This is a genomic window from Bacteroidota bacterium (assembly GCA_020161395.1).
Classification (GTDB): Bacteria; Bacteroidota; Ignavibacteria; order Ignavibacteriales; family Ignavibacteriaceae; genus UTCHB3.
This window is the reverse complement of sequence record JAIUOE010000004.1, coordinates 57,672-115,342: the sequence shown is the minus strand read 5'-3', so window position 1 is coordinate 115,342 and position 57,671 is coordinate 57,672. Positions and strand designations below refer to the sequence as shown.

Annotated in this window: 55 protein-coding genes (2 of these 55 cut by a window edge); 11 read left to right on the top strand and 44 right to left on the bottom strand. The window is 40.9% G+C overall.

Going from position 1 to position 57,671, the window contains the following annotated elements; translation table 11 throughout:
- On the bottom strand, positions 1-42 hold the beginning of the coding sequence (locus tag LCH52_07800; GenBank protein MCA0388383.1) for a PASTA domain-containing protein. The gene continues 792 nt to the left of window position 1, outside the view; the window shows 42 of its 834 coding nt (coding positions 1-42); the start codon lies at positions 40-42; its stop codon lies off the left edge, out of view.
- 178 nt (positions 43-220) lie between these two features.
- On the opposite strand from LCH52_07800, the gene LCH52_07795 reads away from it, so the two are divergent.
- The 3 genes from LCH52_07795 to LCH52_07785 are packed head-to-tail and all read left to right on the top strand — an operon-like array spanning position 221 to position 4,434.
- Entirely contained in the window at positions 221-1,948 is a 1,728-nt protein-coding gene (locus LCH52_07795; GenBank protein ID MCA0388382.1) for a peptide MFS transporter, read from the top strand.
- 42 nt (positions 1,949-1,990) lie between these two features.
- Complete coding sequence (locus LCH52_07790) at positions 1,991-3,604, top strand: NFACT RNA binding domain-containing protein (GenBank protein ID MCA0388381.1); 1,614 nt, start codon at positions 1,991-1,993, stop codon at positions 3,602-3,604.
- A 17-nt stretch (positions 3,605-3,621) separates the two neighbouring features.
- Positions 3,622-4,434 carry a glucosamine-6-phosphate deaminase gene (locus tag LCH52_07785; protein ID MCA0388380.1) on the top strand — a complete coding sequence of 271 codons (813 nt, stop codon included), beginning with the start codon at positions 3,622-3,624 and terminating at the stop codon, positions 4,432-4,434.
- Between the two features lie 53 nt (positions 4,435-4,487).
- Here the strand turns inward: LCH52_07785 and panC are convergent, their stop codons facing one another.
- From panC to nuoE, 17 genes are all read right to left on the bottom strand, one after another.
- Positions 4,488-5,339, bottom strand: a complete 852-nt coding sequence (panC, locus tag LCH52_07780) for a pantoate--beta-alanine ligase (protein ID MCA0388379.1) — start codon at positions 5,337-5,339, stop codon at positions 4,488-4,490.
- Positions 5,340-5,341: 2 nt separating this feature from the next.
- On the bottom strand, positions 5,342-6,190 hold the full coding sequence (gene accD, locus LCH52_07775) for an acetyl-CoA carboxylase, carboxyltransferase subunit beta (GenBank protein MCA0388378.1): 849 nt from the start codon (positions 6,188-6,190) through the stop codon (positions 5,342-5,344).
- Between the two features lie 11 nt (positions 6,191-6,201).
- Positions 6,202-6,909 carry a DUF1573 domain-containing protein gene (locus LCH52_07770; protein ID MCA0388377.1) on the bottom strand — a complete coding sequence of 236 codons (708 nt, stop codon included), beginning with the start codon at positions 6,907-6,909 and terminating at the stop codon, positions 6,202-6,204.
- Between the two features lies 1 nt (position 6,910).
- A complete protein-coding gene (gene tsaB / locus LCH52_07765) occupies positions 6,911-7,576 on the bottom strand; it encodes a tRNA (adenosine(37)-N6)-threonylcarbamoyltransferase complex dimerization subunit type 1 TsaB (protein ID MCA0388376.1) in 666 nt (221 codons plus the stop codon).
- Positions 7,560-7,982, bottom strand: coding sequence for a tRNA (adenosine(37)-N6)-threonylcarbamoyltransferase complex ATPase subunit type 1 TsaE (gene tsaE / locus LCH52_07760; GenBank protein ID MCA0388375.1), 423 nt, complete (start codon positions 7,980-7,982; stop codon positions 7,560-7,562). Before tsaE ends, tsaB begins: the two co-directional genes overlap by 17 nt.
- Positions 7,979-9,547: a response regulator gene (locus LCH52_07755; protein ID MCA0388374.1), complete on the bottom strand. Its 1,569-nt coding sequence runs from the start codon at positions 9,545-9,547 to the stop codon at positions 7,979-7,981. The genes tsaE and LCH52_07755 overlap by 4 nt, the downstream gene beginning before the upstream one ends.
- A 73-nt stretch (positions 9,548-9,620) precedes the next feature.
- Positions 9,621-10,337 (bottom strand): sulfite exporter TauE/SafE family protein, encoded by a 717-nt coding sequence (locus LCH52_07750; GenBank protein ID MCA0388373.1) that lies wholly within the window; start codon positions 10,335-10,337, stop codon positions 9,621-9,623.
- Between the two features lie 2 nt (positions 10,338-10,339).
- Positions 10,340-10,789: a FixH family protein gene (locus tag LCH52_07745; GenBank protein ID MCA0388372.1), complete on the bottom strand. Its 450-nt coding sequence runs from the start codon at positions 10,787-10,789 to the stop codon at positions 10,340-10,342.
- Complete coding sequence (gene ccoG / locus LCH52_07740; GenBank protein MCA0388371.1) at positions 10,790-12,190, bottom strand: cytochrome c oxidase accessory protein CcoG; 1,401 nt, start codon at positions 12,188-12,190, stop codon at positions 10,790-10,792. It abuts the gene before it with no gap.
- A 34-nt stretch (positions 12,191-12,224) separates the two neighbouring features.
- Positions 12,225-13,142 carry a c-type cytochrome gene (locus LCH52_07735; GenBank protein MCA0388370.1) on the bottom strand — a complete coding sequence of 306 codons (918 nt, stop codon included), beginning with the start codon at positions 13,140-13,142 and terminating at the stop codon, positions 12,225-12,227.
- Positions 13,135-13,317 (bottom strand): cbb3-type cytochrome c oxidase subunit 3, encoded by a 183-nt coding sequence (locus LCH52_07730; protein ID MCA0388369.1) that lies wholly within the window; start codon positions 13,315-13,317, stop codon positions 13,135-13,137. Before LCH52_07730 ends, LCH52_07735 begins: the two co-directional genes overlap by 8 nt.
- A complete protein-coding gene (ccoN, locus tag LCH52_07725) occupies positions 13,317-15,452 on the bottom strand; it encodes a cytochrome-c oxidase, cbb3-type subunit I (GenBank protein MCA0388368.1) in 2,136 nt (711 codons plus the stop codon). The genes LCH52_07730 and ccoN overlap by 1 nt, the downstream gene beginning before the upstream one ends.
- Positions 15,452-15,658 (bottom strand): cbb3-type cytochrome oxidase assembly protein CcoS, encoded by a 207-nt coding sequence (gene ccoS, locus LCH52_07720; protein MCA0388367.1) that lies wholly within the window; start codon positions 15,656-15,658, stop codon positions 15,452-15,454. Before ccoS ends, ccoN begins: the two co-directional genes overlap by 1 nt.
- On the bottom strand, positions 15,655-18,081 hold the full coding sequence (locus LCH52_07715) for a heavy metal translocating P-type ATPase metal-binding domain-containing protein (GenBank protein MCA0388366.1): 2,427 nt from the start codon (positions 18,079-18,081) through the stop codon (positions 15,655-15,657). The genes ccoS and LCH52_07715 overlap by 4 nt, the downstream gene beginning before the upstream one ends.
- Positions 18,082-18,180: 99 nt before the next feature.
- Entirely contained in the window at positions 18,181-19,905 is a 1,725-nt protein-coding gene (locus LCH52_07710; protein ID MCA0388365.1) for a [FeFe] hydrogenase, group A, read from the bottom strand.
- A gap of 7 nt (positions 19,906-19,912) precedes the next feature.
- Positions 19,913-21,898 (bottom strand): NADH-quinone oxidoreductase subunit NuoF, encoded by a 1,986-nt coding sequence (locus LCH52_07705; protein MCA0388364.1) that lies wholly within the window; start codon positions 21,896-21,898, stop codon positions 19,913-19,915.
- Positions 21,895-22,386: an NADH-quinone oxidoreductase subunit NuoE gene (gene nuoE, locus LCH52_07700; protein MCA0388363.1), complete on the bottom strand. Its 492-nt coding sequence runs from the start codon at positions 22,384-22,386 to the stop codon at positions 21,895-21,897. The genes LCH52_07705 and nuoE overlap by 4 nt, the downstream gene beginning before the upstream one ends.
- 235 nt (positions 22,387-22,621) lie before the next feature.
- Between nuoE and LCH52_07695 the strand changes: the two genes are divergently transcribed.
- Positions 22,622-23,758: a trypsin-like peptidase domain-containing protein gene (locus LCH52_07695; protein ID MCA0388362.1), complete on the top strand. Its 1,137-nt coding sequence runs from the start codon at positions 22,622-22,624 to the stop codon at positions 23,756-23,758.
- Positions 23,755-25,050, top strand: a complete 1,296-nt coding sequence (gene purB, locus LCH52_07690; protein MCA0388361.1) for an adenylosuccinate lyase — start codon at positions 23,755-23,757, stop codon at positions 25,048-25,050. The genes LCH52_07695 and purB overlap by 4 nt, the downstream gene beginning before the upstream one ends.
- Here the strand turns inward: purB and bcp are convergent.
- Both bcp and LCH52_07680 read right to left on the bottom strand, forming a co-directional pair.
- Positions 25,047-25,565 carry a thioredoxin-dependent thiol peroxidase gene (gene bcp / locus LCH52_07685; GenBank protein ID MCA0388360.1) on the bottom strand — a complete coding sequence of 173 codons (519 nt, stop codon included), beginning with the start codon at positions 25,563-25,565 and terminating at the stop codon, positions 25,047-25,049. The genes purB and bcp overlap by 4 nt on opposite strands.
- Before the next feature lie 148 nt (positions 25,566-25,713).
- Positions 25,714-27,246, bottom strand: a complete 1,533-nt coding sequence (locus LCH52_07680; GenBank protein MCA0388359.1) for an aldehyde dehydrogenase family protein — start codon at positions 27,244-27,246, stop codon at positions 25,714-25,716.
- A gap of 344 nt (positions 27,247-27,590) precedes the next feature.
- Between LCH52_07680 and lat the strand changes: the two genes are divergently transcribed.
- A complete protein-coding gene (lat, locus tag LCH52_07675) occupies positions 27,591-28,934 on the top strand; it encodes an L-lysine 6-transaminase (GenBank protein MCA0388358.1) in 1,344 nt (447 codons plus the stop codon).
- 82 nt (positions 28,935-29,016) lie between these two features.
- Here lat and LCH52_07670 read toward each other — a convergent pair whose 3' ends face one another.
- The 10 genes from LCH52_07670 to LCH52_07625 form a co-directional block, all read right to left on the bottom strand.
- On the bottom strand, positions 29,017-29,541 hold the full coding sequence (locus tag LCH52_07670; GenBank protein ID MCA0388357.1) for an adenine phosphoribosyltransferase: 525 nt from the start codon (positions 29,539-29,541) through the stop codon (positions 29,017-29,019).
- A 12-nt stretch (positions 29,542-29,553) separates the two neighbouring features.
- Entirely contained in the window at positions 29,554-30,303 is a 750-nt protein-coding gene (locus LCH52_07665; GenBank protein ID MCA0388356.1) for an enoyl-CoA hydratase/isomerase family protein, read from the bottom strand.
- Positions 30,300-31,961, bottom strand: coding sequence for a DNA polymerase/3'-5' exonuclease PolX (polX, locus tag LCH52_07660; GenBank protein ID MCA0388355.1), 1,662 nt, complete (start codon positions 31,959-31,961; stop codon positions 30,300-30,302). The genes LCH52_07665 and polX overlap by 4 nt, the downstream gene beginning before the upstream one ends.
- Positions 31,958-32,530, bottom strand: coding sequence for a hypothetical protein (locus LCH52_07655; protein ID MCA0388354.1), 573 nt, complete (start codon positions 32,528-32,530; stop codon positions 31,958-31,960). Before LCH52_07655 ends, polX begins: the two co-directional genes overlap by 4 nt.
- Before the next feature lie 25 nt (positions 32,531-32,555).
- The gene (gene dusB / locus LCH52_07650) at positions 32,556-33,569 is read right to left on the bottom strand and encodes a tRNA dihydrouridine synthase DusB (GenBank protein ID MCA0388353.1); all 1,014 of its coding nucleotides are present in this window, start codon (positions 33,567-33,569) and stop codon (positions 32,556-32,558) included.
- On the bottom strand, positions 33,562-34,761 hold the full coding sequence (locus LCH52_07645; GenBank protein ID MCA0388352.1) for an MFS transporter: 1,200 nt from the start codon (positions 34,759-34,761) through the stop codon (positions 33,562-33,564). Before LCH52_07645 ends, dusB begins: the two co-directional genes overlap by 8 nt.
- A gap of 95 nt (positions 34,762-34,856) precedes the next feature.
- Positions 34,857-35,039, bottom strand: a complete 183-nt coding sequence (locus LCH52_07640) for a histone H1 (protein ID MCA0388351.1) — start codon at positions 35,037-35,039, stop codon at positions 34,857-34,859.
- Positions 35,040-35,053: 14 nt separating this feature from the next.
- Complete coding sequence (locus tag LCH52_07635; GenBank protein MCA0388350.1) at positions 35,054-37,048, bottom strand: 4Fe-4S dicluster domain-containing protein; 1,995 nt, start codon at positions 37,046-37,048, stop codon at positions 35,054-35,056.
- 12 nt (positions 37,049-37,060) lie between these two features.
- Complete coding sequence (locus tag LCH52_07630) at positions 37,061-37,624, bottom strand: biotin transporter BioY (protein ID MCA0388349.1); 564 nt, start codon at positions 37,622-37,624, stop codon at positions 37,061-37,063.
- Between the two features lies 1 nt (position 37,625).
- Positions 37,626-38,459: an alpha/beta hydrolase gene (locus tag LCH52_07625; GenBank protein ID MCA0388348.1), complete on the bottom strand. Its 834-nt coding sequence runs from the start codon at positions 38,457-38,459 to the stop codon at positions 37,626-37,628.
- A 145-nt stretch (positions 38,460-38,604) separates the two neighbouring features.
- On the opposite strand from LCH52_07625, the gene LCH52_07620 reads away from it, so the two are divergent.
- Both LCH52_07620 and LCH52_07615 read left to right on the top strand, forming a co-directional pair.
- Positions 38,605-39,354, top strand: coding sequence for a 1-(5-phosphoribosyl)-5-[(5-phosphoribosylamino)methylideneamino] imidazole-4-carboxamide isomerase (locus LCH52_07620; protein ID MCA0388347.1), 750 nt, complete (start codon positions 38,605-38,607; stop codon positions 39,352-39,354).
- Positions 39,355-39,379: 25 nt separating this feature from the next.
- Positions 39,380-39,856 carry a universal stress protein gene (locus LCH52_07615; protein ID MCA0388346.1) on the top strand — a complete coding sequence of 159 codons (477 nt, stop codon included), beginning with the start codon at positions 39,380-39,382 and terminating at the stop codon, positions 39,854-39,856.
- Positions 39,857-39,886: 30 nt separating this feature from the next.
- Here LCH52_07615 and LCH52_07610 read toward each other — a convergent pair whose 3' ends face one another.
- Genes LCH52_07610 through LCH52_07575 form a run of 8 tightly spaced genes read right to left on the bottom strand, consistent with a single transcriptional unit; the run spans position 39,887 to position 48,681 of the window.
- Positions 39,887-40,885, bottom strand: coding sequence for a polyprenyl synthetase family protein (locus LCH52_07610; protein ID MCA0388345.1), 999 nt, complete (start codon positions 40,883-40,885; stop codon positions 39,887-39,889).
- Positions 40,852-41,628, bottom strand: a complete 777-nt coding sequence (gene tatC / locus LCH52_07605) for a twin-arginine translocase subunit TatC (GenBank protein MCA0388344.1) — start codon at positions 41,626-41,628, stop codon at positions 40,852-40,854. The genes LCH52_07610 and tatC overlap by 34 nt, the downstream gene beginning before the upstream one ends.
- Complete coding sequence (locus tag LCH52_07600) at positions 41,629-42,921, bottom strand: serine hydroxymethyltransferase (protein MCA0388343.1); 1,293 nt, start codon at positions 42,919-42,921, stop codon at positions 41,629-41,631.
- 14 nt (positions 42,922-42,935) lie between these two features.
- The gene (locus LCH52_07595; protein ID MCA0388342.1) at positions 42,936-44,192 is read right to left on the bottom strand and encodes a hypothetical protein; all 1,257 of its coding nucleotides are present in this window, start codon (positions 44,190-44,192) and stop codon (positions 42,936-42,938) included.
- Positions 44,168-45,418, bottom strand: a complete 1,251-nt coding sequence (locus LCH52_07590) for a hypothetical protein (protein MCA0388341.1) — start codon at positions 45,416-45,418, stop codon at positions 44,168-44,170. The genes LCH52_07595 and LCH52_07590 overlap by 25 nt, the downstream gene beginning before the upstream one ends.
- Before the next feature lie 7 nt (positions 45,419-45,425).
- Positions 45,426-46,610 carry a hypothetical protein gene (locus tag LCH52_07585; GenBank protein MCA0388340.1) on the bottom strand — a complete coding sequence of 395 codons (1,185 nt, stop codon included), beginning with the start codon at positions 46,608-46,610 and terminating at the stop codon, positions 45,426-45,428.
- The gene (locus LCH52_07580) at positions 46,607-47,188 is read right to left on the bottom strand and encodes an HAD family hydrolase (GenBank protein ID MCA0388339.1); all 582 of its coding nucleotides are present in this window, start codon (positions 47,186-47,188) and stop codon (positions 46,607-46,609) included. Before LCH52_07580 ends, LCH52_07585 begins: the two co-directional genes overlap by 4 nt.
- Positions 47,188-48,681: a glycogen synthase gene (locus tag LCH52_07575; protein MCA0388338.1), complete on the bottom strand. Its 1,494-nt coding sequence runs from the start codon at positions 48,679-48,681 to the stop codon at positions 47,188-47,190. Before LCH52_07575 ends, LCH52_07580 begins: the two co-directional genes overlap by 1 nt.
- A 127-nt stretch (positions 48,682-48,808) precedes the next feature.
- Between LCH52_07575 and LCH52_07570 the strand changes: the two genes are divergently transcribed.
- The 3 genes from LCH52_07570 to LCH52_07560 are packed head-to-tail and all read left to right on the top strand — an operon-like array spanning position 48,809 to position 51,716.
- On the top strand, positions 48,809-49,219 hold the full coding sequence (locus LCH52_07570) for a hypothetical protein (GenBank protein ID MCA0388337.1): 411 nt from the start codon (positions 48,809-48,811) through the stop codon (positions 49,217-49,219).
- 3 nt (positions 49,220-49,222) lie between these two features.
- Complete coding sequence (hutI, locus tag LCH52_07565) at positions 49,223-50,467, top strand: imidazolonepropionase (GenBank protein MCA0388336.1); 1,245 nt, start codon at positions 49,223-49,225, stop codon at positions 50,465-50,467.
- Positions 50,468-50,480: 13 nt separating this feature from the next.
- Entirely contained in the window at positions 50,481-51,716 is a 1,236-nt protein-coding gene (locus LCH52_07560; GenBank protein ID MCA0388335.1) for a DUF1343 domain-containing protein, read from the top strand.
- Positions 51,717-51,728: 12 nt separating this feature from the next.
- Here the strand turns inward: LCH52_07560 and LCH52_07555 are convergent, their stop codons facing one another.
- The 6 genes from LCH52_07555 to rny form a co-directional block, all read right to left on the bottom strand.
- Entirely contained in the window at positions 51,729-53,396 is a 1,668-nt protein-coding gene (locus tag LCH52_07555; protein MCA0388334.1) for an Ig-like domain-containing protein, read from the bottom strand.
- The gene (gene mltG, locus LCH52_07550; protein MCA0388333.1) at positions 53,366-54,409 is read right to left on the bottom strand and encodes an endolytic transglycosylase MltG; all 1,044 of its coding nucleotides are present in this window, start codon (positions 54,407-54,409) and stop codon (positions 53,366-53,368) included. The genes LCH52_07555 and mltG overlap by 31 nt, the downstream gene beginning before the upstream one ends.
- Positions 54,410-54,435: 26 nt before the next feature.
- Positions 54,436-55,449: a tRNA (adenosine(37)-N6)-threonylcarbamoyltransferase complex transferase subunit TsaD gene (gene tsaD / locus LCH52_07545; protein MCA0388332.1), complete on the bottom strand. Its 1,014-nt coding sequence runs from the start codon at positions 55,447-55,449 to the stop codon at positions 54,436-54,438.
- The gene (locus LCH52_07540; protein MCA0388331.1) at positions 55,446-56,348 is read right to left on the bottom strand and encodes a proline dehydrogenase family protein; all 903 of its coding nucleotides are present in this window, start codon (positions 56,346-56,348) and stop codon (positions 55,446-55,448) included. The genes tsaD and LCH52_07540 overlap by 4 nt, the downstream gene beginning before the upstream one ends.
- A gap of 78 nt (positions 56,349-56,426) precedes the next feature.
- Complete coding sequence (coaE, locus tag LCH52_07535) at positions 56,427-57,074, bottom strand: dephospho-CoA kinase (GenBank protein MCA0388330.1); 648 nt, start codon at positions 57,072-57,074, stop codon at positions 56,427-56,429.
- Positions 57,058-57,671, bottom strand: partial view of a ribonuclease Y gene (gene rny / locus LCH52_07530; GenBank protein ID MCA0388329.1) — the final stretch only. The gene runs 1,018 nt beyond the window's last position; 614 of the gene's 1,632 nt are visible here — the last part of the coding sequence; its start codon lies off the right edge, out of view — the gene reads right to left on this strand; its stop codon occupies positions 57,058-57,060. Before rny ends, coaE begins: the two co-directional genes overlap by 17 nt.

Below are 57,671 nucleotides of genomic sequence, written 5' to 3'. Positions count from 1 at the left end.
GGATGCTCTTAGTAAAAGTGTGATTTTGCGAGTTTTTTTCATCAAATCTGTTTTAGTGAAATTTTTGTTTTAAACATGAAATTTATCACAAAAAAATGAATTAGAGAAATTAAGTCGCAGTTTCGTAATTTGCCTACTTACAATTTTAAGTTTATTATCACTTCATTTTTCTTTCACTTTTAGTTAACTGATTATCCTTAATAATCGTAAAAGGTATCTTATGTTCAAAAATCACCCTTCCGGACTTCCGGTTCTCTTCTTCACTGAATTGTGGGAAAGATTCGGCTACTATTTAATGTTAGGAATCTTTTTCCTTTACATGACTGATTTTGCCCCCAAGGGATTGGGATATTCAACCGAAATGGCTTCCGATATTTACGGTACATATATTGCTTTGGTTTATTTAACCCCGTTTTTAGGAGGATTGCTGGCTGACAGAGTGTTTGGCTATATAAAATCTATTGTTTTCGGCGGAATATTGATGGCGCTCGGTTATTTTGGACTCGCCATACCCGGCGATACCTTTTTATGGCCCTCACTTTTTCTCGTAATCTTTGGGAACGGTTTCTTTAAACCAAATATCTCCACACTTGTTGGCAATCTTTATTCACAGGAAAAATACAAAATTCTCAAAGATACCGGATACAACATCTTCTATATGGGAATCAATATAGGAGCATTTGTATGTAACTTTGTTGCTGCCTACCTGAGAAATGAATTTGGGTGGGGATTTGCGTTTGCCGGAGCCGGTATCGGAATGATCATCGGGGTTATCTGGTTCATGTCGGGTCTGAAGCATGTTCGCGAAGCCGACATTAAAAAACCTGCTCAACAGGGTGATCAGTCACTCGCATCCATATTCCTTTATGTCTTTTTGCCGGCTATAGTTACAGCCATAATCGGTTATATGCTTCCGACAATTGCTTTCGGAAAACCGCTGTTTGGCTCCCCTGCTACTGATGCATTTATTTTTGCGAGCATACCCATTGTATTGTTTTATTTCAGTCTGTGGTTCCGTGCAGCTAAAGAGGACAAGGAGTCAATTGCCGCACTTCTTTCCATTTTTGGTGTGGTTATAGTCTTTTGGGCTATTTTCCATCAGAATGGAGCAGCTCTGACAGTTTGGGCAAGAGATTACACCAACCGTCAACTTCCCACAGTAGTTGAATCAGTAGTTTCTCCACTCGGATTAACGGAAGAAAAGTATAAAAATGTGCTCATAGTCGAGAAAGCCGGTAAAACTACCGAAGTTCCTGTTTTGCTGATAACCACAGGCAAGGAACCTTCAAAAATTTACTACAAAACTTCTGCCGGTGAAAAAACCACTCTATCCGTTGACACTACCGGAGCAAAAGTGACAAAAGGTCATGGATCCTATTTTGGAAACATGTCTCAGGAAGATAAAGCGAAAGTCCCTGAAAATGAGGCTTACATCATTCTTTCGACCGAAATTTTTCAGTCAATCAATCCTTTCTGGGTTGTTCTCCTGACCCCTGTCGTTGTTTCATTTTTCTCTCTTCTCCGCAAACGGGGCAAGGAACCTTCCACAGCAGGTAAAATCGGATGGGGATTGTTTATCACTGCTGTTTCAACCATCGTGATGATCGGTGCTGTTATCTTTTCAGAAAATGGAAGTGTAAAGAGTTCTGCTGCCTGGCTTGTTGGTACTTATTTTGTCATCACAATCGGTGAATTGTGTCTGAGTCCAATGGGTCTCTCTCTCGTTTCAAAGGTTTCACCTCCACGGTTTACCGCTCTGATGATGGGTGGATGGTTTCTTTCCACCTCAATTGGTAATAAACTTTCCGGTGTGATTTCAGGCCTTTGGACCAGTTTCGACAACAAAGTTTATTTCTTCCTGATTAACTTTATCGCTGCAGGATTTGCTGCTTTGGCAATCTTCCTGATGATAAAATGGTTACGAAGAGTAATTTCACAGCACTCATAAATTTTATGGAGGCTGTCCTTTGAGGCAGCCTCTTTTTTTGCCATGTACAACAGTTATTTTTTTCTAAAACGATTTTTACTTGAAATTCTTCCGGAAATAAAAGGAAAATCCCTAATCTCAATCCACTCTCAGGAAAAGGATATTTTTCACATTACGACAGGTGAATATCTCCATTCTGATGAGAATATAATCCTTGAATTTTCGACAGTCCCCAACTCCCCTTACCTTCTGAAAAGAAAATACTTTAAACCTGCCGGTAAGAATCTGGTTTACTTTTTCAAAGACTACATTCCGCAAAAAATCAGAGATGTAAAGATTGCCCGCGGAGAGAGGGATTTGATGCTGATTCTCGAATCAGGATTTGTGGTAATCTCTCTTAAAGGTGTGAGAACCAATCTTTTCTTTCTTGATTCTGATTCAAACTTGCATTTTTCGGTAAAAAAAACAGACAGCTCAAACTCCTGGTTTGAGAACAGCAAGGGGCTTACATTCATCTCTCCCAATGATCCGGATGCGTTACCGGAAACGGATTCTTATCCTGATATAACGGCTGTAAAAAAGACTCTCCCCTTTCTGGGAAACGATTTGCTTAGAGAAATCCAGGTTTTACCCGGACCTTACACCCGTAGCGGGCTTATGAATAAAATCAACAGTGTTTTGAACGATAAAATTGTGATGGTGAAAGATGGTCTGACAGGAAAAATGGTATTGTTGCCCGAATCATTCAAGACCGACTGTGAGAAGATAAAAACATTTGATACGACAGTAATCGCTCTGCAGGAGTTTATTTCTCATCTTAGAAAACATGACTCCGAAATTCAGATAAGAAAAAGGGTGGAAACCCGAATCAGAAAGGATTATCAGTTTTATCTTCAGAAAAAGGAAAACCTTGAGAATGTGCTCGCATCAGAAAATAAAGCTGAAATGTATGACCAGTTCGCAAATCTTATTATGATAAACCGCGATGATATCTCCAAAGGAGCAGAAGAGCTGACAGTCAGCAATCTTTTTGATTCGGAAAAAATGGTGAAGATAAAACTAAAAAGTGACCTTTCTGTGAACGAGAATGTTGAATTTTACTTCAAAAAAGCAAGAGGCGAACGGCTAAAATTTGAGACTGCCGCAAAGTCACTTGTGATGGTAAAACAAAAAATTGTAGATTTGGAATCAAAGATTAAATTATTTGAGAATATGGATTTAAACGATTTAAGAAATTATGAAAAGGGACTTCCACCCGATCGTGATAAAGGAAGTGGTGCTTCTAAAGAGGAGCTGAAAGCCAGAAGATTCCTGATTGACGGCAAGTGGGAAGTTCTTGTTGGTAAGGACAGTGAGAATAACGATTATCTTACTCTTAATGTGGCAAAACAGTCCGACTACTGGTTTCACGCAAGAGGCTCATCAGGATCACATACAATCCTGCGGTTTAGTGGCAAAGAAAAACCACCAAAAGAAATAATTAAAAAAGTTGCTCAAATTGCCGCATTTTACAGCAAAGCAAAAAACTCGAAACTCGTTCCGGTATGTTTTACACAAAAAAAATATGTTGTAAAGCGTAAAGGTATGAATCCCGGGCAGGTTTCGTTACTGAGAGAAGAAGTGGTTATGGTTCCTCCTGTAATCCCGGATAATGCTCTGCAGGAGAATAACGATTAATAAATGGAGATCAAAAAATGAGACTAATTATTCAACCAAATTATGAACGGATTTCTGAGTGGGTTGCCTATTATGTGGCAGCCAGAATCAAGGAATATGCTCCCAACAACAGAAGAAAATTTGTTCTGGGTTTGCCAACCGGTTCCTCCCCAATGGGAATGTATAAAAAACTGATCGAATTGAACAAATCCGGATATGTATCATTCAAGCATGTAGTTACTTTCAACATGGATGAATATGTAGGCTTGCCGGAAAATCATCCTGAAAGTTATCATCATTTCATGCATTCAAACTTTTTCAATCACATAGATATTGATCCTGAAAACATCAATATACTTAATGGTAATGCTGATGATCTTGAGGAAGAGTGCAATTTGTACGAGAGCAAGATTAATGCAGCAGGCGGGATAATGCTTTTTGTAGGAGGTATCGGTCCGGACGGGCATATTGCTTTCAACGAACCGGCATCTTCACTCGGGTCACTGACGAGAGTTAAAACCCTCACCATGGATACAATTATCGCGAACAGTCGTTTCTTCGATAATGATGTCGACAAAGTGCCAAAAACTGCTCTTACAGTTGGTGTAAAAACCGTACTGGATTCAGAAGAAGTACTTGTGATCATTTCAGGACATGCCAAGGCGAGAGCATTGGCGAAAGTTGTGGAAGAGGGAGTGAATCACATGTGGACCGTCAGTGCACTGCAACTGCACCCGAAAAGTACGATCGTGTGTGATGAAGCTTCAACTGTGGAGTTGAAAGTTGGAACTGTTAACTATTTCAAAGATATTGAAGCGCAAAATCTTGATCCAAAAACACAATTGATCTGACTTTAGCTATTCAGGGCTAACCCGTTTATTTTGAATGGATTAGCCCTCTTTCTTTATACCTGTATCAGGTAGTTGTCAATCAATCTTGTTTTCCCGATCCTACAGGCAACGAGAATAAAATATTTTTTGCCTTTACCCAGTTTTTCTGCGGATTGACAAGAATCAAATTCCACAATCTCAAAGTAGTCAAGAGATGCAGACTCAACCTTGGCGTAAAGTGAGGTTGCATTTTCTTTAATTTTTGATACTGAAGTCTCCCCTCCCGAAATTAATTCAGAAGCCAATTTTAAAGATCGTGATAACACCAAAGCATCTTGCCGTTCGGTTTCCGACAAATAAACATTCCTCGAACTCATAGCAAGTCCGTCGGGTTCGCGCACAATTGGACATATTATCATCTCAAGATCGATAGCCAGATCTTTTACCATTCTGTTTAGAACAGCGCACTGTTGGGCATCTTTCTGACCAAAATATGCCCGGTGGGGTTTTACGGCGTTAAACAGGATTGAGACAATAGTGGTAACTCCTCTGAAATGAGTCGGCCGGAACTCCCCTTCAAGCCGGGAGGATATCTTTTCCTGGACCACAAATGTTTCGAAACCATCCGGGTATATCTCAGAACTTTCGGGATAAAATACAAAATCTACACCCGCTTCGTTCAAAAGTGACTCATCTTTCTTGAAATCCCGGGGATATTTGGAGAGGTCTTCATTTGGACCAAACTGTGTCGGATTTACAAAAATGGATACAACCGTGACAGAATTTTCTGCCTTTGATTTTTGCACAAGTGACATATGCCCGCTGTGCAAATAACCCATGGTTGGAACAAAACCAATAGACTTCCCCTCCTTTGTCAGAGCGGAGGAGATTGCCTGCATTTCCTTTATGTGGTTGACGATCCTGATGATTACCTCACTTGAAGAAAGTCTAAAATTGTCGAAAGTGTCTGACGGAGTTCTTTTCTGTGTGATATCATATCAACAAATCCGTGCTCCTGAACAAACTCGGATTTCTGAAAACCGGCCGGAAGGTCCTTGCCAATTGTTTGTTTAATTACTCTTGGACCGGCAAAACCAATCAGAGCATTGGGTTCCGCCACAATCACATCACCCAGCATTGCATAGCTCGCGGTCGTTCCACCTGTCGTAGGATCAGTTACAACAGAGATGTACGGAATTTTGGCATCTGCCAGTTGGGCTAGTCTTGCACTTGTTTTTGCCATCTGCATCAATGAAAGAGCTCCTTCCATCATTCTGGCACCACCGCTTGAACTGATAATAATCAGCGGACATTTGTTTTTTAATGCCTTGTGCGCAGCCCGTGCGAGTTTTTCTCCGACTACAGAACCCATGGAGCCACCAATAAACTTAAAGTCCATACAACCGATCACAACCTCTTTGCCAAGAATTTTCCCAATACCGGTTCTGACAGCATCCTGAAGACCCGTGGCTTTGATTGTGCTCTCTATTCTTTGAGTATATTTTTTTGAATCCTCGAACTTGAGAGGATCGGCAGATTTCATTTTTTTGTCGTACTCCTTGAAGGTACCTTCATCGAGCAGCAATTTAAAATATTCTGCGCTTCCTATTCTGAAATGGTAATTACACTTTATACAGGTCCAGAGATTATTCTCAAGCTGTTTTTTGTGCATAATTTCACCACAATCGGTACACTTCTCCCACAGTCCATCAGGCATGTTTTCCTTTGGATTTGTTTCGGGAGCGATGTTATCTTTTTTCCTTTTAAACCATGCCATAAATTTAATCTCTAATTAGTAATTTCTGCATAAATAGTAAGTGTGTAATACTCTTCGGTTTTATCATTTGTGACGAGAGTGATGGTTCTGCTCGTTCTCCCCGCTCTGTTCTTTGAATCGAAAGAAACCTTCAATTCTCCCGATTCACCGGGTTTAAATATCTTTTTACTCGGTTCGGCAGCAGTGCAACCACATGAAGTTCTGATGTCTTTTATTTCAAGATCCGCTTTTCCAATATTTGAGAACTTGAAAACATGCGAAACGATAATTCCTTCTTTAATGACACCGAAATCATGCTGAGATTTTTCAAATTTGATCTTTGCGCCTTCGAGTTCTTTAGCAGGAACTTCTATCACCTTCCCGGAAAGTGTAAACTGAAACAAAGGGTTATTTGCATCATTTGACAACACACTTATTGTTTTTAACTGGTCCCCAGTTCTGCCGGTTGAGTTAAATTCAACGGCCACGGTAGTGGTTTCGGAAGGTTTCAGTTCTTTCTTTTCTGGTTCAGCTACCGTGCAACCGCAGGAAGAAACTACTTTATCTATAACCAGATTTTGATCACCATTATTTACCAACACAAATTTGTGTTTTACTAAAACACCGGCTTCAACAGACCCAAAGTCATATTTGCTCGCAGGTGAATATATTTTTGGTCCTTGAAACTGCGCTAAAACCGCAATCGAAAGAAGCAAGAGAAAAGAAAAGGTCTTCATCATATTATTTAACTTTCACTATAAAATTTTTAAAGTAACGGGGTTCTATAAAATCAACATCATAATCAAACTTAAAGTCAGTTCTTCTTTTTGCGTACCTGACAACCGACAATGCTTCGGGGGAAGTTTTTTCCACAATCTCTATTTGATCCAGTTTTACATTTGAAAAAACTTTCGAAAAATCCCATTTACTGACAAGCGAATTTACAACATTGTTCTCAATCAACGAAAGTTCGAAGAGTTCGTTGAAATAACCGGATTGTGCTTCAAACCCGTAGACATAAGATTCCTCGAGGGCGGCTTTGGTAACAATTAAGCCTCTGCTCCCCGGACTCATAGTCATGGATAGTTCTTCAGCAAGGCTTTTAAATGTTGGGACTTTTATGATTCCGATACCTGCACCGTAAGCAATCCCTTTTGCAGCTGCAAATCCGAGACGAAGCCCTGTAAACGAACCGGGACCCTCCGAAACACATATTCCGCCAAGATCAACAGGAGTAATATTAAAAGAATCTACTGCAAAATCAATAAGGGAAAGAATCTTTCGCGAATGTGCCTTATCCAGATTCAGAGAGATGGTCAGATTCTTCTTTTCGCTTTCATAAACACAAACACTACAGACTGAACCGGTGGTTTCAATTCCAAGAACCGGTTTACCAAGGATATTCAATGATGACCTCTCTCGAATCGTCTTCCGATATTTTAATGAGAATATTTATTTTTTTGTGTGGGAGCACCTCAGGAAAAAGGTCTGCCCATTCAATAAATGAAACAGCATTTTCATCAGCAAGATATTCCTCAAGACCAATATCGTGCAATTCAGCGGTTTTTTTTATCCGGTAAAAGTCAAAATGATAAATTCTGAACTTCCCCTCATAGGAGTTTACGATTGCGAAAGTCGGACTTGAAGATAACGGGACACCCGCAGCCCTGCAAAACGCCTTCACAAAAAAGGTTTTACCGGCACCCAGATTACCGTTTAATGTGACGATCGCGCCTCCCTTTAAGCTCTTAAATAACTTTTCCGCGAGATCCGTCATCTCATTTTCAGAGCGAACGACAGTCGTTTCAATCATTTAGGCTCCATCGTGATTACAGGAATAATCATCTCCTCAAGTGAAATGCCGCCATGTTGAAAAGTGTCTTTATAGTAACTGAGATATTTATGATAATCAGTCGGGTAAACAAAATAATAGTCTTCTTTGGCGATGATATAGTTGACTGTAATTCCTCTTCTCGGTAGTTTGTAATCTGCCGGGTCTTTAATGAAGACAGCATGCTTATCATCAACTTTAAGGTTTCTGCCGTACTTAAAGCGAAGATTTGATGACGCTTCCCTGTCTCCAAGTACTTTTGCACCTCTCAGAGCTCTTATGCTGCCATGATCAGTGGTTATAACCACTTTCGCCTTACCCATTGCAGCAATCGCCTTGAAAGTGGAAATCAGGTAGGAGTGAGAAAACCAACTGTTGGTCAGCGACCTGTAAGCCGGTTCATCAGGTGCAATTTCCTTCAGGAGGTCGGAATCAGACCTTCCGTGTGCAATCATGTCCAGAAAATTTATAACGACTGCACTCAGGTGACTGTTATGGTACGATTTTATGTTATGTTCAAAGTTTCGTCCGTACTCCGGATCAATCACCTTTACAAACTTGAGATCGCTTCGGAGGTGTATTTTTTTTCTGTCGAGTTGTAACTGAAGCAGATCTTTCTCATATTTATTCATGGAAGTCTCATCCTCGTCATCCCCATACCAAAGATCAGGATAATACTGTTCTATCTCCGAGGGATACAAACCTGCAAAAAGAGCATTTCTCGAGTATGAAGTGGCAGTAGGTAAAATACCATAATAAAAGGTTTTATCGATTTTGAAATCATCGGTCAAAAGCTTTTCCATTACAAGCCATTGATCGTATCTGAGACAATCAATTACGAAGAAAAAGACAGGAACATTGTCCTCTTTTAGTGCGGGAAGAACATAATCATTAACTATATCTACTGTAAGAACGGGTCTGTCCGCCTTGTTCTTAGCCTGAACCCAGCTTTTATAGTTCTTTTCGATATATCTGCTGAATTCCTTGTTGCATTCTTTTTTCTGCTCATTCAGTGTCTGACGAAGTCCGATTTGTGGGTGAGAATCGAGCTCGATATCCCAGTTCACCAATTTAAGGTAGATTTCTATCCAGTCTTGGTGATCGGGTTGATTCAGAAGGAGAAATGAAATCTGGTTGAAATCCTGGAGGTAATCTTTGGCAACATATTCTGTTGAAATTTTCTTTTTCTCGAGGATTTTTTTGCATACAAGGAGAACCTGGCTAGGGTTAACAGGCTTTGTGAGGTAGTCATCAATTTTACTGCCGATGGCATCTACCATCACAGATTCTTCTTCATTCTTTGTGATCATCACTACAGGAATATTGGGGTCTTTGTCCTTGATCCGTCCCAACACCTCAAGTCCTCCCATTCCGGGCATCATTTCATCGAGGAATACGAGATCCACTTCACTCTCTTCTATGGTTTCGAGTGCGTCAATCCCGTTGGTGACAGTAAGAACATTATACCCTTTTTCTGTGAGGAAAATTACATGTGAACGAAGGAGTTCAATCTCGTCGTCCACCCAAAGAATGGTCTTTTGCTTCATAGTCTTAAATATTTCTGTTTAGTTGTTCAAAATTAAGCAAAACAACCGATAATTTGATACCAAAAAGATGTTACTAATGACAGCAGTCAGGTTGACTCAACTCTTCAGTTTGCGGTTTGTGCTCAAATTTTGGACTTATAAAAGGTATCCCAAGGTTTAACCCTCTAAGGATGAAGATAATCCCCAGAACGAGTGATACGGCTGGAATTATTTTCCTGGAGTTAATTTTCGGCAGGTATTTCCGAAGTGTTGGCAGAAATGAAAAAGCAAAAAGCGCAGGCATGGTGCCCATTCCAAAGAGAAACATATAAAGCGAGCCATCAAACGCATTTCCTGTGGCTATCGCTCCCGCCAGACCGGCATAAACAAGTCCGCACGGGAGAAATCCGTTTACGACACCAATCACGAAAAAAGGCTTTGAGTTGCCTGAACTTAGAACTTTTGAGAGAAGGTTTTTGATCTGTTCATTGTATTGTTTGAATGGTGGCAAACTTGTAACTGCCGTTTTGAAGGATTTTGGCAGAATTATCCAGAGAACTATCAAAGACCCGATGATGATTGAGGCGATTTGCTGCAGACCAGATAGTTGTATATGATTTCCGAGCACACCAAAAAGCGCACCCATCACAGCATAAGTAAAGGCTTTACCAAGATGATAGAGAACTCTCTGCAATACCATCTCATACATCTCATGTTTTGCACTGCTGATCGCAAGCACAATCGGACCGCACATTCCAATGCAGTGAAGACTTCCTAAAAAACCTAAAACAAAACCGGACAGAATAAACATGATTACCTCAGGAATAAATCTTCTTTAAACAAATAATCTTTACTGCCATCGTTCACCAGGATTGAGATTTTCCATTTACCGGGAGCTTTCCCTGCCATGTTGATCGTCTGAAACCCGGTCGAGTCATATTTCACAGCTATATTATAGTCAAACTTCTTCTGATCAGGTCTGTACAAGTGGATGTTCCCTTTCACATCATTTTTTCGCAAGGATGCGGGATAGAATATCTCAAGAGTCACATTATTTAAGTTTATTTTCAGTGAATCGGGCAAATTTAGCGCATTGCGCATCATCACGATATCATCTTCGTATTTCAACTCTTTTTCATAATAGTTATCAGTTACAAGCTGTACATCCTGCCTGAAGACAAAGACAATTACAATCAAATTCAGCAGAAGGAATGCCCCCAGAGTTATCGCAATGCCATGCCCCCAATTCAATTTCTTTTTCAATTATTCATTAACCTTTCCCAAAAACGAAGTCTTTATCGTATCAATTTCTCTTCCATTCTCAATAACTGCAATATCTATTTTTGTATTCACAGCTTTTAAATCCTTTTGATCAACCACGAGCATAAATCTTCCTTCATAAACCTCGAGCTGTTTAACTTTAGGTTCAGATCCGAGAATCTTAATAGTTGCCGGTATTCCTTTCACTTTTAGTTCGATATTCATATCGTAAAAAGTTTTGTTGATCACATGAAAATTGTAGATGTTGCTTATTTTATTGTTCGGCTGTTCCTGAAACAACATACCCGGGGTTCTTAAAATGTTAACTTCAACATCCTTCCTGTTAGCCATTAAAACCGAGATAATTGAAATTAGAATAACCAGAATTGCAGAATAAATTCCAACCCGCAGCGAAAAACTGAACTTTTTTCCGGTCTCCACGCCATTCAGTGAATCCAGTCTAATGAGTCCTTTCGGTTTCTTTATCTTCGTCATGACTTCGTCGCAAGCATCCATACAAGCTGTACAGTTTACGCATTCCAACTGAATCCCGTTTCGGATGTCGATTCCGGTAGGACAAACATCGACACAGAGTTTACAGTCAATGCAATCTCCTTCAGTTCTAACCTGATCTTTACGAATTTTACCGCGAGGTTCTCCCCTGACAAAATCATAGGTTACAGCAAGAGAGTTTTTATCGAGCAGAACCCCCTGCAGTCTTCCGTAAGGACAGACTATCAAACAAGCCTGCTCCCGGAACCACGAAAAAACGAAGAAAAAGAGTCCAGTGAAGACATTCATTGCTATAAAGCCACCGGGTCTCTCGGAGGGAGGAGATGTTACAATTTGTGTGACCTCATCCAATCCAACCAGATAAGCCATAAATGTATGGGCAATCAGATATGATATACCGAGAAAAACAGAATACTTAAGTACCCTTTTGAATATTTTATTTCCGGTCCAGGGTGCAGCCTTTAGTCGCCTTTGATCCCTGTAATCACCATCAATTAGATACTCAATTTTTCTGAATACAAGTTCCATGAAGATAGTTTGCGGACATACCCACCCGCAAAAGATCCTGCCGTAAATCGCTGTGAACAGTATAACAAAAATGATCAGTGCTATGAACGAAAGAAGAAAAATGTGAAAATCATAGGGCCCGAAAAAAATACCAAATATGATAAATTTTCTCTCGAAGACATTAAATAACAGAAACGGCTGTCCATTCACTTCTATGAAAGGCATCCCAAACAGAAATGCCAGGAGAAAGATACTGACTACACTCCGTGCATTGTAGTACCATCCCGAGGGTCGTTTAGGAAATATCCAGTTTCTTTTACCATCTTTTTTAATCGTACCAATCGAATCCCTGAACGACTGATCGATAACTTCTTCTTCGTTCATAACACATCAATCCGTTTCAAAATAAAATTTGAAACTATTTTTTAACTTCGTTCTTTTTGTCGTTTTTAACACTGTCCTTCTTTGCACCGTCTCCTTTTGCCGAATCGGCAGGGGCAGTCTCTTTAACAAGATCACCCTGAGGTTCTTTGGCATTCGGAGGATTGGTGCCCTTCAGGCTCTTAATATAGCTGGCTGTCGCTTCAAGGTCTTGTGAGCTAAATTGTGCCCTCCATGATGGCATGCCTTTTGCGAGGACACCATTTACGAGAACAATGTAAACCTCTTTAACAGAGCCACCGTGTATCCAGTAATCGTCTGTCAGGTTGGGACCGACCAGACCTTCACCTTTTGTTCCATGGCAGGATGCGCAGTTTTTATCAAAAATATCCTTGCCTTTTGCAAGTGAGGCTGCATCTGTCAGAAGCTTGACATTATCGGCATTAACAGTTGATTGTCCCTGTGATGCAGCGAGAGCCAGTTGTGCCTGACGCACTTCGTTTTCATATTCTGCTGCTGACGAAGGACCACTTGATAAATGATAATAACCCATGTAAACAACAGAGAAAACTATTGTCGCATAGAACATATACTTCCACCAAGGGGGCAGATTGTTGTCCAGCTCTCTGATGCCATCGTAATTGTGTTCGAGAAGGAGTGCTTCCTCTTCCTCCAAAGGTTTTGCATCGTTTATCATTCTGTCAAGTTTTTTGATCATTTCCTTTTCTTCTTCAGGCTTTTTGTTTTGACCAATCAAAAAGATGATGGTCATTACAATTACATAAATGAAGAAAATCAGGAATCCGGTATTGATGTATGTTTCAGCATCAAAACCCGTGCCTTCTGCTGCAATTGCATTGCTCTGCAACAGGATAAGCGAAAGCACGAAACTCAAAAAGATGAACTGCTTGCTTTTCACAGTCGATCCAAATCTGTAATTAATTTTTTTAAACATTTTTTTCCTCTAAATTCTTTTCGTCAAGGGGAATTTTTTCAAGCTCATCTATCTTCGTTTTTGGCATTTTGACTACATGAAATATCATGAAAGAGAAAAATGAAACGAAGATTACAAGCCCTATTATCGGGAATATCGTGATGCCATCAATTGATGAAAGAACATCTTTATACATTATTTAACCTGATTTGTAGCTGCCGGAACAGCTTTGATGTCCTTGCCCAACCTCTGAAGATAGGCAATCAATGCTACAAGTTCCCTGTCGTGATCGATTATCACACCGTTTTTCAACAAATCTTTTGAAATTTCCTTTGCCTGTGCTTCAAGATTCTGAAGTGCAGTGCTCTCAAATCCTTCCGGATATGGAACTCCTACTCTTCTAAGAGCTGTAATTTTGTCAGCAGTCGAGGAAACATCGAGCACATTAGTCTCAAGCCAGGGATATGGTGGCATAATGGATCCCGGTGACATCCTTGTTGGCTCTATCATGTGGTGATAATGCCATAAATTGGGATATTTCCCGCCTTCTCTGTGAAGGTCCGGACCTGTTCTTTTCGAACCCCACAAAAATGGATGATCGTAAACGAATTCTCCAGCTTTCGAATATTCACCATAGCGTTCTGTTTCAGATCTGAAAGGTCTCACCAATTGACTGTGGCAACCGACACATCCTTCTCGGATATAAAGGTCCCTCCCCTCAAGTTCAAGTGGGGTGTAGGGTTTTACAGATGCAATGGTTGGTATATTTGACTTAACCAAAAACGCAGGCACAAATTCCACTATACCACCAATAAGTATCGCTACTGTAGCTAACAGTGTAAACTGTATTGGACGACTTTCGATCCAGGTGTGAGGTGCTTTTTTGTTGAATTTCTCCGCCTTTTTCTCCAAAGGAGCAGCTTCAGCTTCTTCTTCAGCAAGGAACTGTCCTTGTTTCGCAGTCTTCATCAGGTTATAAATCATAATAAACAAACTGATGAAGTAGAGCAACCCGCCAAAGGCTCTGATGATATACATCGGAATAATCTGGATCGTTGTCTCAAGGAAATTAGGATATTGCAAAATCCCTTGTGGAGTAAATTGTTTCCACATCAAACCCTGAGTAAGTGCACTCCAGTACATCGATGAAGCATAAAAAACAATACCGAGGAAACCGAGCCAGAAATGATAATTGGCGAGTTTTTTTGAGTAAAGATTTGTTCTCCACAACTTTGGCACCAGATAGTACAGCATTCCAAATGTAAGGAAACCGTTCCATCCCAAAGCACCGATATGCACATGTGCGATAATCCAGTCGGTAAAATGTGCCAAAGCATTCAGATTTTTGAGAGAAAGCATTGGTCCTTCAAAGGTGGACATACCATAAGCTGTGATAGCCACGACCATAAATTTCAATACGGGGTCTTCTCTCACCTTGTCCCATGCACCACGAAGTGTCAACAGTCCATTTATCATACCACCCCATGATGGAGCAATCAGCATAACAGAGAACACAGTCCCGAGTGACTGAGCCCAGTCAGGAAGTGCACTGTAGAGCAGGTGATGTGGTCCTGCCCAAATGTACAGAAAAATCAATGCCCAGAAATGGATAATTGACAACCTGTAGGAATATACCGGTCTGTTCGCTGCCTTTGGCATGAAGTAATACATTATACCAAGATAAGGAGTGGTCAGGAAGAATGCAACTGCATTATGACCGTACCACCACTGAACCAGTGCATCCTGGACACCGGCATAAAGTGAATAGCTCTTTAAGAAACTGACAGGTATTTCGAATGAATTCACTATATGAAGCACTGCAACTGTAACAAATGTTGCTATATAAAACCATACCGCAACATACATGTGTTTTTCGCGTCTTTTTATGATCGTACCGATCATATTTACACCGAAAATAACCCAAACAACGGCAATAAGTATATCAATTGGCCATTCCAACTCCGCATATTCTTTGCTTGATGTGAAACCTAATGGAAGTGTAACTGCAGCCAGAACAATTATTAGCTGCCACCCCCAGAAGTGTGCATAACTAAGAATGTCGTTGAACATCCTCGCCTTCAACAATCGTTGAAGCGAGTAGTAGACACCCATGAATAAACCATTTCCGACAAACGCAAAAATAACTGCGTTTGTATGCAGCGGTCTCAGTCTGCCGAAAGTCAGGAACGGCAGATTCAGACTTAGTGACGGAATGAACAACTGCAATGCGATAAGAAGTCCGACAAGCATACCAACAACACCCCAAACGGTGGTTGCCAGAGCAAAGTACTTGACAATCTTATTGTCATAACTGAATTTTTCAACTTGCATTAATTGTGCTCCTTTTTCTCCTGGTCATTTAATTGTGAAGAATCATTTTGACTTTTTAAAACTTTTGGCTCGTCCTCAAATAACATCCGAACCGAAGGGGTGTATCTGTCGTCCATTTGCCCGCTCTTTACTGCCCACAAAAAGGCAACGAGGAAACCTGTTGCAACAACAAGACTCGCACCTATAAGAATGTAGAATGCGCTCATACCTCAAGTCCGTGTTTTTTTGCCGTATACAGGGTTCCCATGGTAGTAAACACCACAACAGAAATAGAACTGACAGGCATAAGGATTGCAGCAAATAATGGTGAAAGTTCACCGCTTAAAGCAACGGTGACACCTATTATATTATAAATTGTTGACATTACAAAACTCATTTTAACCACATTCATGGTCGAGACCGATTGTTTAATGAAGGCAGAGAGTTTGTGCAAAGCACTTCCGTGGAGTAATGAATCACTTGCGGGAGTGAAATTCATCAGATCATCTGACAATGAAACTCCTACATCGGCTTTACTCAAAGCGGCAGCATCATTTAATCCGTCCCCTATCATTAATATTTTTCTGTTCCCGGACTGAAGTTTCCCGATAAAATTCATTTTGTCTGACGGTGAACAGTTGAAGATTACATTCTCGGGCTTTGTTAGTTTAATTAAATTTTCCCGTTCGCTTGAATTGTCACCTGACAGAATGAAAATCTCTTTTTTCTTTCCGATTTCCTTAATAATATCAGCAATGCCATTGCGGTATTTATTAGTTACCCTGAAAAAGCCTTTGTTCACAGAATCAATACTCAAATAGACTCTGCTCCCTTCAGCTCCAACTTCAATGTTTGTTTTGCTGTCCCATCCGCTTAATTTCAAAAAACCTGAAGAACCAAAAACCACAATTTTTGATTCAATTTTTGCCGAACCTCCCTTTCCCGGGATTTCTTCAAATGATTCAACGGGCAGCTCTTTAGTTTGCACCAAAGAACGGTAAATTATTTTACTTAATGGATGAAGTGAATTCTTTAAGGCAGACTTTACGAGCGACCTCTCGTAATCTGACAAATTATCTCCCTCAAATACTATGCCAATCTCCTGATTCTCTGTAAGAGTGCCGGTCTTATCGAAAACGATTGTATCGATCGAACCAAGATCCTCGACTACATTCACACTTTTCAGGTAAAATTTATTTCTTCCAAGCAGTCTGAGAGTGTTTCCAAGTGCAAAAGGGGCAGAAAGTGCCAGTGCACAAGGACAGGCAACGATTAAAACCGAGGTGATTACAGACAAAACCTGAGCCAAACCCGAATTATACCAAAGAATACCGCCAAGGACTGCGAGCAATAAAATTGCCAGTGTAAAGTACTTGCTTACTATATTTGAAAAATTTATGAGCCCGTTTTCTCGATTCTTGGAAACAATAAAATCATTCCAAAGTCTTGTGAGGTAGCTTTGTGACACCTGCTTGTAAACTTCCAACTCAATCACACCACCAATTTGTTTGCCACCCGCAAAGACTTTATCACCCGGTTTTCTGAATTGTGGAAGACTTTCACCCGTCACAAAACTATAATCAATATTTCCGGTTCCCGTAAGAAGAATTGAGTCGGCTGGAATTATTTCATTATTTCGAATTAATATTCTGTCTTTCACCGAAATTCTGGAAAGTGGCACCACTTCCTCAATGCCTTCCTTTGACTTCCTTGTAATCGATATCGGGAAATAAGATTTGTAATTTCTCTCAAAATTAAAATACTCGTAAGTTTTATTCTGAAAGACTTTTCCAATCAACAGAAAAAATATCAGACCCGCAAAGGAATCCATATAACTCTCACCCGAACCCCAAAATATTTCATAGATACTCCTTCCCCAAAGAGCAATTATTCCGATTGAAAGAGGAAAATCGATATTAATATATTTTTTCCTGATCCCTTTCCACGCTGATATGAAATAATCTGAACTGCTGTAAAAGAGTACAGGGAGTGAAAGTGCGACCATGATTAATTGAAATAAAACTCCAAATGATTCCACACTGTCCTTTATTGACAAGTATTCCGGAAAACTCAACATCATGATATTCCCAAAGGCGAATCCGGCAATGCCAAGTTTTAAATAAAGCGATTTGTTAAACGATTTTGTATCCTTCCGGTCGAGTTCATCGAGACTGAGTCTCGGTTCATACCCGATCGAATCCATAACAGATACAATTTCACTTATCTTTATGGCCGGTTTTGCTTTGATAAATACTTTTTTAGCGGGGAAATCAACCCGGGACTCGAGAATCCGGTCGTCAAGTTTGTACAGATTTTCGAGAAGCCAGATGCAGGAACTGCAATGTATTGAGGGAACTAAAAAGGAAAGTTTGAAAAGCTGATCGTTTCCAAATTCGATCAGCTTTTCAGAAATTTCAGGATCATCGAGGTAGTCATATCGTTTCCCTGCCACCTTCTCCCGTTTTGATGATCCGGGAGTTGCATTCAGATTGTAGTAGGTGCAGAGATTGTTCTCCTCAAGCACCTGGTAAACCAGTTTGCAACCTTCACAACAAAATGATTTGTCTTCAATAGAGATTGATCCGTCTTCACACTTTTCACCACAATGAAAACAGATCAAATCTTCTCGTAAATCGACTATTTCAGGCATTCTTCGTCAACGACTCCACGATTTGGAGTTACAAAAAAAATAAAAATTGTATTTAAATTATAAGCAATTTTTATTTGATTTCAGCCTAATTAGTCTGATTTACTTAACTGTCCTGTCATGGTAATGTGTATGAAGCAATGTATGAGCCGTATGACTTCCGGGTTCACGCAGGAACTCCTTATAGAGCTTCTTTACTGATTCGTTGTCATGTGATCTTCTTGTTACACTCTGTTTGTCTATTTCATACAATGCACGAACTCTTTTCATAACATTATCGAGATTTTGATGGATAGGCTGCCCGCCTCCGTTGATACAACCACCCGGACAAGCCATCACTTCAATAAAGTGATATGGCGATGTGCCGGCAATTATCTCATCAATAAGAGGTCTGACATTTCCGATTCCATTGACAACGGCAACTTTCACTTCAAGATCACCCATTTTAAGAGTGGCTGACTTTACACCTTCCATGCCACGAATCTGGTCAACTTCCACATTGTCAAGATTTTCACCAGTAATATTGAAGTATGCAGTTCTTATCGCAGCTTCCATAACACCACCGCTCGTGCCGAAAATTGCTGCAGCTCCGGTCGATTCACCAAGTGGATTGTCAAATTCTTCATCCGGCAAATCGGAAAAATCGATACCTGCCATATTGAAGAAACGAACAAGCTCTCTTGTTGTAAGAACAGAATCGACATCATGCAGTGCATCATGTGAAAGCTCGGGTCTCTCGGATTCGAATTTCTTCACCGTACACGGCATAATTGAAACCACAAATATGTCTCTCGGGTTGATGCCCATCTTCTTGGCGTAGTAGCTTTTCAAAACGGCACCTTCCATCTCATGAGGCGATTTACAACTCGAGAGATTCGGTATAATTTCAGGGTAGTTCATTTCAGCGAACTTAACCCAACCCGGGCAGCAACTCGTGAACATTGGAAGAGGCTGGTTGTTCTGGACCCTCGATACAAGTTCGTTTGCTTCTTCGATGATTGTCAAATCAGCAGCGAAATTTGTATCGAACACTTTCTTGAACCCAAGCCTTCTTAAACCACTCACGAGTTTTCCTGTAACATCAGTACCTGCCGGCATGTGGAATTCCTCACCGAGTGTGGCTCTCACTGCAGGAGCAATCTGTGCTATGACAAATTTATTCTTGTTTCCAAGTGCTGTACTTACAATTTTCGTGGAACTTCTTTCCCGAAGTGCCGCTGTAGGACATGCAAGGATACACTGCCCGCAGAGGATACAATCGCTTACATTTAATCCTTTATTATAAGGAGTTGTCACGATGCTGCCAAATCCCCTTCCAGAGAAATCAATGGCACCAACTTTTTGAACTTCGTTACATACTCGAACGCATCTGCCGCAAAGAATACACTTTGCAGGATCCCTCTCCAAGGAAGGACTTGAGATATCCACAACATGTTTCCTCTTGTCACCGGCGAATCTGTGTTCCCGTACAGCATATCTTTCGGAGAGGTCCTGAAGTTCACAATTTTTATTACGAACACAAATCAGGCAGTCCTGTGGATGATTCTCAACGAGAAGCTCGACGATCGTCTTTCTGGCTCTTCTTACCCGAGGCGAGTTGGTCTCAACAACCATCCCTTCCGCTACAGGGTATGCACATGAAGGAAGCAGGTTCCGTTGTCCGGAGACTTCGACCACGCACATTCTGCAGGCACCTGTTGGAAACAAATTTTTAATGTAACACAATGTAGGTATCGATACACCTACAGACTTTGCCGCATCAAGAATAGTCATTCCTTCTTCGGCTTTAACTTTTAAATTATTTATTGTTAATTCTACCATTTTAATCTCCGGCTCAGTTTACATTAATTGCACAGAATCTGCAGGTTTCGAGACACATTCCACATTTAATACATTTATCCTGTAAAATGTAGTGCCCTTCGCCCTTCTGCCCTACTATTGCCTCGGTACCGCATTTTCTCTTACAGAGACCGCAACCCGAGCATAGAGTATTGTCGATTGTAAAGGTCAGAAGTTCTTTACAAACTCCGGAACGGCATTTTCTGTCGAAGAGATGCTCTTCATACTCTTCTTTGAAGTATTGCAAACCGGAAAGAATTGGATTGGGAGCCGACTGCCCGAGTCCGCATAATGAGGTGTCCCGGATTACATCAGCCAGTCTTTTCAATCCGATGATGCCTTTGAATCTCTGCAACTGATCATATTTATCAGCTCCATCCTTGTAGGCAACCGGGATTCTCTCGATAATCTCAAGCATCCTCTTTGTACCCTCTCTGCAGGGAACGCATTTGCCGCACGATTCATTTTGAATGAAGTTGAGGAAGAATCTGGCGATATCCACCATACAAGTGTCCTCATCCATCACAACGAAACCGCCCGAACCCATCATTGCACCGACTTCTTTCAGTGATTCATAATCAACCTGGGTTTTTATGACACTCATCGGCAAACAACCGCCCGAAGGTCCACCTATCTGAACGGCTTTGAATTTCTTGTTGTAAGGAATTCCGCCACCAATGCTGAAAACCACTTCCTCGAGTGTAATTCCCATGGGTATTTCAACGAGTCCTGTGTTTACGATTTTACCTGAGAGAGCGAAAACTTTTGTGCCTTTACTTTTATCCGTACCAACACTTGAGAACCACTCTGCACCTCTGGCTATAATGGCGGAGACATTTGAAAGTGTCTCGACATTGTTTATCACAGTCGGTTTGCCCCAAAGACCTGATACCACAGGAAATGGAGGTCTTGGCTTTGGCATTCCTCTTTTTCCTTCAATTGAAGCAATAAGGGCGGTTTCCTCTCCACAAACAAATGCACCGGCACCCTTTTTAATTTTCAGTCTGAAGTTGAATCCACTGTTAAGGATGTTGTCACCAAGTAAACCATACCGTTCACATTCATGGATACAATGGGTCAATCTCGATATTGCCAGAGGATACTCAGCTCTGCAGTAGATATATCCTGAACTTGCACCGATGGCATATGCGGCAACCATCATACCTTCAATGAGCTTAAACGGGTCACTTTCGAGCACTGATCTGTCCATGAAAGCACCGGGATCACCTTCGTCGGCATTACAAATGATGTATTTTGTCTCAGATTTCTGTTTTAGTGCGAATTCCCATTTTTTACCGGTTGGAAATCCTGCACCACCTCTGCCTCTGAGTCCGGAATCCAGAATTTCCTGCACAACTTCTTCCGGTTTCATCAACTTTAAAGCCTTGTTAATTGCTTTAAAACCACCGCTGGCGATGTATGTGTCAATCGAATCGGGGTTAATTACACCGCAATTCTCCAGAACAATTTTCTTTTGATGTCTGAAGAAAGGTGTGTCGTGCATTGATGCGCATACTTCCGATTTTCTTTCATGACTTCCGAGAAGATTATCCTGCAGAATTCCACCTTCCACAATTGTGGTCTGAATCAGTTTTGCTGCCAGTTTGGGAGTAACCTCCGAGTACGCAATTCTTTCACCGTTTGGAAGTTTTATATCAACTATTGGTTCTTTTGCACAGTAACCGATGCATCCGGTTCTGACAATTTGAGCTTCAATGTTTTGTTTCACAAGTTCAGCTTTTATAGCCTCTTCAACTTTGGCCGCACCGGCTGCAAGTCCACAGGTTCCGGCACCAATAAATATTACAGGTACCTCATGCTCCTTGAAGAGAAGCCGGTTGTTGAACGATTTAATTTCATTTGTACACTCTTCGCTGTGGTGACAGAGTGGTCCTTCAGTACAGCACTGTACGAAATGCTGACACTGTTTTTCAGGTGAATGCCAGCACTCCGAACAACATTTTTCGATAAAACTGTTCATTTTACTGTCTCCTCTGTTTTAATCGATGATGATCTGGGGGTAACCGGCTGGTATTTTTTGAGAATCTTATCAATTTCTTTTACACTAATTCTGCCATAATAATCATCGTTGATGCATATTACCGGAGCTATTGAACACGCACCGATGCAACTGACCACCTCAAGAGTAAAATTCTTGTCACGGGTTGTTTGACCGGCTTTAATGTTGAGAGCAGATTCAAGTCCGAATAAAATGTTTGCAGAATTTTTTACATGGCAAGCAGTTCCTCTGCACACTCTGACGATATTTTTGCCGAGCGGGGTTAAACGAAACTGATTATAAAATGTAGCAACGCCATATATCGAGCTTAAAGGCATTCCGATATGTTTGGCTGCTTCCGTTAATACATCTTCGGGCAGATAACCGTGTTCATCCTGGATATCCTGCAGAAGTGGTATTAAGATACTTCTGTCGTTCTTTGGGTAATTTTCAATTATATGATTTGCCATTGCAATTTCCTTAATGATACACTGAAATTAAGCAATAATCGTGCCGATTAAAAACAGGTCACAAATTCATTCACATTCGTATTGGCACGCTTTTTGCTTATAAGACACAATTCTCATTTGTTAGAGAAATAGTTCTAACAAGTTAGAATTCCGGTTTTTAATAAATGACCCTTTTTGAAAGTGCCGTTTTTTTATTTTTGTACAGTTGAAAATTAAACAGATGGAGGTATTTGTGTTGAAGAGCAGACCGGTTCTTACAGTCATTGCGGTAATCGCCGTTTCGTCGGCAATATTTTTGCTAAATGGTGACAATTCATCGGGTAAATCAATTTATGAGAATTCGAATTCCATCTCTTCCGAGAGAGAAAATATAATCACGCGAACCGTGGCAAAAATCTCCCCTGCCATCGTCGGAATCAATGTCACAGAAGTTCGACAGGTAAATAACCCGTTCTTTAATCCTTTTTTCAATGATCCTTTCTTTCAACAGTTTTTTGGTGACCAAAGCTATTCGCAGGAAGTAAAAGGTCTAGGTTCCGGCTTTTTGATTTCAGCAGACGGTTACATTCTTACAAATGATCATGTTGCTGGAAATGCAAAAAAAATAACTGTCACCTTGACTGACGGCAGACACTTCGACGCCAAAGTTATCGGGACAGATAAAGTCTCGGATGTTTGTCTGCTGAAAATTGAAGAGAACAAACTTCCCTTTCTAAAGCTTGGGAATTCATCTGATATAATTATCGGAGAATGGTCGATTGCACTCGGCAATCCTTTCGGTCTGTTTGATGTTAACGACAAACCCACAGTTACTGTTGGCGTAATTTCAGCAACCGGAATGAATCTTGAACCTGTTGAAGATCGTTTTTATCTTAATATGATTCAGACCGATGCAGCCATCAATGGTGGAAACAGTGGTGGACCACTGGTTAATTCTTTGGGTGATGTAATTGGAATGAATACTATAATTTACTCGACCGGCAGTGGAAAAGGAAGTATCGGTCTCGGATTTGCCATTCCGATAAATAAAGTAAAGAAGATCGTGGATGAACTTAAAGTTAAAGGCGAAATCGACAGAAATTTCTTCACAGGCCTTGGAGTTCAGGATATAGATGAAAAAATTGCAGCTTACTTCAAGCTTCCCAACTCCAGAGGAGTGATCGTAAACAGCGTTATGAAAAATTCACCGGCAGAGAAAGCCGGATTCAAGAATGGTGATGTAATACTTGCACTCGGAGATTTCAAGATCAGCAACCGGAACACTCTTCTCGGTGCTTTGCAGGAATACAGAACAGGACAGAATGTTACATTCTCCGTTCTTCGCGATGAAAAGAATTTAAAACTTGAAATGGAACTGGAGAAAAGAAAATGATCGACAGATATACTCTTCCGGAAATGGGAAAAATCTGGAGCGATCAATTTAAATATGAAACATGGCTCAAAATCGAAATCCTGGCTACAGAAGCAAGAGTCGGCACAGGTGAAGTACCTAAGGAAGATCTTGCGGTAATAAAGGAGAAAGCCTCGTTTTCAGTTGAGCGAATCAGTGAAATTGAACTCACAACCCAACATGATGTTATAGCATTTCTCACCAATGTTAATGAAAATATTGGACCTGCGAGCAGGCACCTGCATTATGGAATGACCTCTTCGGATGTTTTGGATACAGCTCTTTCGGTGCAGATCAAGGAAGCATCGGGCATCATTTTAAAGAAGATCGATCTTCTCACGAATGCTCTGAAAACGAGAGCAGTTGAGCATAAAAACACATTATGCATCGGCAGAACGCATGGAATACATGCCGAGGTTACTACAATGGGTTTGAAATTTGCTCAGTGGTACGATGAGATGAAAAGAAACCGGGAGAGGTTTACGAAGGCGATTGATGAAATTTCAACAGGACAGATTTCCGGAGCAGTGGGCACTTTCGATCACCTTTCACCAGTTGTTGAAGAATTCGTTTGTGAAAAACTTGGGCTAAAACCGGAGCCGGTTTCCACTCAGGTCATTCAAAGAGACCGTCATGCTTTTTATCTGTCTGTGCTCGGTATAATCGGAGGTACCCTCGAAAAAATTGCTACCGAGATAAGACACCTGCAAAAAACAGAAGTTCTTGAAGCTGAGGAATACTTTGGAAAAGGGCAAAAAGGCTCATCCGCAATGCCACATAAAAGAAATCCGATCATCTGTGAGAGGATTACAGGTATGGCGAGGCTGATGCGTTCCTATGTCTCCCCTGCCATCGAAAATATTGCCCTTTGGCATGAAAGGGATATCTCACACTCATCAGTTGAACGGGTGGTTTTTCCCGATGCCACAATACTTATCGATTACATGTTACAAAAATCGATTGACCTTGTCACAAAACTTATTATTTACCCTGAGAACATGATGAGAAACATCCATCTCACCCGTGGACTGATTTATTCTCAGAAAGTCCTGCTCGCTTTAACCGAATCGGGAATGTCACGGGAAGAATCGTATGCAACGGTTCAGGATGCGGCAATGAGAGTCTGGCGTGATACCTCACTAAATCTGAAGGAAGAACTCCTTAAAAACGAAAAAGTGGTTCAAAATATTGATCCGACGAGGTTCGATGCAATATTTGATCTAACAAATTCAATGCGAAATATCGACTATATTTTCAACAGGACTCTTGGCTAAATAAGCTTTTTCGAAAGATTGAAAACGGTTTCTGCATGGCTGGATACATCGACATCTCTCAAGATATGCGCGATGTTACCTGATTTGTCGATAATAAATGTGATTCGGCTGGACATGCCAAGTTTATTCAAAACCCCGTAGGCTTCACTTGTTTTTTTATCCGAGTCTGAGAGAAGTGTAAAATTGAGCTTTTGTTCAGTTTCAAATTCTTTCAGACTTTTGGTATCGTCAACACTTATACCCAGAACCTTTATTCCGTTCTCCTCAAACTTCTTGAAGTTATCTCTTATTCCGCATGCCTGTTTTGTGCAACCGGGTGTGCCCGCTTTTGGATAAAAATAGAGAACTACAGGGCTCTTTCCTTTGAAATCGGAAAGTGAGACTGTTACTCCGTTTTGATCACTCAATGAAAATTGAGGTGCTGACATTCCTGGTTTGATATTCTCGGCAGTCCCGCCACAAGAAGCAAGTAACAAACCGGATACAAACAGAAAAAATATTTTTAAATTATTCATCGTATCTCCTTTTTTCATAATAAACAATCACAATCCTGAGAGTGTTCCGGTTATTTTTTCCTCTCCGGATTTAAAACAAAAAAGCTGCCCGGACTTATTCTCGGGCAGCTTAAGAATATTAGGCTTAATGCTTAAGCGAGATACTTAATCAAAGATCGAACTTGATTCCCTGAGCGAGTGGTATTTTCGTTGAGAAGTTGATGGTATTCGTTTGTCTTCTCATATAAGCACGCCATGAATCAGATCCTGATTCTCTGCCCCCTCCGGTTTCTTTTTCGCCACCGAAGGCACCACCGATCTCGGCACCTGAAGTTCCGATATTCACATTTGCGATTCCACAGTCAGAACCGCGGGCAGAGAGGAATTCTTCTGTTTCTCTCATATTCAATGAGAATATTGCAGAAGAGAGTCCCTGCACCACATCGTTTTGAATGGCTATGGCTTCTTTTACATCACCACTGTACTTAATCAGATACAGAATTGGTGCAAAAGTTTCTTCCTGAACAATCGGATAGCTGTTTTCAACTTCACATATTGCCGGTTTCACATAGCAGCCTGATTCATAACCTTCACCGGAAAGTACTTCTCCGCCATAGAGAACTTTTCCACCCGATTTTTTTACTTCTTCGATTGCCTTGGAAAAATCAGCTACCGCACCTTTATCGATGAGTGGACCCACATGGTTAGCAATATCAAGAGGATTTCCGATTTTAAGTGATCCGTAGGCTTTTACGAGCGTATCTTTAATCTTGTCGTAAATACTATCATGGATAATCAGACGGCGTGTGGAAGTACATCTCTGTCCGGCTGTTCCTACCGCTCCAAACACGATGGCAGGTACTGCCAGTTGAAGATCTGCATCCGGAGTAAGAATGATAGCGTTGTTACCGCCGAGCTCCATGATCGCCTTTCCGAATCTGCCTGCTATTACGGAATTTGCATGTTTCCCGACACGGGTCGATCCTGTTAAAGATATGAGCGGAATTCTTTTGTCATTAAGGATTCTTTCTCCAATGGTTGAACCTTTACCAACAATAAGAGAGAAAACGCCTTCAGGTATGTTGTTGACTTCAAGCACTCTGGCAACAATTTTCTGTACTGCGACCGCAGCCAACGGGACTTTCGAGCTTGGTTTCCACAAATTAACATCACCGCAAACCGCAGCTATCATTGCGTTCCACGACCATACCGCTACAGGAAAATTAAATGCCGAAATAGTGCATACGATTCCGAGGGGATGCCATTGTTCATACATTCTGTGATCGGGTCTCTCGGAATGCATGGAGAGTCCGTAAAGCTGTCTTGACAGACCTACTGCGAAATCACAAATATCGATCATCTCCTGAACTTCACCCCAGCCTTCCTGCAGGGATTTACCCATCTCATACGAAACGAGTCTTCCAAGCGGATCTTTATATTTACGGAGTTCATCACCTATCTGTCTGACAATCTCTCCTCTTTTAGGAGCCGGTACATCACGCCAGTAAATAAAAGCCTCAGAAGCTTTCTGAATAATCTCTTCGTAATCAGACTCTGAAGCCTGATAAACGGAGGCTATCTTCTCACCTGATCCTGGTGAATATATCTCAAGTTTTCCGGCATTTTCAGTTTTCTTCCATTCGCGACCGGTGCACGAACCATAATTTATTTCTTCGATTCCAAGTGTTTTTAGGAAATCCATTTTTTCTCCCGAGAAATTAATAAATGTATCACCGAAATATATGGATAATAGATAAATGGAATTTCGTTTTTCTTTTTGGGCTGAGTTACTGTACAAAAAAACTTAAAAGATCAACAAACTGTAATTTATTCTCTCATTGAAATTGATTATATTAAGGTATGAGATTAAACAATTTAATTTACCCTTGTCGTCCTTTCAACGAGTCATTTAGCCCCCGGCTCCTCCGCAGCTATTTTGTCTCCAAATTCGAATCAGTGTTTTAAGCACACTCCCCCCAGACTTTACAAATCCTTTTTTTTACATACGCTTTTCTTTCAGATAAATTTCCTTACGGGAGGTGTTCTATGAATAATACAGCAACTTTCAGTGAACATAATGTTACTGCAAATGATGTTTTTCCAATTCTCCACAAGCATATTCTCGCTGATGGATACGATTTTGTACTCGATATTAAAAAAAGCCACGGCTGCTATATGGTTGATGAGAGAACCGGTGACGAGTATCTGGATTTCTTCTCATTTTTTGCATCCTCGGCTTTGGGGATGAATCACCCTAAACTCAACAATCCTGAGTTTCGTGAAAAATTGGCATGGGCAGCTCTGAATAAACCTTCAAACAGTGACATTTATACTGTTTTTAAGGCGGAACTTGTCGATACCATCAGCAAATATGTAATGCCTGATCATTTCAAATACCTGTTCTTTGTTGAAGGTGGTGCCGTAGCTGTTGAAAACGGATTAAAAGTTGCCTTCGACTGGAAAGTTCGCAAGAACTTTAGAAAAGGATACAAAGAAGAAAAGGGACATAAAGTCCTTCATTTCAAAGAGGCATTTCACGGACGAACAGGGTACACGATGTCTCTTACGAACACCGACCCGAACAAGGTGAATTTATACCCTAAATTTGACTGGCCCCGTGTTCTCAACCCAAAAATTATATTCCCGTTAAAGGATAACCTTCAGGAGGTTATTGACGCCGAGAATGAGGCAATAGCTCAGATCTATTCCGCCATCAAACAGTATCCTGACGATATTGCGGTTATAATCATTGAACCAATACAGGCAGAGGGTGGTGACAATCATTTCAGAAAGGAATTTCTTTTGAAACTGAGAGAAATTGCCGATGAAAATGATATCATGCTTATGTTTGATGAAGTCCAGACAGGAGTTGGATTGACAGGTAAAATGTGGGCATCCGAGCACTTCGTAATGCCAGACATCATCTCATTCGGTAAAAAAATGCAAGTTTGTGGAATTATGGTTAGTGACCGCGTAAATGAAGAGCCGGATAATGTGTTTAAAGTTTCTTCACGAATCAACTCAACCTGGGGTGGAAATCTGACCGATATGGTTAGAGCTGCCAAAATCCTTCAAGTGATTCATGAGGAAGGTTTAGTTCAGAACTCTGCTATCATGGGAGATCTGCTGCTTTCGGAACTGAACGATATGCAAACTGAATTCCCCGCTCTGGTTTCCGGAGTTAGAGGAAGAGGTTTGATGTGTGCTTTTGACATGCCTGATAAAGCAACAAGAAATGAATTCATCTCGAGATGCTGGAAAGAAAAACTAATGATTCTTTCCTGTGGTGAAAGAAGTGTTCGCTTCAGAACACCTCTGATCATTCAGAGTGATGATTTATTAAAGGGTTGCAAAATTATCAGAGAAGTGTTAAATTCCCTAGTCAAATAACATAAAGTTGTATATACCTTTAAACTACTTGCACTGCACGGCTCCCGAAAGGGAGCCGTTTCAGTTTTAAATAATCGCCGGGTTAATTCTCATCTTCATAAGCTACAAGGCTGTCAACATCGTATCCTGTAAGCTTTTCCCTGCCGGGCAGAAAAGTAAGCTCTATAATAAATTGAATCGAAACAACCTCACCACCGGCTTTTTCGATCAGTTTTATTGCTGCTGCGGCAGTACCACCCGTGGCAAGAAGATCATCATGAAGCAGCACTCTGTCCCCTTTTTTGATCGAGTCAACATGCATCTCAATCGAATCTGTACCATATTCGAGCGAATAATCTTCCGAATACTTTGCTGAAGGAAGTTTTCCCGGCTTTCTGATAAGGACAAATCCCGCATTTAAGAGGGAGGCAACAATTCCACCCAAAATAAAACCTCTTGACTCTATTCCGGCTACTTTGGTTATGCCAAGATGTTTCACCCTGTTATAAATCTCTTCAGCGGAATAGTTAAGTGCCAAGGGATTTTCAAGCAAAGTGGTTATGTCCCGGAACATTATCCCGGGTTTTGGGAAGTCTTTGATACTGCGGATTGTGGCTTTTAAATCCATATTAATACCTGTTCATTTGTTAAGAAACTTGTCGATTCCTGATTTGAATTCCTCGGTTGATCTGCTAATAACATTATACTTTTGAGAAAGTTTTACGGAATTTTTGTAGTTCAGTGAGGATGTTTCCCTGATCAATCTCTTGGTTAGAGCAATGCTGTCTGTAGAATTTTTATTCAGTTTGGAGCATAATTCGATGGCATCTTTCATCACATCATCCGAAATCTGATCTATTAAGCCGGTTTCCAGAGCTCTGTCTGCATTCAGGATTTCAGCCGAGATCAGAAGCTGTCTTGCCTTGAACTCCGGAAGTCTTCTCAGAAGGAGAAAAGATACAATTGCAGGGAGGAATCCAATCTTTACCTCACTGTATCCCATCATGCAGTTTGTTCTGTCTGCGATAATAAAATCGCATGCAGTTGCAAGTCCGCACCCTCCTGCAATGGCAGGACCGTTGACTGCGCCAACAACGGGCTTGTCACATTCGTAAACAGCAAGGATCATCCCGGAAATCAGTTCAGAATCTTTATCGTTTTCCAGTATTGAATTGTTTTGCAATTGCTGGAGATATGCCAAATCTGCCCCGGCAGAAAATGCCTTTCCGGAACCCGTAACAATAATTGACTTAACGGAACTGTCAGTTTCACAACTACGGAAAATGTCAATAAATTCTCTAATAAGTCCGGGTGAAAGGGCATTTCTTTTTTCGGGTCTGTTTAATGAAACAATTGCAGTCTCGTTCTCGATCCTCAAATCAACCATCATTTTCTCCCGATGAACTCTTTAAATTTTTCCAGTGAGTAGCAATTTATGATTTCATCCTTTTGCATTCCGGCTTTCTTTGCAATTTTAATTCCGTACATCACGCTTGACAATTGTGAAGTGGAATGGGCATCAGGATTAATACTAAAATTGCATCCTTTGTCTCTCGCGATGAACAGCCTTCTCCAATCCATATCGAGACGATAGGCTGAAGCATTTATTTCTATCGCCACCCCGTTGGCAAGACATGCATCGATAATTTTTTCATAGTCTGCTTCATACTCGGGTCGTTCCAGCAAAATCCTGCCGCTTGGATGCCCAAGAACATCAGTGTGAGGATTCTCTATTGCCCTGATAATTCTTGCGGTCATCTCCTCCCTGTTCAGAGAAAAACGGGAATGAATTGAAGCAACCACAAAATCAAAATTATTCAAAAATTCATCTCCATAATCAAGACTGCCATCTTTGAGAATATCTGCTTCGATTCCGTGAAAAATGTTCTTCCCGAGTGTGGTGGCAACATTTGATATTTCATCCTTTTGGACAAAGACCCTGTCTTCTCTTAACCCGTTGGCTTGAAAAGAAGCTTTGCTGTGATCACAGACAGCGAAATACTCATAACCGAGTGCAGAAGCGGCTGTAACCATCTCACTCAGGGTATTCGACCCGTCTGAATAGTTGGTGTGGAAATGGAAACATCCCTTAAAATCCTCGAGAGCGAGTGTTGAAATGGAAAATCTTGAATCATCAATGAACGGCAGATACTCCCGTTCCCTCATTTCCGGAGAAATATAGCTCAAACCGAGTTTCTGAAAAATATCAACTTCGGAATTGAATTCGCCGGATTTTGACTCAGTCACGCGGTATTTTTCAACAAAATCCTTCGAACCTGTAGTCTCATAAAGAGTATCAAAGAAAAAATGCTGGCTCATTTCCTGATGAAACATTATTTTCACTCTGCCGCCATAATTTGTTTCTTCAGAGTATGAAAGGTCAGGCAAGCCAAGTTTTTCCTTTAACTGTTCAAGCACTTTTTGCTGATCCTGGGTGAGTATTACGAACTCGATAACTGATATCACTTCCATATTCCTGCGGTATTCCCCTGTCACAGAATAAAGTTCGATACCTGAGCACTCTTTAAGTACTTCTTCGATTTCTTCTACAATCCGAGTTGCATCATTTAGCCGGATTTGCGTCTGATTCTTTTTATACATTTTTATATGATCGAGCAATTTCTCAGCCCCTGCATCGGTAAAACCCTTGACCTTGGCAAGTTCTCCCGACAAACAAAACTGCTCTAAAACCTGAACACTGGTAACTCCGTAATCATAGTATAACTGAACGGCTTTTTTTGGACCCAAACCCCGGATCTGATTAATTTCAATCAGACCGGGAGGAACTTCATTTTCCAGTTCTCTTAATGCCGAAGAATAACCCATATTGTAATAGTCCGCAATCACTGAAAGAATTCCTTTACCAATTCCTTTTAATTCAGCCATTTGACCCGACTCGAACATCAGTGCAAGGTCTTCCTGCAGACCGGACAGAATGGAATATGCCTTTCGAAAAGCATTAATCTTGAAAACATTCTCACCTTTCAGTTCGAAAAGATAGGTAATTCTGTCAATTATTTGTAAAAGGTTTTCTTTGTCGTTATTCATAATAATGGAATTAGTTTAAAAAGAATAAATGTATTAAAAACGCCAAGTGACGCACCGGCTATGATCTGACCGGGTGTGTGACACTTCAATTCAAATCTTGCCCAACCCAAAGCGAGTACAACAGGAAGTGCCACCAATCCCCAGAAACCATGTGCCAAAATAACAACAGCCATCAGTCCTCCGGCACCCATCGTATGTGCACTTATTTTCCACAGCAAATTTACAAAAAAGAGAGTTAAAAGATTAACAAGATAGATGAGAAATAAAATTTTTATTTCAGTCGCGTGTCCAGCCCAGGGTATCAGGAAATATCCTGCCAGAATGATCGCCGCAAAAACAAGATAAGGGATGTGCCTCTCTGTTCTGTTTCTCGCGTCAGCATCGGCTATTTTGCCCTTGCGCAGGAAAAGAATGAAGACCAAAACCGGAAGTACGACTGAAAAAAGAGAGGTGTAACCGAGGATCAGAAGAGAATTCCCTGATTCCGGTTCGAACTTGTTAATTATTAAAAAAAATGAGCTAAGGTTGAGAACGGGAGGGAGAAAGAGGTATGAAATGACTTTAGCCATCAACTCCTGCTTACCATTTCCCATATTACTGTCTCAAATCGATGTGAGCATTTGCATAAGCATTTTCAAGACCTGAAAGATATCTCTCGTAACCAAACAGAAGCTCCTCGACCTGCGAAAACTCAAGAATTTTCATCAATTCCTGACGAATATGGCTGGCGTTTACCAAACCTTTAAGGTATCCTGAATAATACTTCCTTTGTTCAAGTATGGCTCTCCTTTCACCTTTTACCATTGTGGCAAGTTGAAGATGTCTAAGGCAGACCCTGATTCTTTCTGAATAAGGTATCTCATCTTCTATCGGTAATCCATTCATCAGCCTCTTGGCATCCTTAAAAATCCAGGGATAACCGATTGCCCCGCGGGCAATCATTACTGCATCAGCCGTGGTTTCCTGAAACGCTTTTACAACATCCTCAGCCGACATTACATTCCCGTTTAACGCCACCGGTATCGACACAACTTCCTTCACTTTGTTAATCCATTCCCAATCGGCATCACCCTTGTGTCCCATGCTTCTGGTTCTGCAATGTATGGTCAAAGCTTTTACTCCGGCATCTTCAAGTCGCTGAGCAACTTCAATTATATTTATATTTTCGTGATCCCAGCCGATTCTGGTTTTAACAGTAACGGGGAGTTCGACGGAATCTACCACAGCTTTCACAAGTCTTTGCATGTTTACCGGGTCTTTTATCATACCTGCACCTGCACCACAGGCTACAACTCCTTTGATCCAGCAACCGGCATTAATATCTATCAACTCAGGTTGAAACGACTCGGCAATCCTGGCAGCTTCGACCATAGACTCAAGTTTTCCACCATAAATTTGAATACCAACCGGGCGTTCCTCATCAATTATTTTTAGCTTTTTATGCGTCTTTTCATTTTTGCGTATAATGCCTTCGGCATTCACAAATTCAGTGTACACCACATCCGCACCCAGTTCACGGCACACCAGTCTGTAGGAGATGTCTGTGACATCCTCCATGGGTGCAAGCAGCAGGGCTTTATCTATTTCAACGGGACCAACTCTAAACATTTGCCAACTTTGGTTTAATAATAATATTGTAATATTTTGCACAGTAAAAAAGGAGCAGGATCGAAACCACAGCACCTGTGAAGAACGGAATCTGATACCCGAGGTACTGGAAGGCAAAGCCTCCCCACAACGGTCCGAGAACCCTCGCAAATGATGACATTGATTGATTCAACCCCAAGACCATCCCCTGATCAGCTTCCGAGGAGACCTGAGAGATCAGGCTTAACAGTATCGGCTGTAACGAGCCTGTACCAACCGACATAAGACCCAATATTAATGCCATTATTGTAAATGAATGTCCGTAGGGTATAAGTGCCAAACCCACAGCCAGGCTCGAAAAACCCGTTATAAGAAGTTGTAATTTGGTAAAGCGGGTTGTCAGTTTACCCATCATGAAGCCTTGCATAAATGCAGAGACAATTCCCATGATGCCGAAGAGCATCCCGTTATCGAAGTCGGTAAATCCGAAGTGTCCGCTTCCGAGGATGGCAAATGTACCGTAGATATTGGCAACAGAGAAAGTCAAAAAGAAAGTCAGAGTGATAACGAAAAATGAAGCCTTTTTTCTAAATACCTCAATGAAGGCAGGAAAGTCGATCAGCTTTCTTTTTCTTAACGGTGCTTCACCTTCTCCCGGTTTTTTCAGGGATTCAGGCAGATAAAAGAAACTTAATACAAATGCAAGCACAGAAAACGCCGCACTGGCGAATCCGGTGACTTCATATCCAAATTTCGAAAAAATACCGCCCAGCATCGGACCAAATACAAATCCCAGCCCGAAAGCCACTCCAATCAGTCCCATTCCTTTTGCCCGTTCCTGTGGTGTCGTTACATCAGCGATATAGGCTTGTGCAACTCCGATACTGCTCCCACCAACTCCCGAAATTATTCGTGCGGCAAGAAGCATTATAAACGAATGTGTGAAGGAGAAAAGGATATAACCGGCTGCATTCAAAAGGAGGGTGATGAGAATTATCTTTCTTCTCCCGAATCTGTCAGACAGTGAACCGAACAACGGATTAAACAAAAACTGTGTGAGTGAATAAACTGCCACTATAATTCCGACAGAACTCTCATTCATATGCAGAACTTTAACTGCAAATGTAGGAATGATCGGGATCAGGATCCCGAATCCGAGCAAATCAATAAAGACGACTAAAAATATAAGTGACAGCGGGAGATTTTTTCTCATAATTTTTCCGGAAACAAAATGCAAAATTACAAAAAAAAAGCCACTCAACGGGTATTGAGCGGCTTAACAATTGATATAAGAATCAGTAAAGTATACTAACCTTTGCGTGAATTCTTTGTGTTCTGTACATCTTCGCGAAGGTCCTGAGCGAGTTTTTTAAGGTCGCTGAGGCTTTTTCTGATTCTTGTACCGGCTGCTGATTGTTCCTTTTCATAGAATTTATGGAAATCAGCTTCCATAGCTTGAACCGCGTCTAATAACTGCTTGTATTTCTCCATATGGTTGCTCCTGTTTATTTATGGATGTGTGTGTTTTCAAAAACAATTTCTGCGATGTCTTTAACTTTCACATCGTCCGATTTTTCCAAAGCCTTGACACCATCTGTCATCATGGTCATACAGAAGGGGCAGGCTGTAGCAATGATATTGGCTCCGGTTGCTATCGCCTCCTTACTTCTTTCAATGTTCACTCTTCCCCCCTCGGAATCTTCCATGAACATCCTGCCGCCACCAGCTCCACAGCAAAATCCTTTTGATTTGCTCCGTGTCATTTCAATTTGCGGGTTTGCCACCGATTTCGTTATTATGTTTCTCGGGGCGTCATAAATCTCATTGTATCTTCCAATGTAGCACGAATCGTGATAAGTAGCGGTAATTTCCTTTGATTTTTCGTCAATGTCTATTTTGCCATCAGATATAAGCTTATCGATCATCTCCGAGTGATGTAGAACCTCATAGTTTCCACCAAACTGAGGAAATTCATTTTTAAGTGAGTTGAAACAGTGCGGGCAAGCAGTTACAATTTTCTTGACACCGTAATTATTCAATGTCTCAATGTTTGTCTGCATCAGTGTCTGTGCAAGGTATTCATTTCCCAGCCTGCGGGCTGTATCACCGTTGCACTGCTCTTCACTGCCCAGAATTCTGAAATCAATTCCCGCCTTTTGCATAATTCCGGCGAAAGATTTAGATACTTTTTTGTATCTGTCATCGAAAGAACCTGCGCATCCGACCCAAAACAGATATTCAGTATTCGGGTCTTCTGCCATGGTCTTTATACCCAATCCTTCTGCCCAAGCACCTCTTTCAGAAGCCGGAAATGCCCAAGGGGAGCCATTGTTTTCCAGACTTTTGAAAGTATTATTCAACTCAGCCGGGAAATTGGATTCCATCAATACCAGGTGACGGCGCATATCCACTATTGTACCCACATGCTCGATCATTACCGGACACTCCTGAACACAAGCCATGCAGGTGGTGCATGACCATAGCTCAGCTTCGGAAGTGTAGTTGGGGACAAGAGATTTTTCCAGCATCTCGCCTTCTTTCACTCCAGCAACAAGCAGTGGCCCCTTGTCCAGCGTTCTGTCGCGAACATCGGTGATTATTTTTCGGGGTGAAAGCGGTTTCCCGACTGTATTCGCAGGACAAACAGATTCACAACGGCCACACTCGGTACAAGAAAAACCATCAAGCAATTGCTTCCAGGTAAACTTTTCAATGTCATTCACACCAAAATATTCGGCATTTTCATCCGCAAGATTTATCGGTTGAAGTTGCGCTCTCTTCTCCAATGGATTCGAGAACCAGACATTCGGAACTGAAGTGATAACATGGAGATGTTTTGAGTAAGGAAGATAGTTGAGGAAGCCCAATACAAGTAAAACATGCAACCACCAAAAGACTTCAAATGCGTTTTCCGCAGCGCCGGAAGTACCAAAAAGCCCCGTCAGATAAGTTACAACCGGTCTGACCTCCCACTCGGCAAGATGACCTGTCTTCGCAACATGAGCTGCATTTTGACCCATCATGCTAAGAACAACAAACAGAATCAAAACAAGAATAAATGCTGCATCAAGTTGTCCTTCCCTGTCCACCTCGAGCCTCTTTACTCTCTGTACAAATCTTCTGTACAAAGCAAAAAGCACAGAGCCGATCACTAAAAGTCCAAAAACATCCTGTGTGAATGTCATCAGACTGAAAAGTGGTCCCAGAAAAGCAAATGTAAAATGAGGCACAAATCCCTGAATGAAAGTCTCAAGAACTGCAGAGATAAACAGGACAAAGCCCCAGAAAATGAGTGCGTGAACGATTCCTGCCACAGGATCTCTGAAAAGTTTTGACTGGGCAATTGCGATCACTATCACATTTTTTATTCTTAAACCTATATCACCAAACCTGTTATCAGGCTTCCCGAGTTTAAGAAAGCCCAGTATTCTCCTGGCACTTATCGAAAAAATAATAAACGCCGTTAAAAGAACGATCGCAAACGCAACGATTTTCAACATCTCTAATAATTCTTATTTTCTGAGGGATTTGAAGATCAATGAAGCTGCTAAAACTTTTACAACAGTTGAAATCGAAAAGATAATCACTCCAAGTTCAAGGGTTTTGGTAAAACCGCCTGCGAGGAAAAGATCGAGATAAAGAGCTCCCATTCCCAGAATAACAACATGCGCACCGAAGAATGTAAGAACAGAAGTCACATAATCAGATTTTCTTTCCATGACAAAGCCGGTCAGCCAGGCAGCAAGCGGGAAAGCAAGAAGATATCCACCTGTAGGTCCAAACAATCTGGCGATTCCCGGAGCAAGATCGGGTGACTGTGCAAAGACAGGCAATCCGGCAATTCCCATGCCCAAATAAGCGATCATTGCATAAAATCCTTTTCTGGAACCAAGCATTGCTCCCGACAGTACGACAATCATGGATTGAAGTGTTGTAGGAACCGGTTTCACCGGAATTGTAATTTGTGCGGCAATAGCCATAAGAATTGAAAAGGATGCGATACCGAAAAGTGGATGTGATATCACTTTATCTTTGATGTAAGAAATAATATTTTCTGATTTTGTAATCACGGACATTCTAACCTCTGTTATATTTTCGGAAAAAAGATTCTGTTTTATTTAATACTTCGTTAAATTGATCTGTCATCTCCCCCGGGGGATGCACCATATTGAATGTGTGCCCTGCTTTCGGGACAATAAAAAACTCTGATGAAGGATTTTTGCAATAAGAACTGATGTTTCCTGCATCTCTTAAGGGCACTGTCAAGTCGATTTCGCCATGGATTGTAAGAATTGGCAAGTCCAGCATTCTTACATGCTTCTCAACTGAGAGTTTGTCGTTTTTATTCGTCAGAATATCTTCCAGGAACGAATAATCGAGCTTCATCTCCTGTCCCGTTCGTGTGTTTAAAAAGCTGAGACAGCCTTTCTCCCTCCACTCCTTTTTCTGTCTGTCAGTATATCTGTCGACATAAGAGATGGAAGCCCATACAGACAAAGCACTAAGATTTTTAATTTCGGGAGAAGCAAGAAGTGTAACCGCTCCGCCCCTGCTGTGTCCAATAATGAATAATTCACCATTAAAATTACAAAATTCATTTGAAATAACACGCAACGAAATCTCTTTTAATTCTTCAACTTCCAGAGAAAGGGTGTTCTTTTCAAATTTTTCAAGCTCGTTGAAAACATCATTGCCTGAAGATATACCATTATGCGAAAAATTAAAGACGAGTGAATGATATCCCCTCTCCTCGAAAAACCGTGCTGCCAAAGGGAAAAAACCCCAGTCTTTGAATCCCTTAAATCCGTGCACAAAAACAACCACAGGTTTGGGTAAGGATTTGTTGCTCGAATAAACATCCAGCTCAATTTTGTTTCCGGATATTGTATCTATCAAGAAATTATATTTCATATTTTCTAAAATGCTATAAATTGGTCATAAAATCAAATTTTTAGCTCAAAAATCGTGGAAATTGTAAAAATTTCTTTATAAAAATTAATATCAACACCTTTTTATTAATTATTTCTTATTTTAGCAAGGTAAAACAACAAATTATATGTCATTGCTAGTAATTCCCTCTATTGATATAAAAAACGGTAAAACTGTTCGTACAGTCCAGGGCATTCCCGAACTGGGATGTGCTGGCTATTGCGATGATCCCCTCGAGATGGCGATGATCTGGCGAAGTGAAAATGCCAAGATGATCCATGTGGTGGATTTTGACGGTATTTATGGTTCCACATCAGTAAATCATTCACTGATCGCACAGATTTGTTCATCCGTGATCATTCCGGTTGAGTTTACGGGTGGCATCAGAACCGTAAAGGATGCAGAATATGCTTTTGACACGGGTGTATGTAGAGTAGTAGTCGCCTCGGTTGTCATCGAAAACAGAAAAGAATTTTACCGGATTTTTGACAAATTTGGTCCATCAAAAGTGGTGGTCGGAATCGATGTTATCGATAACGAGGTAGTAATCAAGGGACGAAAACAAAAAACCGGGATTCATCCGGCTGATTTAGCCTCTCAACTGGCGGGTATCGGCGTAAACAGGTTTATTGTTGCTGATGTACTTACAAACGGCATGCTCGGGGGTCCCAATATCGAACTTACACGGCTGATCGCAGAAGTTACTCAAAAAAGAATTACTCATTCGGGTGGAATCGCAAATAAAGAAGAACTTTTCGCTGTAAATGCATTGGCGTCTGAAGGAGTTGACTCTGTAATTATTGGCAGAGCACTCTATGAGAACAGGTTCCCCTGTCAAAAAATCTGGCGACTTGCAGAATCGGGATTATTTGATTAGTCAAACTAATTGAAAGGTTAAAACAATGATACAATTCGATAAAATACTCGTTCCAATCGATTTTAGTGATTACTCACTGCAGGCTCTTAAATATGCCTCGGAGTTCGCTAAACTGTATAAATCACAGATTTTACTCGTTTATGTTGTCGAACCTGTAATTTATCCCCCCGATCTTAGTATTGGTCAGATTGCACTTCCAACACTGTCATACCAGATTGATGAAAAAGCCAAGGAAGAACTGGGAAGGGTTGCCAGAGAAAATATTCCTGCTGATATTGAAGTGATTCCAATTGTTAAACTCGGTAAACCTTACCTGGAGATAATTGACCTTGCAAAATCTGAAGATGTCGATCTGATCATTATTTCCACACATGGTCATTCGGGTGTCGAACAGATTCTCTTTGGAAGCACCGCTGATAAAGTGGTAAGGAAGGCACCATGTCCCGTTCTTACTTTACGGGAACCTGTGAAAGGATTCGATTTCAGAGACAGCCGGGCATGATTGTTCGACTGCACCGGGATTATTGAGAATCTAACTTTTTCTGTTTACTACGAAGTCAACGAGCGAAAGAAGTGAATTTTTGTACTCACTCTGAGGAAAAACTTCGAGACAGGCTTTAGCCTCATCTGCTATTTGTACCGCTTTTTCCTGCGCGAGCTTCAGACCATCGTTCTTGATTACGAAGTCGATAATATTTTCCACACTGTCTTTTTCGTTTAGAGACCGGATCTCTTTAATAATTTTCCTGCCGGCGGATTTCCCCGCTTTTTCCATTGCATAGATTAGGGGAAGAGTAATCTTTTTCTCTTTTATGTCACCACCGATTGGTTTGCCAAAAAGCTTAGTCGTCCCTTCGTAGTCAAGAATATCATCTTTAATTTGAAATGAAATTCCTAAAAGACTCCCGAATTTTCTTGCTTCCTGCCTGAAGGTTTCGTTATCGGTCGAACTCAGTGCACCAATATAGCAACAGGTTTCGATAAGAGAGGCAGTTTTATCAGAAATCACCCTGAAGTATGTCTCTTCGTCAATATCAAGTTTCCGCGATTTTTCGAGTTGAAGCAACTCCCCTTCCGCCATCCGTTTTACAGTATCAGTTATTGTCTCGAGAAAATCATAATCCTTGGATGAAACCGAAAGCATCAAACCTTTGGAAAGAAGATAATCTCCCAGCAGAACCGAAGCTTTGTTTTTCCAGATGGCATTAATGGATGGAAATCCTCTCCTCTTGTCAGCCTGATCTACGACATCATCGTGTACAAGGGTTGCGGTATGCAACAATTCAACCATTGTGGCACCACGATAGGTTCTTTCATTGATACCACCACACAGGCTCGCAGTTAAAAGCACAAGGGTCGGTCTTATTTTCTTACCCTTTTGCTTTAAAATAAAGGAAGTGGCAAGATTGAGCAGTTTGACATTGGATTTCATCGACTCTTTGAAGTGTCTGTTAAATTCTGTCAAACCATCCTTGACCGGAGCCAAAACCTGATCCATTACCGGGAAGTTAAATTTTTCTTTGTTGCCCATTTGGATATGAGAATACTCGTTTCGTAAAGTAAAAAAAGCGGAACAGCCAGAATCAACATTGAAAACGGATCAGTTCCCGGTGATAAAAATGCTGCCAGAACCATCAGGATTATGATGGCATGTCTGCGATACTTGATCATGAACTCCGGCGAAAGTATTCCTATTCGTGTCAGGAGATAGGAAACAACCGGCAATTCGAATATCAATGAACTACCGATCAAGATGCTGAAAATCAGCGACATATATTCATCGAGCGCGAAAATATTCAGCACCTCTGCACTGCCAAAACCGGCAGCGAAACTTAAAGTCATCGGAATCATGACAAAGTATCCAAAAGCGGTGCCACCTAAAAAACAGAATGACGAGTAGAATGCTGCCCAAAGCAAAGCATTTTTCTCATGTTTGTGCAAAGCAGGCGCAATAAACTGCCACAGATGATAAAAACTGTAAGGTACCGTTACAATAAGTGCAACAATAAAACTTACCTCAAAGTTTAACATCAACTGACCAAAGGGCCTGATGTTTTGCAGCTTTATTGTTGAATTCCATGCCGGTGTCAACAATACAGTATTAATTACATCCTGCGCAAAACCAATTGAAATCAACCATATCGGAATTACCCCGGCGAATATTTTGAGGAGTCTGCTTCTTAGCTCTTCGAGATGATCCCAAAATGACATCTCCACTTCAGGTTCATCATTCTCTTCTCCCGATAACTGATCCGGAATTTCTTCAGCGATCATTTATTTCCCGAAAAACAGAGGAAAACCCGAGCAGAGCTCTTTTACATCATTTTTAATGCCTGCCAGAATCTCTTCATTTTCTGAATTAACGACTGCTTTGTCGATCAGCTCTGCGATTCTCACCATTTCATTTTCCTTCATTCCACGGGTTGTGGATGCAGGCGTTCCGACTCTTATTCCGCTGGTAACAAAAGGACTTCTCTGATCAAAAGGCACCATGTTTTTATTTACGGTAATCCCGGCTTTTCCGAGTGCAATTTCAGCAGCTTTTCCGCTGATATTTTTATTTGACAGGTCAACAAGCATCAAATGATTGTCGGTACCACCCGATATAATATGATAGTCCTTTTTAACGAGTTCCGCCGCAAGTTTTCTTGCATTCGCCCTCACCTGATGTACATAACCCGTAAAAGAGTCCTGTAAAGCTTCACCAAAAGCCACACCTTTAGCCATAATAATATGCATAAGGGGACCGCCCTGAATACCCGGCATTATCGTGCTGTCAATCAATTCTGACATCATTTTTAATCTTCCGGTTTTGGGAACCGATATTCCAAATGGATTTTCAAAATCCTTCCCCATCAATATTACTCCGCCTCTCGGACCACGAAGTGTTTTGTGGGTTGTGGAAGTCACAAAATGACAATGTTCGAGAGGGTTGTTCAACAGCCCTTTTGAAATCAGTCCTGCAGGATGTGCCATGTCGCAAAGGAGGAAAGCACCGACCTGGTCAGCTATTTCTCTGAATTTTTTATAATCCCAGTCTCTCGAATACGCACTGCCACCGGCAATAATCAATTTTGGTTTTTCCTGTTTTGCAAGCGACTCAATATTCTCATAATTCAGGAGGCCGGTCTCTTTGTCAAGTTCATACGCAACCGCCTGATAAATTTTGCCGGAGAAGTTGACAGGAGAACCGTGTGTCAGGTGACCACCATGAGCAAGACTCAGACCGAGAATCTTATCACCCGGCTTCAGGATCGTCATAAAAACACCCATATTCGCCTGAGATCCGCTGTGTGGCTGAACATTTACATACTCTGCACCAAAAAGTTTTTTTAGTCTTTCACGAGCAATATCTTCCGCCATATCAACATATTCGCATCCGCCATAGTATCGTTTTCCGGGGTACCCTTCCGCATATTTGTTGGTCAGAACGGATCCTGCCGCAGCAAGAACAGCCGGACTTACGATGTTTTCGGAAGCAATCAGTTCAAGTTTTTCTGTCTGTCTTCCCGTTTCGAGTTGCAAAACCTCGTACATTTCGGGATCATTTTTTAAAGAATCGTACATTATATAATCTCCGTTTATTGTATCTTTAACTTTTCTTCAATCCAAATATAACAACTTCCCATAATCTTTATATCATCACCCGACTTGAAGCCATTAGCCGTATACTCAGAGGTGTCGGGAAGATATTTTTCTATATCTTCAATTCTGTCTTTCAATTCTGTAAGCGTGGAATCATACCCGAGGGCATTAAGATATTTTTCATAGGCAAGTTGATAGACACACTTGTCATAAAACTCGAGTTTACCGCAGGTTCTGGCAGAGTTCTCATAAACCAGTCCTTCATAAAAAAGTGCTTTTCCCCACCCCTTCCCTGCCTCCGAAGCCTTCCTGAAATATTTAACAGCAGCCCCGTAGTTGTCTTTTTTCTCAAAAAGCACACCAATGTTGAAATAGTAGTCTTTAACGGACGGTTCCAGTTTTATCAGATTCAGATAGCCTGTTAATGTGCTTTCTTCATCTTTCAACTTATCTGCAGTGAAAGTGAAGCTTTTCCAGTATTTCAACTCATCCGGAAATTGTCGGGTCAGTTTCAGTAAATATGGAAAGGCATCTTTGTACTTTTCGTTCTCTATCAGTATCGAGACCAGAGCCCAGGTGTTGGAGGAACTTTCGGGTTTCAGTTCATGCAGTTTTAAACGCAGTTTTATCAGGTTTTCTTCTGATCCGGCGAGTTGACTTATCAGTTCACCCCATTTTACTTCATCCGGATATTTTTCGAGTAGATATGTACTCATATCCAGAATCGTGAGAATTGTCGTCGTATCTTTGATATCTGCCCGGGCAGCTTTTTCTGAAAGTCGTTGGACAATAAGGTCATCCTGTTTACCTGCAAGTTTTAGTGCGGCTTCGTAGAGCGGGTAAATATCCTTAAATCCCAGATCAAAGTATCTGTCGAGTAGAAATGCTTCAGAAACATAGTAAGGGAGTGAATTATCGGGATCGTTTGCCCTTGCGGACTTGAAAAAATCTCGAATAAATCCCGGCGTAATTAATTTTGTGGTGTCAGAAATGTTATGAAACAAAACTTCATTAAACTTAGGGTAGAACCAGGAATAATAGGGGGAAAAACCGGACTCCGACATCAACTCTTGACCAAGATAAAATGCTGAATCAAATTCACCTTTTACAACAAGATTCGAAAATGTGTTGTATTTCTGCGAAAGTGAGTCAGCATTCTTCCCGGAAAGAGAAAAGATGAAGACAAAGATTAACAGGCATGATCTAAGAACTGTGTTGATCACTACTGCTAATAGTCCGTTCTCAAAAACCATAATTCACCAATACTTAAACCAATTACGAAGTTAATCGTGTTATCTTTTATAACATTGGCAGCGTTTGATGAATTGAACGAGTATTGCAAACCGAGATCTATATAGTTTGCCGGTGAAAGTGGAAAGCTGATTCCAATTCCGGCGGACATTCTGTATGAACTCTCACCTGATAACAAATATGGAAGTTTTTCATAGCTGAGTCCAAGTCTGTAAGAAAGATTCTGTTCAAAAGTGTTAGACTTCGAATTTGGATTATATTCAAACCCGGCACTCACTTTAAAAGTATTTGTGAGAGATTGAGTACCCTGATTTGTCATGTAGTAGTCTGTCCATGACTGAGTCAGGTAGTCTGCAAATATTTTTGTCCGCGGATTAAATTTGATCGAAAAGCCGGCAAAGAAGCGGGATGGAATTGAGGACTCCATGTCACCTTTTAATGTGGTATCCTGGAACCCGAAATTGTTAACGGTATAGCTGCTGTAATCACCTTTAAGTGTAGCTTTGAGGCTGTACCCCGCAGATAATCTGATTTCGTCAAGCGCTTCAATCTTCATAAACCTGTTCAAATCTTCGGTAATAAGTCCAAAAGTTGCGCCAAATCCTTTAAAGTTCTGTTCCTTGGCAAAAATTCCATTCAGTACACCGTCAGAAAAGAATTTCACCGTTGAATTATACTCGTAGTGGCCCATATAAAAATCAGCAGTTCCGCCAATATTCAAACCAAACGGCAATCTGTATGATGAACCAAGGAATATTTTAGTTATTCCACCATCATAAAAATATTCTTCCCGGTAATTAACAGGTACGATGGAACCGGCACCTGTTACTGATCCGTCCCTCGACCCTTCGTAGCTCACATCTGAATACTTGGAAACACCAAATACAATACCTATTCCGTGCTCGTGGCTGACAGGTATCCCCATATTAAATCCGGGGAAATATGAACCGGCATAGTAGTTTTTGTTCTTCGAATCAGATACAAATGAAGCCTCAAGGACCTGCCCGAAATCGACTCTTGTCAAATTAAAACTTCCGAATGAAGCCGGATTAAATAAATTTATTCTGTCATCATCATAGTTTGCTGTACCAAGCTCTCCGAAAGAAAGACTTCTGGCGGTTGTCCCGTAAATCAGGGTGCCGGTTCCAAAGCGTGAATAGACCGTATTGACCTGAGCAAACGAGAAAGTCGTTAAAATTACAAGGGATACAAAAAGTTTTAATCTCATTTTATAACTAATCTATTTTTGAGTAAGTAATGATCAATTTTGGCTTTAATCCGGCTGCTGCTTTCGAACCCCGAAGGTAAAATGTTTCCAATCCTTCAATTGCGTTTGAAGTCTGAACAACAAATCCAAGATTTTTCTTAGTGGCGTAAATCTGTCTCACCAATGTTGTGAGGTTGCCTGTATATTTTCCACTTGAATAATAAAGATTAGCTGTGTAAAGCGAATTTTGAACAAATGTGCTGTCGTTGGTCAACTCATCAATAATTCCGATCAGGATACCGTTCAAAAGACTGTTTCCGATAAGTTTCTTTGAAGTATCAGCAGTGAGAACAAGTTCGGCATTATTAATAAAAACACGCTCAGGTAATTTTGCAAGATCGAAAAACAACCGTGATTTTATCGTTGTTCCACTCTGAACAACCATCTCATCTTGAGCAAGTGCCGGAGTGGCACCATCAACAACATGAGCATCGGAAAGTGTCCTGAATGAAATCGTGGTATCTTTGTTCGTAGCCAGATACTTGAATTTAAGTTCAATTTTAGGAGCATTTTCGCCGGTTGACGAGAATCCCTGAAATCCGGCAAGGTAAGGCGTCGGAGATTCGGCACGAAGCAAAAGTCCATTGTTTACAAAATTTATTGTATCGTAGCTGTTTTTCATCCACTGAAGGGCAATGTCATTTTTTACATTAAAATAGTAGAAAGAATCAGGAGCAGGTTTTGCAGAAAGAATATCCTGAGAGTAGTCGATGGTTGGCAGCGAGTCAAGTTTGACTTTTAAGGGATCCCAAGAGCCTGTTATCTTATACCCGTTAATCATCGGAACCGGGAAAGCCTGAAGGGTATCTCCAATTCCATAAACTTTCTTCAGAACAATACGGGCGGAGATAAGTGAAATGCTGTCTTTTTGGATCGCATTTTTCGTAGTCTCATCAAAATTCACATTAAACTGAAGCATGACACTCGATTTTACACCAAGAGCATTTCCAAGGAGAATAAAATTTGAAGCACCCAATGGAACAATTTTCCTGAACGATGCTGATGTCTGAGTCAAACTGTCTGTTTGTGAATCGAGTACTTTTACTTTCAGGAGGTCACTTCCCAAATCATCAACTCCAATTGGAGATGGTGAATCTGAACACCCTGCAAATATTACTGCAGCGACAAAAAGGGAAATAAATTTGATTTTCAACAAGCGGAAACTCCGGATTTTAATTTTATAATTAATTTTGCAGATTCATAAAGATTTGAACATGTAAACTTTGGCATTTTATTTTGTTCCTGCAAGACAGAAATATGCTCCCTGCCATTCCCGGTATTCACCAAAATGGAAGTTATACCGAAATTGTGTGCAGCAAGAATGTCTGCTTGAGAATCCCCCACCATAAATGATTTTTCCAAATCAATTTCATACTCACTCATCGCCTGCATAAAAAGTCCGGTTGCGGGCTTTCTGCAGTCACATTCTGAAGGAGGGCTGAATGATTCATGATGAGGACAGTAGAAGAAACGGTCAATGTGAACAGAATAATATTTTTCAAGAAGGTTATTTATTTTTTCATGGATTGAGACAACCTGATCATCAGTTATTAAACCCCTTGCTATTCCTGACTGATTGGAAACTACAAGAAGAGTGAAGCCCGCATCTTTCAGAAGTTTTAATGCGGCACCGGTACCCTCAATCAGTTTTACATCCCGGGGATCTTTTAGATAACCGGGATCATAGTTGATTGTGCCATCCCTGTCAAGAAACACTACCGGAACCGGCATCAACCCGCTAAAATGTTTTTATAGAGTTCAACATATTTTCTTGCGGAGAGCTGCCAACTGAAATCGGTTTTCATACCGTTTCTGATCAAAGTTATCAAATCTTCTTTCTTTTTGTAGAGAGCCATGGCTCTGTTAATCTGTTCCAGAAGTGCTGCGCCGCTGTAATTTTCAAACATCAATCCGGTGGGATTCGCATTTGAAGAGTTGAAATCGATTACAGTGTCAGATAATCCCCCCGTTTTTCTCACAATCGGAATTGTCCCGTAAAGCAGTGAATACATCTGATTCAGTCCACATGGTTCTGTTTTTGAGGGCATGAGGTAGAAGTCCGACCCTGCCTCAATCAGATGGGCAAGTTCGTCATTAAAGCCTAAATAACAAGCAAATTTGGAAGGATATTTCTTGGCATATTCATCAAATTTATTGACATATTTCATTTCACCTGTTCCCAAAAGAACAATCTGAAGATTCAGTTTCAGCAGATCGGGCAAGCACTGCTCAATAAGATCGATTCCCTTGTAGTCATAAAGCCGCGAAATTATGCTGAAAACCGGCACACTGTTGTCGTAAACCAGTCCAAACCGCTCAACAAGGTTTTTCTTGTTCACATACTTGTTATCTATACTTCGGATATCGTAATTTTTAACAATAAGCTTATCTGTCGCGGGATTCCAGACCTTTTTATCAACACCATTTATGATTCCACTAAAGGCTTCCGCCTTGTTTTTTAGAATCTCGTCGAGACCGTTGCTTAGTTCGGGTGAAGACAACAAATCATTTCTGTAACCGGGACTGACAGTATTAATGTGATCCGAAAAAATGATTCCGGCTTTCAGGAAGTTTACTTTGTCCTTGTGAATGATATAGTTATCATTGTTAAAATCCTGAGACAGACCGGTTTTGTTGAAAGATTCGATAGGAAACTCACCACCATATTCAAAATTGTGTATCGTGGTTACAGCTTTGCACTTTTTAAAATAATCGTCTTCTTTGTAGATTGTTTTCAGGAAGGCCGGTACAAGAGCCGTCTGCCAGTCGTTTGCATGAATTATATCAGGAGCCCATCCCAGTTTCTTGACGAGTTCAAAGATTCCTCTTGCAAAAAGGACAAACCTCTCATCATTGTCAGGATATGGCAATCCCGTGAGCATATCGATGTATAAGCTCTTACGGTTTCCGAAGTACTCATCATTATCAAGAAAGTAAACCTGAACACGATTTTTCATGTTTGGAAGAAAGGATGACTTGACCGAAAAGATGACATCTTTCTCACCAAGCCTGACACTAAAATCTTTCAAACGCACAACATCATGTATCTTGAATTTGCGTGTGTCTATGGCACCATATCTGGGCATAACTATCCTGATCTCGTGACCAAGTTCAGCTAATTCTTGTGGTAATGAGGCGGAAACATCTGCCAACCCACCTGTTTTTACAAACGGGAAGAGTTCAGATGTGATAAAAAGGATTTTGTATTTTTTTCCTGAAGCCATTCTTCAAAAAAATTATTGATTACAAAAATACATAAAAAAAAGGAATTTTCTTTCATTTACCTTTACTTATTTCCAAATATCCCTTATATTTATTGTTTGTTTATTTCGAAACCAACAGATCAAATTGATGTACTTAAAAATTAGCCTGATTCTTCTTACGGTTGTCTCCGTTTCAGCTTTTGGGCAGGAACAGGATATTCAGCTATCCTTCCCCGGTGACTCAACAATGATTGTCTCCAAACCCTGGTATTCCTACCAGGATTCAAAATTGTCCGACCATATCGTCAAATTCTATACAGACGGCTTTAAGGTTTCCCTCGGAAGTGTTCAGACTGAATCAGAGGCTCTCATGATTAAAAGAGAGTTGAGTTACAAGATCGGAATCGATCTCCTATACATCTATAAGGAGAAAGATAAATACCTCCTTAGACTTGGAGATTTCACGGATAACGGTGCCGCGCGCCTGATGATGTTTCAATTAATTCAGATGGGCTACACCAAAGCTAAAGTAATTCCGGACAAAGTTTACAGTTTTTAGTAAATGTATAAACGAATAATTGACCCCGCTTTTATACTGACCCTCGATACCAAGGGCTCCGGTAAAAAACCCGGACAGACCGCCTCTGACAATCGTATCCTCGAAGGTTTTGATGTTCTGATCCAGGATGATAAAATTCTCGATTTCATCCCTTCCGGTTCACAATTTGCTTCCCCCCATAAAAAAGTTGATGCCAGAGGGCGAATAGTTCTGCCGGGATTTGTGGAATGTCATACACACTCCCTCTTCACCGGTGACCGCTCCGCTGAATTTAAAATGAAACTGCAGGGAAAGTCGTATGATGAAATAGCGGCTGCAGGCGGTGGCATTGCAAGCACCATGAAAGCAGTAAGGGCAGCCAGCACTTCTGAATTGCTTCCGTTACTCCTGAAAAGAATAGATCTTTTTATTTCACAGGGAGTCACAACTCTTGAAATTAAAAGCGGTTACGGACTTGACTTCGAATCAGAACTTAAAATGCTCAGAGTCATCAAACAAGCGGCAAGCCTCCGAAATGTAGGAATCATCCCCTGCTTCCTTGGAGCCCACACTGTTCCACCCGAATTCAGGAACAACAGGAATGGTTATATCGAGATTCTGCTTCATCAGCTATTGCCGAAAATCAAAGAAGAAAACCTTTCCAACAGGTGTGATGCATTTTGCGAAGCCTCGGCTTTTTCCCCGGATGAAGTGGAAACAATATTTTCGAGAGCCAAAGATTTGGGTTTTACACTAACTCTCCACACAGAACAATTTAACAATATCGGCGGGCTCGAGCTGGCAGTTTCAATGAATGCCCTTAGTGTCGATCATTTGGAGGTATTGAAAGACGGGCAAATTCCCGTTATCGCAAATTCAAACACGGTCGCAGTTCTGCTTCCGGGTGTGTCCTACACACTTGACTATGATTACGCTCCTGCAAGAAAATTGTTGGACTCCGGAGCAACAGTGGCTCTGGCTACAGATTATAACCCGGGCACATCGAATATCAATAACATCTTCCTTATTATGTCGCTCGCTGCCAGAAAATTGAAAATGTCGTTTGAAGAAATTATCTCTGCATACACAATCAATTCCGCTGCTGCACTCGGAATTTCTGATGAGACGGGGAGCCTCGAGCCCGGTAAAAAGGCAGATATTGCGATATTGAATCTTTCCTCCCCGGATCAGATAATTTATAATACAGCCCAAAACTTCGATGGAACAACCATTCGTTCCGGAAAAATTGTTTACAATAAACCTAACTAATTGAGATTCGACTATGAAAATTAAATTTAATTTACTCACCATTATTGCCCTCTTATTGTCATTCAGCATTTCTGCTCAGGTACTTACGGGCATAGAAGTTCTTGAAAAAAGGAATTTTGACCTGCTGAAAGGGAAAAAAGTTGGTTTGATCACCAATCCGACCGGTGTGAATTCAAAACTGGAAACAACCATCGATATTCTTTCCAAAGCCGAAGGTGTGAAACTGGTTGCACTCTTTGGACCCGAACACGGTGTCAGAGGTGACTTCTCAGCCGGTGACAAAGTGGATACCTATACAGACCCAAAAACTGACCTCCCCGTTTATTCACTGTATGGAAAAACGAGAAAGCCAACCAAGGAGATGTTAAAAGGGATTGATGTTCTGGTTTTTGATATTCAGGATATCGGTTCAAGGTCTTACACCTACATTTCAACCATGGGACTTGCAATGGAAGCCGCTGCTGAATTCAAAGTAAAATTTGTGGTGCTCGACCGTCCCAATCCGATGGGAGGACTTAAAATCGAGGGAAATATTGCAGAAGAAGGTTACATTTCATTTGTTAGCCAGTTTAAAATCCCCTATGCTCATGCGATGACTGTTGGAGAACTTGCAAAATTTTTGAATGAAGAAGGTCACCTGAAAGGTGGTAAAAAGTGTGACCTCGAAGTGGTACCGATGGAAGGATGGAAAAGAGAGATGACTTTCGACAAAACAGGCTTGCCATGGGTGCTTACATCACCACATATTCCATATAAAGAATCAGCGATTTTTTACACGACATCCGGAATTATGGGTGAACTTGGTGTAATTTCGGAAGGCGTCGGTTACACTCTCCCCTTTCAGATGTTTGGCGCTGAATGGATTGATGAGCTCGAACTGGCAGATAAACTCAATTCAAAAAATATCCCCGGAGTTATTTTCAGACCGCTTAAATTCAAGCCATACTACGGCAGTGCGAAGGGAAAAAACCTTGGTGGCGTACAACTCTTCATCACAGATTATTCGAAAGTGAATCTCATGTCGATTCAGTTCCTTGTAATGGAAGCAAACAACGAATTGTATCCCGACAAAAACCCGTTCAAACTTGCAAAGAAAGACCGTCTGGATATGTTCGACAAAGTATGCGGATCAAAAAATGTGCGGGAGAAATTCTCAAAGAGAATGAAATATGATGATGTGAAGGACTACTTAAACAAGGATGTGGAAAGTTTCAGGAAGCTCTCTTCAAAATATTATCTTTACAACTAAGAGAGAATAATCTCAGTCCACATTCCACTTGAAGTCGAATGTGACCCATCTGGGAATCAGTTCAATTACTAAAGGGTGGACGAAGAATTTTGCGGAATGCTCGAAGGGAAAGAGCGATCCGGAGAAATATTCTTTGTCTCCCCTTTTATCTTCAAACAACCTCAGGTTATACTTTCCCGGCAGTAAATCAACGAACTCAAACTTCCCGTCAGACTGTAAACCGGTTTTGTAAACCCTGTCGCCCTGTTCGACATCGCTCAACTCAACAATATATTTACCGGTCATTCCTTTAATGGTTCCTGAGAGTCCTGTAAAATTGATGCTGTTATAGGTGGTAAATTTCGACTGAAGCAGTGTATCCTTCGTGTTTCCTGCGGCATCTGTCAGTTCAGCAGTGTTTACCTTGAGGAAATACTCCGAGAGTGGTTCAAGTTTTTGATCGACTTTTACTTTATAAATCGCATCATCGACTCTGGTAACTTTGGTTTTTACATTTTTTTTTGATGTGTCTGAGACCGTTAATGCCGATGTCATTTTTGCCGGGTTTACACCATCATCCAGTTTAAGTGTAAATTCCGGAAATTCAGGTATGATGTTGTTCAGATCGACGGGCTCTATTTGTGAGATTGAAACCGGAACAGTGTCCCTCTTGTCAGAAACCGGCACTTCCATCCTTATCTTTGAAGATGCATTTCCAAACATATCTTTTACTCCGGTGATTTCAATGGAAAGGGATGATTCCTTTTTGACATTTCCGGTAACTGAAATCACTGCTTCACTTTTTTTTCCGCCCGGAGAGTAGACATATAATGGTTTTAGCGTTCCATCTGAAGCAGAATCGATAAATGAAATGTTAGCGGTTTCCATTGATGATATGGCAATGTCTTCATTAAAACTGAGCAAAACATGGTTACGATCTGTCATAACAGATTTTTGCAGTACAGGGGGAATCGTATCAAATTTTGTCATGAAAAAATTCAATCTTTCCCTTAGGGTATCATTCTGAGAAAGGGTGACATCCTTGTTGTAAATTCCAATCCTGTCGCTGTTGAGATTGTAAATTAAATCACCAAAGGAATTTCCAACTGCAAAAAACCTGAAATTTCCCTTTGGCAAACCTGATAAGCGGAATTCACCTGTTGAACCGACCTGAGTAACGAAATCAGGTTTTCTTTTTAAAATGGAGTCACCGGGGGTACCGAGAAGGTAGGCAAAAACAAAAATTTTATTGGGATCTTTATCGTAAATTTTGCCGAAGACTGTTGCTTTATCTATTACATCTCCGGTTGAGAAAATATACGAATATGCACCGGCCATGTTGTTATTGTTGTTCAAATCGGTTACACTTGTACCGATTGTTATGTTATAGGTAATGTCAGGTTTCAATTCTTCATTAAACTTGAGTATTGCTGTTTTCCCAGACCATTTGACATCAAAACCTTTTTCGAGAGATGGCGAAACGAAGATTGCATCTTTAAAGGTTCGCTTATCCACATATTCAGAAAATGTAAATTCGATTTCCTTATAGTTAAACCTTCTCTGACCATTTTCAGGCGACACGCTTACAATTTGTGGAGGGGTTCTGTCAACATCACCACCACCGGGCGCCTGCATGTTAGCACATCCGGAAAGAAATGCCATCAAAACAACTATTGAGTAATCTTTAACGAGTCGAGCCATTGATGGTATTCTTTTGCATATTTTTTGTGTTCTTCATAAGTTTTGGAGAAGATGTGTCTCCCCTCTTTACCCGCAACGAAAAAGAGAAAATCGTGTTTCTCGGGGTAAACAGCCGCAAGAATTGCTTCTTTTGAAGGATTGCCTATCGGACCCGGTGGCAATCCGGCATATTTATAAGTGTTATAGGGGGAATCTATCTTCAGGTCTTTTCCCGTGATCCGGTTTTTTGATTCCGGAAGAGCATATTGCACTGTCGGATCAGCCTGAAGTTTCATGTTTTTTTTAAGACGGTTATGATAAACACCGGATACTCGTGGCATTTCATCCGCATATTTGGATTCCCTGCTGATAATGGATGCCAAAATGATAATCTCTTTTTTCGAGAGGTCACCTTTGTTGATATCCTCCATCACTGCGGGAGTAAAGATTTTTTCCTGAAGTTCGAACAGCTTTTCAAAAATCTCGCGGGCTGAAGATATCCTGTAAACCTCGATTGTGCCGGCGAAGAGCCAACCCTCAAAATTGTTTGCATCGATCCCTTTGCTTCTTACCAGTGCGGAATCCTTTACCAAAATTGCGAGAGAATCAGCAGCCTCCAGTTTAAGCTGTTTTGCCCTGTTAACTATTCCATTTATGGTGATTCCGGAATAGAGTTCGAGTGAAACCGGTTTTTCATAATCATTGGATGCAAACATCGACATTAAATCTGTATAGCTTATCTCTTTTGGAATTGTGTAGAGACCGGCTTTCATTTTTTTGTCGGCACCAAGAAGAAAAGCTGTAATTTTTGCCAGGGTTTTGTTCCCGACTATTCCTTCTTTTTCGAGGTCATCCAAAACCTTATTGAATGAGGTTCCTTCTCTGACGATATACTTGATACTTTCATCACCCGAGGAAAACGGCATGAAAAACAAGTAAACAAGAAGGAGCAAACCGGCAAGAAAGGTTACAAGAACAACGATGAACTGCTTTTTACTCAGCAAATTTGATAACTTTATCTTCTTCTCTTCCATCGATTAAATCTTTTGAATGAAAAATATTAAGTGAAAAGATATTTTGATTGAAACGATGGAAACGGTTCAGAGTCATTCGAAAATCTTTCACCAGCTTCATAAATCGATTTTCCACGCCAGGCAATCATTGCAGCATTATCTCCGCAGTATTCAAACGCAGGAATAACTGCCGGAATTCCATATTTGACACCCAGATTTTCGACTGCTTCTCTGATTACCGAATTTGCCGCTACACCACCATTCAAACTTAGTGATGCAGGTTTGAACTCCAGAATTGCTTTTTCCATGTTTTTACTTAGTGCCCTTACTACAGAATCCTGAAATCCAAAAGCAATTTCATTCAAATCTTCCTGAGGTATATTTCCTTCCGGGAAGTGTTTCTGGACATATCTTAAGACTGAAGTTTTGAGTCCGCTGAATGAAAAATGCAACGGTTGTTTGAGCTGAGAAACGGGAAATACAATATCCTTTTTCACAGCAAGTTGAGCCGCCTGTTGTATTTTTGGTCCACCGGGGTATCCCAGACCTGTCATCTTCGCAACTTTATCAAATGCCTCACCTGCTGCATCATCCACAGTAGCACCAAGAAACCGGATTTTTGTATCTGACTCAACGAGTGTCAGCATTGTGTGACCGCCCGAGACTGTCAGAACCAGGAGTGGAAATACAGGTTTCGGGTTCATAAGAAATCCGGAATAAATATGGCCTTCTATGTGATTAACCGGAACAAATGGTTTGTTGATAGACCAGGCGAAGTGTTTGGCAAAAGTGAAACCGACAAGCAGCGCACCGATCAATCCGGGACCCGCAGTGGCAGTAACGAGGTCAATTTCAGCAGGTTTGATTCCTGCTTTGGCAATCGCTTCTCTGGTCAGAGGTACAATTTGCTCAAGATGTGCCCTGCTGGACAATTCCGGTACAACACCTCCGTATAATTTATGAAAATGTTGCGATGAGATAAGATTCACACGTACCTCATCGCCTTTCAATATTGCGACCGAAGTCTCGTCACATGAGGATTCTATGCCTAAAACGATCATTTTCCAAACTTAAAAATATTTGCAAATATCTGACCCGCTACATTCGGATTTTCTTTAAGTCTTCTTATCGAATATTTATACCAGTCTTTGCCAAAAGGAACATATATTCTCACTTTGTGGCCCTCTTTCACTATTTTGTCTCTCAGGTCTTCCTTTACACCGAGAAGCATCTGAAATTCCATCAGGTTTCCGGGGACGACCATCTCTTTTTTCAATCGCAAAGCTTCATTGACGAGATAGTCATCGTGAGTTGCAATACCAACATATGCCTTGTCTTTCATCATTTGCTCGAGGCAACGGACATAACTGTCCCTGACAGACTGACGGTCTTTGAATGCAATTTCTGCAGGCTCGATATAGATTCCTTTGCATAACCTGTAGTTGCTGTTTATCTTGTTCAGTTCCACAACATCATTATAAGTTCTCTTTAGATAAGACTGAAGAACTATGCCGACATTGTCGAATTCTTCCCTTAGCCGCTTGAAAACGGTTATGGTTTTATCGGTGCATGAAGAATCTTCCATATCTATCCTGACAAAATTGCCGTATTCTTTAGCTTTTGCCACGATCTCTTTGATCTGCTGGTAGGCAAATTCAAGATCAATATTTAATCCGAGCTGGGTTGGTTTTATTGAAAGATTTGAATTGAGTTCATTTTGTTTAATGGTATTCAAGACGGCGAGACACTCGGATTTTGCAAGAATTACCTCTTCTTTTGTGGTAATGGATTCGCCAAGCACATCCATGGTGGCAAGAATCCCTTTTTTATTCAATTCTTTGACAAGATTTACGGCATCCTGCAGTCTTTCACCGGCTATGTATCGTTTAGCAAAGAAGTAAACCACGCTTTTTGGCAGTATTTTAACGACCGAGACGATTATTTTATTTAGCAACAACATCATAACAACAAAAATCTCCTAATTTAACATTCTAAATTATGAAGTAAAAAACGATCATACAAAAAGATAAAAATGATATCATTGAATAAAATATGGAAAAGATAAGATTTCATTCAATTTATCATTTTCAATTAAATCGACAAATTTCTGAAGTTTGTCGATAAATTCTTGTTCTGTCTGATCGTTGACTATGACAAAATGGGATAATCTGATTTTTTCATCTTCACTTATCTGATTAGCCATCCTGTCACTCACATCTTTTTCAGAAAGTCTGCCCCTTGCCACAGCTCTTTTTAGCCTGAGATCCCTGTCAGCCGTTATCAAGAGAATATAATCAAATCTGTCGGTCATTCCCGATTCAAACACCAAAGCGGCTTCATAAAACACCACATCATCATATTCCAGTGCCATCGTCATCAGTTCTGCTGATCTTGCGATCACAGCAGGATGTACAATTGCATTGAGTTTTTTTATTTCTTCGGGGAATGAAAAGACACGGGAGGCGAGATATTCTTTATTGAGTCTGCCATCGAGATAGGATTCCGCTCCAAACTCTTTGACGATTTGTGATTTTATTTCAGGATTACGAATCATCAATTGCGTTGCGAGGATATCAGCATAAAACACCGGATATCCAAGCGACCTGAAATAGTTGGTTGCGAAGGTTTTACCGGAGGCTATACCTCCGGTAACTCCAATTCTTGTTTTTTTATTTTGCGATTGCAAATTTTCTTACTTCACGAATAACGGTGACCTTAATCTGACCAGGATATTCCATGTCGGACTCAATCTTTTGAGCTATATCAAACGCGAGTTTATCGGCATATATATCATCAATCCTTTCGTGTTCCACCACTACCCGTACTTCCCTGCCTGCCTGAATCGCATAGGTTTTTGCCACACCTTCGAACGATTTGGCTATGGTTTCCAGGGTTTCAAGTCGCTTTGCATAACCTTCTATAGGTTCTCTTCTGGCACCGGGTCGGGCACCGGAAATGGCATCTGCCGACTGAACAAGTGCAGCAATAGGGTGCTCCATCTCTATATCATCATGATGTGCACCGACTGCATTGCAAACGATTGGATTCTCACGGTATTTCTTGGTAAGTTCGTAACCGATAAGAGCGTGTGGTCCTTCGATTTCCTTGTCGAGTACCTTTCCGATATCGTGGAGAAGTCCGGATCTTTTGGCGAGCATGACATCCAATCCCAGTTCAGCAGCCATTATTCCGGTAAGATAAGCAACTTCAACGCTGTGCTCGAGAATGTTCTGACCATAGGAGGATCTGTATTTCATACGGCCTATAAGTTTAACTAGCTCAT

Excerpts from the sequence above, each read along its gene's own strand:
- LCH52_07795 (MCA0388382.1), top strand. The coding sequence starts at position 221 with ATGTTCAAAAATCACCCTTCCGGACTTCCGGTTCTCTTCTTCACTGAA.
- LCH52_07790 (MCA0388381.1), top strand. The coding sequence starts at position 1,991 with ATGTACAACAGTTATTTTTTTCTAAAACGATTTTTACTTGAAATTCTT.
- LCH52_07785 (MCA0388380.1), top strand. The coding sequence starts at position 3,622 with ATGAGACTAATTATTCAACCAAATTATGAACGGATTTCTGAGTGGGTT.
- accD (MCA0388378.1), bottom strand. The coding sequence starts at position 6,190 with ATGGCATGGTTTAAAAGGAAAAAAGATAACATCGCTCCCGAAACAAAT.
- LCH52_07770 (MCA0388377.1), bottom strand. The coding sequence starts at position 6,909 with ATGATGAAGACCTTTTCTTTTCTCTTGCTTCTTTCGATTGCGGTTTTA.
- tsaE (MCA0388375.1), bottom strand. The coding sequence starts at position 7,982 with ATGATTGAAACGACTGTCGTTCGCTCTGAAAATGAGATGACGGATCTC.
- LCH52_07755 (MCA0388374.1), bottom strand. The coding sequence starts at position 9,547 with ATGAAGCAAAAGACCATTCTTTGGGTGGACGACGAGATTGAACTCCTT.
- LCH52_07750 (MCA0388373.1), bottom strand. The coding sequence starts at position 10,337 with ATGTTTATTCTGTCCGGTTTTGTTTTAGGTTTTTTAGGAAGTCTTCAC.
- ccoG (MCA0388371.1), bottom strand. The coding sequence starts at position 12,190 with ATGAACGAAGAAGAAGTTATCGATCAGTCGTTCAGGGATTCGATTGGT.
- LCH52_07735 (MCA0388370.1), bottom strand. The coding sequence starts at position 13,142 with ATGTTTAAAAAAATTAATTACAGATTTGGATCGACTGTGAAAAGCAAG.
- LCH52_07730 (MCA0388369.1), bottom strand. The coding sequence starts at position 13,317 with ATGTATAAAGATGTTCTTTCATCAATTGATGGCATCACGATATTCCCG.
- ccoN (MCA0388368.1), bottom strand. The coding sequence starts at position 15,452 with ATGCAAGTTGAAAAATTCAGTTATGACAATAAGATTGTCAAGTACTTT.
- ccoS (MCA0388367.1), bottom strand. The coding sequence starts at position 15,658 with ATGAGCGCATTCTACATTCTTATAGGTGCGAGTCTTGTTGTTGCAACA.
- LCH52_07715 (MCA0388366.1), bottom strand. The coding sequence starts at position 18,081 with ATGCCTGAAATAGTCGATTTACGAGAAGATTTGATCTGTTTTCATTGT.
- LCH52_07705 (MCA0388364.1), bottom strand. The coding sequence starts at position 21,898 with ATGAACAGTTTTATCGAAAAATGTTGTTCGGAGTGCTGGCATTCACCT.
- nuoE (MCA0388363.1), bottom strand. The coding sequence starts at position 22,386 with ATGGCAAATCATATAATTGAAAATTACCCAAAGAACGACAGAAGTATC.
- purB (MCA0388361.1), top strand. The coding sequence starts at position 23,755 with ATGATCGACAGATATACTCTTCCGGAAATGGGAAAAATCTGGAGCGAT.
- bcp (MCA0388360.1), bottom strand. The coding sequence starts at position 25,565 with ATGAATAATTTAAAAATATTTTTTCTGTTTGTATCCGGTTTGTTACTT.
- LCH52_07680 (MCA0388359.1), bottom strand. The coding sequence starts at position 27,246 with ATGGATTTCCTAAAAACACTTGGAATCGAAGAAATAAATTATGGTTCG.
- lat (MCA0388358.1), top strand. The coding sequence starts at position 27,591 with ATGAATAATACAGCAACTTTCAGTGAACATAATGTTACTGCAAATGAT.
- LCH52_07670 (MCA0388357.1), bottom strand. The coding sequence starts at position 29,541 with ATGGATTTAAAAGCCACAATCCGCAGTATCAAAGACTTCCCAAAACCC.
- LCH52_07665 (MCA0388356.1), bottom strand. The coding sequence starts at position 30,303 with ATGATGGTTGATTTGAGGATCGAGAACGAGACTGCAATTGTTTCATTA.
- polX (MCA0388355.1), bottom strand. The coding sequence starts at position 31,961 with ATGAATAACGACAAAGAAAACCTTTTACAAATAATTGACAGAATTACC.
- LCH52_07655 (MCA0388354.1), bottom strand. The coding sequence starts at position 32,530 with ATGGCTAAAGTCATTTCATACCTCTTTCTCCCTCCCGTTCTCAACCTT.
- dusB (MCA0388353.1), bottom strand. The coding sequence starts at position 33,569 with ATGTTTAGAGTTGGTCCCGTTGAAATAGATAAAGCCCTGCTGCTTGCA.
- LCH52_07645 (MCA0388352.1), bottom strand. The coding sequence starts at position 34,761 with ATGAGAAAAAATCTCCCGCTGTCACTTATATTTTTAGTCGTCTTTATT.
- LCH52_07640 (MCA0388351.1), bottom strand. The coding sequence starts at position 35,039 with ATGGAGAAATACAAGCAGTTATTAGACGCGGTTCAAGCTATGGAAGCT.
- LCH52_07635 (MCA0388350.1), bottom strand. The coding sequence starts at position 37,048 with ATGTTGAAAATCGTTGCGTTTGCGATCGTTCTTTTAACGGCGTTTATT.
- LCH52_07630 (MCA0388349.1), bottom strand. The coding sequence starts at position 37,624 with ATGTCCGTGATTACAAAATCAGAAAATATTATTTCTTACATCAAAGAT.
- LCH52_07625 (MCA0388348.1), bottom strand. The coding sequence starts at position 38,459 with ATGAAATATAATTTCTTGATAGATACAATATCCGGAAACAAAATTGAG.
- LCH52_07620 (MCA0388347.1), top strand. The coding sequence starts at position 38,605 with ATGTCATTGCTAGTAATTCCCTCTATTGATATAAAAAACGGTAAAACT.
- LCH52_07615 (MCA0388346.1), top strand. The coding sequence starts at position 39,380 with ATGATACAATTCGATAAAATACTCGTTCCAATCGATTTTAGTGATTAC.
- LCH52_07610 (MCA0388345.1), bottom strand. The coding sequence starts at position 40,885 with ATGGGCAACAAAGAAAAATTTAACTTCCCGGTAATGGATCAGGTTTTG.
- tatC (MCA0388344.1), bottom strand. The coding sequence starts at position 41,628 with ATGATCGCTGAAGAAATTCCGGATCAGTTATCGGGAGAAGAGAATGAT.
- LCH52_07600 (MCA0388343.1), bottom strand. The coding sequence starts at position 42,921 with ATGTACGATTCTTTAAAAAATGATCCCGAAATGTACGAGGTTTTGCAA.
- LCH52_07595 (MCA0388342.1), bottom strand. The coding sequence starts at position 44,192 with ATGGTTTTTGAGAACGGACTATTAGCAGTAGTGATCAACACAGTTCTT.
- LCH52_07590 (MCA0388341.1), bottom strand. The coding sequence starts at position 45,418 with ATGAGATTAAAACTTTTTGTATCCCTTGTAATTTTAACGACTTTCTCG.
- LCH52_07580 (MCA0388339.1), bottom strand. The coding sequence starts at position 47,188 with ATGCCGGTTCCGGTAGTGTTTCTTGACAGGGATGGCACAATCAACTAT.
- LCH52_07575 (MCA0388338.1), bottom strand. The coding sequence starts at position 48,681 with ATGGCTTCAGGAAAAAAATACAAAATCCTTTTTATCACATCTGAACTC.
- LCH52_07570 (MCA0388337.1), top strand. The coding sequence starts at position 48,809 with ATGTACTTAAAAATTAGCCTGATTCTTCTTACGGTTGTCTCCGTTTCA.
- hutI (MCA0388336.1), top strand. The coding sequence starts at position 49,223 with ATGTATAAACGAATAATTGACCCCGCTTTTATACTGACCCTCGATACC.
- LCH52_07560 (MCA0388335.1), top strand. The coding sequence starts at position 50,481 with ATGAAAATTAAATTTAATTTACTCACCATTATTGCCCTCTTATTGTCA.
- LCH52_07555 (MCA0388334.1), bottom strand. The coding sequence starts at position 53,396 with ATGGCTCGACTCGTTAAAGATTACTCAATAGTTGTTTTGATGGCATTT.
- mltG (MCA0388333.1), bottom strand. The coding sequence starts at position 54,409 with ATGGAAGAGAAGAAGATAAAGTTATCAAATTTGCTGAGTAAAAAGCAG.
- tsaD (MCA0388332.1), bottom strand. The coding sequence starts at position 55,449 with ATGATCGTTTTAGGCATAGAATCCTCATGTGACGAGACTTCGGTCGCA.
- LCH52_07540 (MCA0388331.1), bottom strand. The coding sequence starts at position 56,348 with ATGTTGTTGCTAAATAAAATAATCGTCTCGGTCGTTAAAATACTGCCA.